At 48.7% G+C, this 48,994-nt stretch carries 39 protein-coding genes and 1 rRNA gene (1 of these 40 running past the window's edge); 30 read left to right on the top strand and 10 right to left on the bottom strand.

All coding sequences use genetic code 11. The features are described from left to right. The first annotated feature begins 123 nt into the window (after nucleotides 1-123). The 8 genes from rrf (at nucleotide 124) to P2W70_RS13110 (ending at nucleotide 11,004) form a co-directional block, all read left to right on the top strand. Nucleotides 124-235, top strand: a 5S ribosomal RNA gene (rrf, locus tag P2W70_RS13145). Nucleotides 236-376: 141 nt separating this feature from the next. After that, nucleotides 377-3,433 carry a sensor histidine kinase gene (locus P2W70_RS13140; RefSeq protein ID WP_276481929.1) on the top strand — a complete coding sequence of 1,019 codons (3,057 nt, stop codon included), beginning with the start codon at nucleotides 377-379 and terminating at the stop codon, nucleotides 3,431-3,433. 2 nt (nucleotides 3,434-3,435) lie between these two features. Next, nucleotides 3,436-4,179, top strand: a complete 744-nt coding sequence (locus P2W70_RS13135; protein WP_276481928.1) for a LytR/AlgR family response regulator transcription factor — start codon at nucleotides 3,436-3,438, stop codon at nucleotides 4,177-4,179. A gap of 213 nt (nucleotides 4,180-4,392) precedes the next feature. Continuing rightward, entirely contained in the window at nucleotides 4,393-6,129 is a 1,737-nt protein-coding gene (locus P2W70_RS13130) for a peptidoglycan DD-metalloendopeptidase family protein (RefSeq protein WP_276481927.1), read from the top strand. 80 nt (nucleotides 6,130-6,209) lie between these two features. Beyond that, nucleotides 6,210-7,217 carry an FAD:protein FMN transferase gene (locus P2W70_RS13125; RefSeq protein ID WP_276481926.1) on the top strand — a complete coding sequence of 336 codons (1,008 nt, stop codon included), beginning with the start codon at nucleotides 6,210-6,212 and terminating at the stop codon, nucleotides 7,215-7,217. 48 nt (nucleotides 7,218-7,265) lie between these two features. Beyond that, complete coding sequence (locus P2W70_RS13120) at nucleotides 7,266-8,471, top strand: Gfo/Idh/MocA family protein (RefSeq protein WP_276481925.1); 1,206 nt, start codon at nucleotides 7,266-7,268, stop codon at nucleotides 8,469-8,471. A 15-nt stretch (nucleotides 8,472-8,486) separates the two neighbouring features. Further along, entirely contained in the window at nucleotides 8,487-9,857 is a 1,371-nt protein-coding gene (locus tag P2W70_RS13115; protein ID WP_276481924.1) for a 3-keto-disaccharide hydrolase, read from the top strand. Nucleotides 9,858-10,131: 274 nt separating this feature from the next. Beyond that, a complete protein-coding gene (locus tag P2W70_RS13110) occupies nucleotides 10,132-11,004 on the top strand; it encodes a class I SAM-dependent methyltransferase (RefSeq protein ID WP_276481923.1) in 873 nt (290 codons plus the stop codon). Nucleotides 11,005-11,236: 232 nt separating this feature from the next. Here P2W70_RS13110 and P2W70_RS13105 read toward each other — a convergent pair whose 3' ends face one another. Beyond that, nucleotides 11,237-12,490 carry a DEAD/DEAH box helicase gene (locus P2W70_RS13105; RefSeq protein WP_338119834.1) on the bottom strand — a complete coding sequence of 418 codons (1,254 nt, stop codon included), beginning with the start codon at nucleotides 12,488-12,490 and terminating at the stop codon, nucleotides 11,237-11,239. Between the two features lie 369 nt (nucleotides 12,491-12,859). Here P2W70_RS13105 and P2W70_RS13100 point away from each other — a divergent pair, with 369 nt between their 5' ends. The 11 genes from P2W70_RS13100 (at nucleotide 12,860) to P2W70_RS13050 (ending at nucleotide 24,815) form a co-directional block, all read left to right on the top strand. Next, the gene (locus P2W70_RS13100) at nucleotides 12,860-13,333 is read left to right on the top strand and encodes a MarR family winged helix-turn-helix transcriptional regulator (RefSeq protein WP_276481922.1); all 474 of its coding nucleotides are present in this window, start codon (nucleotides 12,860-12,862) and stop codon (nucleotides 13,331-13,333) included. A 51-nt stretch (nucleotides 13,334-13,384) separates the two neighbouring features. Further along, nucleotides 13,385-14,305 carry a hypothetical protein gene (locus P2W70_RS13095; RefSeq protein WP_276481921.1) on the top strand — a complete coding sequence of 307 codons (921 nt, stop codon included), beginning with the start codon at nucleotides 13,385-13,387 and terminating at the stop codon, nucleotides 14,303-14,305. 147 nt (nucleotides 14,306-14,452) lie between these two features. Then, complete coding sequence (locus P2W70_RS13090; protein ID WP_276481920.1) at nucleotides 14,453-15,313, top strand: diacylglycerol/lipid kinase family protein; 861 nt, start codon at nucleotides 14,453-14,455, stop codon at nucleotides 15,311-15,313. Between the two features lie 257 nt (nucleotides 15,314-15,570). Continuing rightward, nucleotides 15,571-15,927: a 30S ribosomal protein S6 gene (gene rpsF / locus P2W70_RS13085; RefSeq protein ID WP_276481919.1), complete on the top strand. Its 357-nt coding sequence runs from the start codon at nucleotides 15,571-15,573 to the stop codon at nucleotides 15,925-15,927. A gap of 3 nt (nucleotides 15,928-15,930) precedes the next feature. Then, on the top strand, nucleotides 15,931-16,197 hold the full coding sequence (rpsR, locus tag P2W70_RS13080) for a 30S ribosomal protein S18 (protein WP_276481918.1): 267 nt from the start codon (nucleotides 15,931-15,933) through the stop codon (nucleotides 16,195-16,197). Between the two features lie 88 nt (nucleotides 16,198-16,285). After that, entirely contained in the window at nucleotides 16,286-16,732 is a 447-nt protein-coding gene (gene rplI / locus P2W70_RS13075; RefSeq protein ID WP_276481917.1) for a 50S ribosomal protein L9, read from the top strand. Between the two features lie 157 nt (nucleotides 16,733-16,889). Continuing rightward, nucleotides 16,890-18,512, top strand: coding sequence for a L,D-transpeptidase family protein (locus tag P2W70_RS13070; RefSeq protein ID WP_276481916.1), 1,623 nt, complete (start codon nucleotides 16,890-16,892; stop codon nucleotides 18,510-18,512). A gap of 306 nt (nucleotides 18,513-18,818) precedes the next feature. Continuing rightward, a complete protein-coding gene (locus tag P2W70_RS13065) occupies nucleotides 18,819-19,187 on the top strand; it encodes an RNA recognition motif domain-containing protein (protein ID WP_167289789.1) in 369 nt (122 codons plus the stop codon). 488 nt (nucleotides 19,188-19,675) lie between these two features. Beyond that, the gene (locus P2W70_RS13060; RefSeq protein ID WP_276481915.1) at nucleotides 19,676-21,052 is read left to right on the top strand and encodes an HAD-IB family phosphatase; all 1,377 of its coding nucleotides are present in this window, start codon (nucleotides 19,676-19,678) and stop codon (nucleotides 21,050-21,052) included. A gap of 49 nt (nucleotides 21,053-21,101) precedes the next feature. Further along, entirely contained in the window at nucleotides 21,102-21,968 is an 867-nt protein-coding gene (locus tag P2W70_RS13055; RefSeq protein WP_276481914.1) for a universal stress protein, read from the top strand. Nucleotides 21,969-22,127: 159 nt separating this feature from the next. Continuing rightward, nucleotides 22,128-24,815 carry an alpha-L-rhamnosidase gene (locus P2W70_RS13050; RefSeq protein ID WP_276481913.1) on the top strand — a complete coding sequence of 896 codons (2,688 nt, stop codon included), beginning with the start codon at nucleotides 22,128-22,130 and terminating at the stop codon, nucleotides 24,813-24,815. 75 nt (nucleotides 24,816-24,890) lie between these two features. Here P2W70_RS13050 and P2W70_RS13045 read toward each other — a convergent pair whose 3' ends face one another. Further along, nucleotides 24,891-28,157 (bottom strand): T9SS-dependent choice-of-anchor J family protein, encoded by a 3,267-nt coding sequence (locus P2W70_RS13045; RefSeq protein WP_276481912.1) that lies wholly within the window; start codon nucleotides 28,155-28,157, stop codon nucleotides 24,891-24,893. A gap of 281 nt (nucleotides 28,158-28,438) precedes the next feature. On the opposite strand from P2W70_RS13045, the gene htpG reads away from it, so the two are divergent. Beyond that, on the top strand, nucleotides 28,439-30,328 hold the full coding sequence (gene htpG / locus P2W70_RS13040; RefSeq protein WP_276481911.1) for a molecular chaperone HtpG: 1,890 nt from the start codon (nucleotides 28,439-28,441) through the stop codon (nucleotides 30,326-30,328). A 93-nt stretch (nucleotides 30,329-30,421) separates the two neighbouring features. Here htpG and recJ read toward each other — a convergent pair whose 3' ends face one another. Next, nucleotides 30,422-32,128: a single-stranded-DNA-specific exonuclease RecJ gene (gene recJ, locus P2W70_RS13035; protein WP_276481910.1), complete on the bottom strand. Its 1,707-nt coding sequence runs from the start codon at nucleotides 32,126-32,128 to the stop codon at nucleotides 30,422-30,424. 118 nt (nucleotides 32,129-32,246) lie between these two features. Beyond that, a complete protein-coding gene (locus P2W70_RS13030; protein ID WP_276481909.1) occupies nucleotides 32,247-33,209 on the bottom strand; it encodes a polyprenyl synthetase family protein in 963 nt (320 codons plus the stop codon). A gap of 346 nt (nucleotides 33,210-33,555) precedes the next feature. Here P2W70_RS13030 and P2W70_RS13025 point away from each other — a divergent pair, with 346 nt between their 5' ends. From P2W70_RS13025 to P2W70_RS12990, 8 genes are all read left to right on the top strand, one after another. Then, nucleotides 33,556-35,070: an OmpA family protein gene (locus P2W70_RS13025; RefSeq protein WP_276481908.1), complete on the top strand. Its 1,515-nt coding sequence runs from the start codon at nucleotides 33,556-33,558 to the stop codon at nucleotides 35,068-35,070. A gap of 138 nt (nucleotides 35,071-35,208) precedes the next feature. After that, a complete protein-coding gene (locus P2W70_RS13020) occupies nucleotides 35,209-36,036 on the top strand; it encodes an outer membrane protein assembly factor BamD (protein ID WP_276481907.1) in 828 nt (275 codons plus the stop codon). Further along, nucleotides 36,011-36,352 (top strand): DNA-directed RNA polymerase subunit omega, encoded by a 342-nt coding sequence (locus P2W70_RS13015; protein ID WP_276481906.1) that lies wholly within the window; start codon nucleotides 36,011-36,013, stop codon nucleotides 36,350-36,352. The genes P2W70_RS13020 and P2W70_RS13015 overlap by 26 nt, the downstream gene beginning before the upstream one ends. 221 nt (nucleotides 36,353-36,573) lie before the next feature. Beyond that, nucleotides 36,574-37,770: a bifunctional phosphopantothenoylcysteine decarboxylase/phosphopantothenate--cysteine ligase CoaBC gene (gene coaBC, locus P2W70_RS13010; protein ID WP_276481905.1), complete on the top strand. Its 1,197-nt coding sequence runs from the start codon at nucleotides 36,574-36,576 to the stop codon at nucleotides 37,768-37,770. Then, nucleotides 37,763-38,683, top strand: coding sequence for a type IX secretion system protein PorD (gene porD / locus P2W70_RS13005; RefSeq protein WP_276481904.1), 921 nt, complete (start codon nucleotides 37,763-37,765; stop codon nucleotides 38,681-38,683). The genes coaBC and porD overlap by 8 nt, the downstream gene beginning before the upstream one ends. Beyond that, nucleotides 38,680-39,084 (top strand): DUF4296 domain-containing protein, encoded by a 405-nt coding sequence (locus tag P2W70_RS13000; protein WP_276481903.1) that lies wholly within the window; start codon nucleotides 38,680-38,682, stop codon nucleotides 39,082-39,084. The genes porD and P2W70_RS13000 overlap by 4 nt, the downstream gene beginning before the upstream one ends. Nucleotides 39,085-39,143: 59 nt before the next feature. Further along, complete coding sequence (locus tag P2W70_RS12995) at nucleotides 39,144-39,842, top strand: CoA transferase subunit A (RefSeq protein WP_276481902.1); 699 nt, start codon at nucleotides 39,144-39,146, stop codon at nucleotides 39,840-39,842. Between the two features lie 37 nt (nucleotides 39,843-39,879). Then, the gene (locus P2W70_RS12990) at nucleotides 39,880-40,539 is read left to right on the top strand and encodes a 3-oxoacid CoA-transferase subunit B (RefSeq protein WP_276481901.1); all 660 of its coding nucleotides are present in this window, start codon (nucleotides 39,880-39,882) and stop codon (nucleotides 40,537-40,539) included. Between the two features lie 20 nt (nucleotides 40,540-40,559). Here P2W70_RS12990 and P2W70_RS12985 read toward each other — a convergent pair whose 3' ends face one another. The 5 genes from P2W70_RS12985 to P2W70_RS12965 form a co-directional block, all read right to left on the bottom strand. Continuing rightward, nucleotides 40,560-41,246 carry a hypothetical protein gene (locus P2W70_RS12985; RefSeq protein ID WP_276481900.1) on the bottom strand — a complete coding sequence of 229 codons (687 nt, stop codon included), beginning with the start codon at nucleotides 41,244-41,246 and terminating at the stop codon, nucleotides 40,560-40,562. A 154-nt stretch (nucleotides 41,247-41,400) separates the two neighbouring features. Beyond that, nucleotides 41,401-42,057, bottom strand: a complete 657-nt coding sequence (locus tag P2W70_RS12980) for a response regulator transcription factor (protein WP_275827459.1) — start codon at nucleotides 42,055-42,057, stop codon at nucleotides 41,401-41,403. A gap of 186 nt (nucleotides 42,058-42,243) precedes the next feature. Continuing rightward, nucleotides 42,244-43,083 (bottom strand): sensor histidine kinase, encoded by an 840-nt coding sequence (locus P2W70_RS12975; protein WP_276481899.1) that lies wholly within the window; start codon nucleotides 43,081-43,083, stop codon nucleotides 42,244-42,246. Between the two features lie 36 nt (nucleotides 43,084-43,119). Then, nucleotides 43,120-43,539, bottom strand: coding sequence for a hypothetical protein (locus P2W70_RS12970; protein ID WP_276481898.1), 420 nt, complete (start codon nucleotides 43,537-43,539; stop codon nucleotides 43,120-43,122). 343 nt (nucleotides 43,540-43,882) lie between these two features. Then, nucleotides 43,883-44,257 carry a hypothetical protein gene (locus tag P2W70_RS12965; protein ID WP_276481897.1) on the bottom strand — a complete coding sequence of 125 codons (375 nt, stop codon included), beginning with the start codon at nucleotides 44,255-44,257 and terminating at the stop codon, nucleotides 43,883-43,885. 906 nt (nucleotides 44,258-45,163) lie between these two features. On the opposite strand from P2W70_RS12965, the gene P2W70_RS12960 reads away from it, so the two are divergent. Further along, nucleotides 45,164-45,823, top strand: coding sequence for a response regulator transcription factor (locus tag P2W70_RS12960; RefSeq protein WP_276481896.1), 660 nt, complete (start codon nucleotides 45,164-45,166; stop codon nucleotides 45,821-45,823). A 152-nt stretch (nucleotides 45,824-45,975) separates the two neighbouring features. Here the strand turns inward: P2W70_RS12960 and aspS are convergent, their stop codons facing one another. Then, the gene (gene aspS, locus P2W70_RS12955; protein WP_276481895.1) at nucleotides 45,976-47,805 is read right to left on the bottom strand and encodes an aspartate--tRNA ligase; all 1,830 of its coding nucleotides are present in this window, start codon (nucleotides 47,803-47,805) and stop codon (nucleotides 45,976-45,978) included. 425 nt (nucleotides 47,806-48,230) lie between these two features. On the opposite strand from aspS, the gene P2W70_RS12950 reads away from it, so the two are divergent. Continuing rightward, nucleotides 48,231-48,994 carry the 5' portion of a zinc-dependent peptidase gene (locus tag P2W70_RS12950; RefSeq protein ID WP_276481894.1) on the top strand. It continues 37 nt past the right edge of the window, so the window shows 764 of its 801 coding nt (coding positions 1-764); it begins with the start codon at nucleotides 48,231-48,233; its stop codon lies beyond the right edge, outside the window.

Below are 48,994 nucleotides of genomic sequence, written 5' to 3'. Positions count from 1 at the left end.
AATCAATTTTGTGAATACAACATGGTTAATATCTGTTGCTGTTCATTTACAACTTCCCAATATGTAACTTATTGACTGGATAATCATGATCGCAAGATCAAATCAAATCCGGTATTACCTTCTTATGGTGGTTTTACCGAGGGTGTTCACCTCTTCCCATACCGAACAGAGTAGTTAAGCCCCTCATGGCCGATGGTACTGCACAACAATGCGGGAGAGTAGGTAGCTGCCATATTCTTTGAGCCCTGTAGTTTACTACAGGGCTTTTTTGTTTTATGCCCCTTCCGCTTTCTCAATTAGCCTCCCCTTCCTCGGTAGCCCCTCCACATACCACACCAATTGATTATTTTTAATACCAACCAACAACCGCCAGTCATTGCCCAGCGCCCCCATACGCTACCTATATATACTCCTCCTCCTGGCCTGCTGCCCTAACCCGTCCGCAGCCCAGCACGCCCTTCCCATCCCCCTCACTACCAACTACCAGTTTACCGAACTGTCCGCCCGCCACGGCTTGCCCTCCTCCGAGATCCTCTCCGTTTACATCGACCGGCAACAACAACTCTGGATAGGCCACGTGGCCGGACTAAGCCGCTACGACGGTTACCAGCTCTCTAATTACCTTTTTTCGGGCAATCGGCGTATCGGCAGGGTCTTCTGCTTCGTAGAAGATACCGCCCGTAAAACGCTCTGGATTGGCGCAGCAGGTGGCCTCTTCTTTTACCACAATAAAACCCTCCACCACGTCAATACCCGCGAAACCAACCTGCCCGTTTACAGCCTGCTGCAACAAGGCCGGCAGCTATGGGTGGGCACCGGCACCGGACCGGCTTTACTCGATACCGTTACCCTGCAACAGGCCCTCGCGCAAGACACGATCGCACTCACTAACCGCATCCTACCTGCCTGGCGTACCCTCAACGATGATAAACGGGCACGCAAAATGTGTCTGCTGCCCAACGGGCAACTGCTCGTGGGTAACCCATCACGGGTATATGAAGTCACGCCCCAGGGCCTGCAGCTCATCTGGCAGATGAGCCACCCCTCCGACATCCTCAACGGCATATCCTGTACCAACAAGGGCGAAGTATTCATCTGTGGCAATTTTAGCGGCGTCAATTACCGCGAAGGCAATACCTGGAAACAACTGAAGATCCCCTTCATCACCGGCATGGACTTCCACCAGGAAGGCAACCACTGGTACTACTATAACTCCGAAGCCATCTTCGAAGTCGATGTACACGACAAAACCTTTCGCCCTCTCGTATCCATTCCCTTCGATCACCGCGAATGGGGCTCCGCCTTCGCCTGCGACAAAGACGGAAACTTCTGGATCGCCACCCACGAAGGACTGCTGTACGCCAAACCCGAGATATTTAAAAGTCACCTGCAACCCCAGCCCGAAGGATTCAATGAACTCTACAGCATCCTGCAGCGAAAAGACGGGACGATCCTCACAGGCGGCAACCGTGGAAGGGTGTTCAGACTAACCGGAGAGCAATTCACGCCAGCGTTTCCCAATGGCTTCAAAGTATTTCCCCAGTCAGAAGTAAAAAGTATGCTGGAAACACCCGACGGAGAACTCTGGTGCGGCAGTGGTTACCAGGGTCTCGCCCGGCTGACGAAATCCGGTTGGCGGTATTACTTTCAACAAGGGGGCGACAAAACATTCCTACACCTCTACCAAAGCCCGCGCGACGATCTATATACGACGGGCGATAAGAACCTGACCCGCATCCGTAAACTCCCCAACGACTCGCTGCAATTTTCCCAATACACTTACCCGGAAGATATCAATGATAACCCGCAGATCAAAAGCCTCATCGAGAGTCCAGGTGGTGCTATCTATGTCGGTAGTAGCTGGGGATTGGCCAGACTGCAGAACGATCGCCTGGTGTTACAGTCATTGAAAGACAGTCAGCATTTTGGTATCAACGACATGCAGCCGGATCACCAGGGGAATATCTGGATCGCCACCCAGGGCAATGGATTATTGCGTGGCCGTTTTGAGAAAGATAGCCTGGTCGTCAATAACCAACTGACGATACAGGATGGACTTTCTTCCGATATCATCCTCAAACTACTGGTCGATAAAGACAACGTGCTTTGGGCATTGGCCTACAACGGACTGAACCGCATCGCCACCCTCCCCGAAGGCCATAGCATCGTAGCCGCCCCCATCGACCGGCAATTGCTCAAAGGCGACTACCAGAATGCGGATATGCTGCAAGACAAGGATAACCGGATATGGATGGCTACCTCATCGGGATTGTTGTCATTTGATCCGCAGGTATTTGCCGCCACCATGACAAAACCTTTGCTCTACATCGAAAGCATACAACTGCTGCAGGACGGAAAAGACGATTTATTGGAACCATCCAATGGACAATTCCCGCCCGGCCTTTTCAACTACCGGCAAAATACCCTCGAGATTCTCTATACCGGTATCCATTACAGTAACCCCGGCTCTGTACAATATGAATACAGGATATCAGGAGAAGACACGGGGTGGATCAAACTACGACAGAACCGGCAGGTGACGCTCAGCAACCTGTCTGCCGGTGACTACATCATCGAAGCCAGGGCCGCAGCAGGCTCCAACCAATACAGCAATATCGTCACCTGGCCGTTTACCATACGGGCGCCCTTCTGGCGAACGACCTGGTTCATACTATTGATCGCAGCCTTGGCGGCCGGTATCGCCTGGTGGCTGGTTCGCCAACGCCTGGTCAACCTGCGCAAAAAGGCGGCCACCCAACGCGATTTTGAACGACAGATCGCCCGGGTGAAGATGAACATGCTGCGCGCGCAGATGAACCCCCATTTCATCTTCAACAGCCTCAATTCGATCAACAATTTCATCCTGCGCAACGACCCGCAAAACGCCTCGGGGTACCTGACCAAATTCTCCCGGCTCATGCGCATGATACTCGACAATTCGCGGAGTGAATGGGTGACCCTCGAAAACGAACTCGACGCCCTCGATCTATACATCCAACTGGAGTCCATCCGCTTCGATCATGTATTCGAATACCAGCTTACAGTAGAGGCCGCCATCGATCCATCACGCGTGATCATACCGCCCCTGATCATACAGCCCTATGTAGAGAATGCCATCTGGCACGGCCTGCTATACCGGGAACAACCTGGCGGACTGTTGACGCTGGAGATCAGCCGCAACGATGACCAACTCATCATCCGGGTGGAAGACAATGGCGTAGGCCGTAAAGCCGCCGCCGCCATGCGCAGCCGATCGGCCCTGAAGAACAAAAGCCATGGCATGAAGATCACCGGCGAAAGGCTCGACATTGTCAACATGACCTACGATGCCAACACCAGTGTGGAAGTGATCGACCTGTACAACGACGACCACCAGGGAATCGGCACCCGCGTGCTCATTACCCTGAATTATATACAAAATAAAATGGCCTGACCATGAAAGCCATCATTGTAGATGACGAAAAGCACTGCCGCGAATCGCTCGAAACCCTGCTGCAACAGAATTGCCCGGAGGTAAGCTTAGTGGCTACCTGCCACGATGGGCCCGACGCCCTCGCGGCGATCGCCGCCCACAAGCCCGACCTGGTATTACTCGATATCGAGATGCCGCGCATGAACGGATTCGACCTGCTGCGTCAATTGGACAAGATCGATTTCGAGATCATCTTCACCACGGCGTATGATCAATATGCCATTCGCGCCATCAAATGCAGTGCCCTCGATTACCTGTTGAAACCCATCGATGCAGAAGAACTGAAAACAGCGATCGACAAACTGAAAACACGTCCGCAGGTCAGGATCGGGCAGGAGCAGATACAACAGGTGGTCGACAACCTCAGCAATACGCAGCAGCCCGATTTCCGGTTGATCATTGCTACTGTCGATGGTAGTTTCTTCCTGCTGCCCGAAGAGATCATGTACTGTGCAGGCAAAGACAACTACACCCATTTTCACCTCACCAAAAACAGGAAGCTCGTCAGTGCAAAGACCCTCAAAGAATACGAAGAGGTATTGCAGGGACAGGGTTTTCTGCGCATCCATAAATCATACCTTGTCAACCTGCGGTATGCCGTCAAATATGCCAAAGCCAATTCTACCCTGATCCTCGAAGACTATACGGCGTTGGAAGTGTCACGCCGGAAAAAAGATGCGGTCGTCAACGCCTTGTTCAATAAATAGGCAACTATCCATATTTTCGGTCGTTCCCGTTCACTCATCGAAAGGCCATATCCTCACCCGATAAGGATTAGGTTGTTTACTTAATCTTACTTTGTAACGTCCCATACGATACGACTGTTTAATGGCCATCCGTGCCCAGCTCCGGGTATTTCCATTTCTTCTGATAGTAGCAAGTTCCTTTTACTGGTTTATCATAACCTTAAAATAACAACTATGGATCGTCAACGATTGTATCTGGTACTATTGGTACTACTATCCGCCGTATACACCAATGCCCAGGAATTGTATTCCGGTGTATGGCGCAAAGGAAATGGCAGTACCTATCTCTGGTCGGGCGTCAGCTGGGCCGACTTCAACAAGAAATGGGATGAGCTCGGTAAAAAGAACATGCGGCTCATCGATATCGAAACCTATGAGTCGGGTGGCAAACGGTATTTCTCGGGTGTATGGGAAGGTGGCAAAGATGGATACGCACTGACCCCTGCTGGCCTCGATTGGGCAGCCTTCAACAAGTTCTGGAGCGATTACAGCAAAACACTTCGACTGATCGACATTGAAACCTATACGGAAGGCGGCAAGCGCTATTTCCTGGGTGTATTCCGGGAAGGAAAAGATGGACATGCGCTGACCCCTGCTGGCCTCGATTGGGCAGCCTTCAACAAATTCTGGAGCGACTACAGCAAGAACCTTCGGCTGGTCGATATTGAAACATATACAGAAGGTACCAAAAGATATTTTCTCGGTGTATTCCGCCAGGGTAGTGACGGGTATGTATTGTCGCCCTATGGCATGGACTGGACGCAGTTTGTGAAATACTGGGAAGATCGTGGTAAAGAAAACCTGCGCCTCGTCGACATGGAACATTATATGGAAAATGGAAAAAGGATCTTCCTGGGCGTATGGCGTTCGGGCACGGATGGCTATTACCTCTGGCACAACACCGATTGGCAAAGCTTCACCTCCAAATGGGCAGAGCTCAACGGATCCAACCTGCAATTGATCGACATGGAAACATTCGATGGCAGCTGTCCGACCGGTTGCCTCAACCAGGCATTGATGGCCGACAACCCATCCACCTCCGGTCGCGATGGTTATGACTATGGGATCCATGCCACGGCACAGCATTGCGAGGACGAAGCGGGTACCTGCGGCACACCCGCTTCAGGTGGCCGCGTTTACTATCGCTGGCCCAATCTTAAGATTGGCGATGACTATTTTGTACGCAACTCGGTATTGTTTGATGCAGACGACAAGATATTCACGCTGCCCTTCAAGGAGAGTGCATCCAATATGTCGAAGAATGGCTGGCTGTATTCACCAGGCAATTGGCACCATGCGATGGATTACTCCCGGAAAGACGCTAAAACCTTCCAGATCACCGCAGCCGCAGCCGGTAAAGTGGTGTATGCGGGGTACGACGAATGGTCGGGTAATACGGTCATCATCAGCCACAATGCCGGTGGCAAAAAAGATGCCTACAGAACCATCTACATGCACATGCGCAATGGTGCCGACAACGATTGCTCGGTAGCCTGGAGCAAAAGTCAGCCTACGCTGAACCAGGCAGCCGGCGACGCGACAAGGGTGAAATATGAAAATCATTTGAAAAATACAGGATGTCCGCTCAAAGTTTCAGACAGGAATCCGGATCAGGCGTGGTGGGGAACCAATTCACAGAAAATCAGTTCAGATCTCGTCGGCAAGAATGTGCAGGCTGGTGAGGTGATCGGTTGGGCTGGTAGTACCGGACCAGGCGGTCAGGCCGCCAATCACCTGCACATTTTCTATGCACACCGCGATCCGGGCGATAAACGCTGGTATTTCTTCGATCCCTATGGTATTTATGGAACCCCCGATTGTTACCCCACCGCGGTAGACGGCGCCATCAATACGCCCTGCGCCCGATATCCGGTCGCCTGGAAAAATGGCAAACCGGACTACGCGCAGTAACCGGTTGACTTCGAAATCGTTTGCATAACTTTAAGCAGGATTCTACCTACCACATCCGGGCATTTTTTATATTTGTCCGGATGAGGAACCTGCTTTTTTTCCTACCCCTGTTGCTGATCGGAGCTGTTGTACCGAAGGCCAACCCCCTAAGGGCCTTTCGTATTGCCGGCCAGGCACAGGGCACTACTTACCAGGTTACCTATTACGCCACAGACAGTATGGTCACCAAGGGCCAGATCGATAGCCTGCTGGCCGTCATAGACTCCTCCCTCTCCATCTACAAGAATTACTCCCTTATCAGCCGGTTCAACCAGACGACGTCCGTCAGGATGGACGCACACATGGCCCGGGTGATCGAGAAATCCATAGAAACTTACCGGCAAACGGAGGGCATCTTCGATATTACCGTCCAACCATTGGTACAGGCCTGGGGATTTGGTCCCCGGAAAACGGATCAGTTGCCCGATTCGGCAACGATCGCGGCACTTAAGCAGTGTGTGGACAGCCGCTACCTGCAGGTAAACGGCACGCAACTGACTAAAACCAAGCCTTGCGTGAAGATCGATGTGAACGGAATTGCCCAGGGCTATAGCGTAGATGAAGTGGCCACCTTCCTCGAAGTTCATCAGTTAGCCAATTACCTGGTGGAGATCGGTGGAGAGATCCGGATCAAAGGACACCGCCAACCGGCCAACGAGCCGATGAAGATCGGTATCGAAGCACCGGGAGAAGATGAGTTTCAGTTATCACTGTTGCAGAAGATTATCTCCCTCGACAAAGGAGCTATCACTACCTCGGGCAGTTACCGGAAATTCTATGAGAGTGGCGGTAAAAAGATATCACACATCATCGATCCGAGAACCGGTTATTCATCGCAAAGCGAGCTGATTAGTGTAACCGTGTATGCGCCGGATGCCATCACGGCCGATGCTTACGACAATGCACTGATGGTGATGGGCCTGCAGAAGGCCATCGCTTTTGTAGAAGCAAGAACAGATATGGCCGCTTATTTTATCTACCGTGACCGGCAGGGTAAAATCAGCGATACCGCTACCAGTAAATTCTATACGTTCACCCGTGAGCGTTGACATAAACAATATAAAGGGCTTGTACAGCAGGCCCCGATCAACTACCATATGAGCAGAAGAAAATTCTTACAACAGGCAGGCATCCTTACCGGCGGTATGCTGTTGCACAACCAACTGGTGCAGGCCTTCCGTACCCCCTTTGCCGAAAAGATCAATGTAGGCGTGATCGGTTGTGGCGATCGCGGAACCGGCATCATGTCCGTGATGCGCGAACTGCCGGAGCTTTTCAACATCGTCGCCCTCTGTGATATTCTTGATTTCCGGTTGGATCATGCGCGCAAAGTAGCCGGTGCTCCATCCCCAAAAGAGTACAAGGACTACCGCCAGGTGCTGGACGATAAGAACGTGCAGGCGGTGGTGGCAGCCACGCCGCTCAACATGCATTACCCCATTGCCTCCGCGGCGTTGAGTGCCGGTAAACAGGTGTTCCTCGAAAAAACAATGACCTACAATATTCCCGAGGCGATCAAACTCGTGAAGCAGGTGAAAGAGCATCCCAACCAGGTATTGCAGGTCGGTCACCAGTATCGTTATGTGCCGCTGTACTTCAAGGTGAAAGAGATGATCGAAAAAGGTTACCTCGGCAAAGTGGTGCACATCGATGCCCGCTGGGACCGCAACTGGAACTGGCGCAGGCCAGTACCCACCGGCTACAGCGATCAGCAGGTGAACTGGCGGATGTACAAAGCCTATTCCGGTGGCCTGGTAGCAGAACTGTTGTCGCACCAGATCGACTTTGTAAACTGGGCTTTCAATACCCACCCCGATGAAGTGATGGGTACCGGTGGCATCGACATTTACAAGGATGGCCGTGAGACCTACGATAATGTAGCAGTGACCTTACGGTACAACCAGGAAGGAATGATCGGCAACTTTGGCGCTACCTGTGGCAATGCCCGTGAAGGGTATATCTTCAAAATAAAAGGCACCAAGGGCACCGTAGCCCTGCTGATGAATGAAGGGATCTTCTATCCCGAACCGGCCACCCGTAAAGAGCTGGAAGTAGTTGATGGGGTGAGCAGTGCTACAAAAATAGAGTGGAACAAAGACGGTGGCGTACCGATTACCAAAGAGCCGATGAAAGACGGTACCTGGTATGCGCTCCAGGATTTTCATAAATGTGTGGTGGAGAAACTGCGGCCAGCCTCGAATGTGATCACGGGAGCTACCACCGCCGTTACCGTACACCTGGCCAACCAGGCGGCTTACAGTCATACCACGCAAAAGTGGAAATCAGCCTATAACTTTTCCTAATCATTTAGAAGCGATATGAAAAAATTACCCTTTCTGTTATCCTTGAGCCTGCTGGCAGGTTCTGCTATGGCACAAAAATCGGCCAAAGGCTGGACCAATCTGTTTGATGGTAAAACCCTGAATGGCTGGAAGAAACTGTCCGGTACCGCTGAGTACAAAATAGAGAATGGCGCTATCACTGGCATTACATCACAAGGCACGCCCAATACTTTTCTGGTAACAGAGAAAGAGTATGGTGATTTCATCCTCGAACTCGAGGTGCTGATGGAGGATACCACTTCCAACTCCGGTATTCAGTTCCGTAGTCACCTCAATCCCGAAGGTAACAATGGCAAGGGGCGGGTGTATGGTTACCAGTTTGAGATCGACCCTTCGGCGCGCCAGTGGTCGGGTGGTATTTACGATGAAGCCCGCCGCGACTGGCTTTATCCCCTCGATTTGAATCCTGCAGCAAAACCTGCTTTCAAGAATGGGCAGTTCAACAAGGTGCGTATCGAGTGCATCGGTCATAACCTGCGCACCTTTGTCAACAATGTAGAGGCGGCGTATGTAGTCGATACCTTCGATGCCAGCGGTTTCATCGCATTGCAGGTGCACAGCATCGGCAAACCCGAACAGGCAGGCAAAAAGATCTTCTGGAAGAATATCCGTATTAAAACAACAGGGTTGGTCAGCTCCCCCCACCTGGCGGGCACGTATGTCGTCAACACTATTCCCAACAATTTGTCGGAGGCAGAAAAGAAATCCGGCTATGGTTTGTTGTTTGATGGTGCCACGAGCAAGGGTTGGAAAGGCGCTTATAAGCCTGCCTTCCCCGAAAAAGGTTGGGAAGTAAAAGATGGTGCGATCAGCGTACTGGCTTCCAATGGTAGCGAGTCGACCAATGGCGGTGATATCGTAACGACCAAGCAATACAGTGCTTTCGACCTGTCGTTCCAGTTCAAACTGACTACCGGCGCGAACAGTGGTGTGAAGTACTTTGTGACGCTGTCGGAGAACAATCCGGGTTCTGCCATCGGCCTGGAGTACCAGGTACTCGATGACAAGGTGCATCCCGATGCGAAGATGGGCCGTGATGGCAATCGTACCATGTCGTCGCTGTATGATCTGATCACTGCTAAAAAGAGTGATCGTTTTGTACGTCCTCCCGGTCAGTGGAACTATGCCCGTGTGATCGTGTACCCCAACAACCACGTTGAGCATTACCTCAATGGTATCAAGGTACTGGAGTATGAGCGCGGATCACAGGCTTACAAAGACCTGGTGGCCATCAGCAAGTACAAGAAATGGCCCGATTTCGGACAAGCGAAGCAAGGTTATATCCTGATCCAGGATCATGGCAATGATGTGAGCTTCCGCAGCATCAAGATCAGAGAATTGAATTAGTCTCGACGCGGCCACGAACAGGCGGTCCTTTCACACATAAACGATTTGTACAGCTGGTATGCAAGGCATACCAGCTTTTTTTATGGGGTCAACGACGCCGGAAACTGGCATCGGTACTGGGTTGTGCGGAGTACGCTGATATACGGGACGGTGGCACGGTAATTACTATGACTTAATAGAAATAAGCCAATTGCCAGGTGCTACAACGGTGCAACATTGCATATTAAGGGAATGTTACGTAGATTGACAGCTATTTGGGCAAGCAGTAAACCGAATGAAAACAAACAAAGCCAGCCGAACGGCGCAGTACATGGCCCTATTCAGGGCACTCGAGACATCGCGTCCCGCCGGCATGCGTTTGTTCAATGACCCCTATGCGGCTGCCTTTCTGGGGATGAAATTGCGGGGGGCTGCTCAACTCTCCCGGATCGCTGTGATCAGGAACATCATAGAAGGGATCATCTACCGCAAGATACCGGGGGCCCTTTCGTCTGGTATTGCGCGTACCAAATACATCGACGACCTGTTGTATTATGCCGTCAACAATGGCGCACAACAGGTGCTGATACTGGGCGCAGGATTCGATACCCGTTGTGCACGGTTGCCATTTTTGCGCAGCACCCCGGTGATCGAGATCGACCATCCCAACACCTCGGTGCAAAAAGTGACTGCATTGAAGTCAGCGATGGGAAGGCTACCGGCCAATGTAAGTTTTCACCAGCTCGATTTCAACAAGGAGAGCCTGGATGATATGCTGACCTGGAACCCGATTGACCTCGATAAACCAACAGCCATTATCTGGGAGGGAGTGACCAATTACCTCAATCCCACGGCTGTTGATAATGTGTTTCGCTTTCTGAGCCGGTTTGCCGGGGGCTCTTATATCATCTTCACGTATGTGCACCGGCTGGTGCTCGACAATCCACAGGCTTATTACGGAGCCGAGAAATTACTGATTGACCTCGATAAAATAGAAGAGAGCTGGACCTTTGGGTTCAAACCCGATGAGCTCAAGCCTTACCTGAATGGCTTTGACTGGGCCTTGCTCGAAGACAAGGGCGCTACTGACTACCGCCGTAAATACATTCCCTACAATACAGAACGCGGCTATGAGTTTTACCGCGTTGCCTTTGCGAAGAAACGATAGACAGCTGCTGTCTACTGGTCACTATTGTTCAATGGCTGTAAAACCATACCCTGCCAACCAAGATACCCTTGGGGGCACCTACACGCCTGACTTGATATCGTTCATTTTTGCAAACTACCTGACCTGAACGAAGGCAGCATTTATACCTCTGGTTTACGAAACGTATTGCGACATAAAAAAGCCTCCGGATGACCGGAGGCTTTTACCATTATTTCGACGGGGATAGTGGTTACTATCTGACCGGACGATTCCTGTTCCAGCTTTTACCAAATTTCTTATGGTTGTTGCGGGGCGCATTGTTGCCGGCAGTATTTTTTTGGATAGCAGGTGATGCTACAAAAGGAGCTGCGTCGACAAAAGGATGGTCCTCTACAACAGGAACGATCTGCTTGGTGAGCTTTTGAATATCCTTCAGGTATTCTCTTTCTTCTGCATCGCAGAAGGAGATAGCGATACCACTGGCGCCTGCGCGACCGGTACGACCGATACGGTGTACATAGGTCTCGGGCACATTGGGCAATTCATAGTTAAATACGTGCGTGAGGCTATCGACGTCGATACCCCGGGCAGCGATATCAGTAGCTACGAGGATGCGGATCCTGCCGTCTTTGAAATTATTCAGTGCATTTTGGCGGGCGTTCTGCGATTTGTCGCCATGAATAGCGTCCGCCTTGATACCAGCTTTGCTAAGGGCGCGGGCAATCTTGTCTGAACCATATTTGGTACGGGCAAAAACGAGTGCACGTTCAATAGCCGGGTTCTCGAGAATATGGATGAGCAGGCTACGCTTGCTATCCTTGTTCACGAAGTAAACCTGTTGGGCGATCTTTTCAGCTGTAGACGATACGGGCGTTACTTCGATCTTCACCGGATTCTTCAGAATGGTATTGGCCAAAGACGCGATCTCTGGTGGCATGGTTGCCGAAAAGAAAAGGGTTTGTCTTTTGATGGGCAAACGGGCAATGACTTTCTTCACGTCATGGATAAAGCCCATGTCGAGCATACGGTCGGCCTCATCTAGCACGAACAACTGCAAATGCTGCAGGCTGATATAACCCTGGTTGAGCAGGTCGAGCAAACGGCCTGGGGTGGCGATGAGTACATCGACACCATTGCGCAGGGCATTGACCTGGTTGCTTTGGGATACACCACCGAAGATCACCATCTGGTTAAGACCGGTATACTTACCATAGGTCCGGAAGCTTTCTTCGATCTGGATAGCCAGTTCACGGGTAGGCGTTAATACCAGCGTTCTGATGGCGCGAGGACCTCTATGAGCAGGCTGTTGGCTGTTCAGTAATTGTAAAATAGGGATGGCAAAAGCGGCTGTTTTGCCGGTACCTGTCTGGGCACAGCCCAACAGGTCTTTTTGTTCTAATACTACGGGAATGGCGCGCTCCTGAATTGGTGTAGGATGTGTATACCCTGTTTCCTTCAAAGCCTTTAATAAAGGCTCCTGAAGATTCAATTGATCAAATGTCAACATGATAGTTTTTAATAATTGATTTGTTAACTATCAACTACGTGGAAGAACGGAGAGAGAGCTAACTGTTTGTTCCTCATCAACCTATGACTTGATGAGCTTTTGGAAGAAAAAGATATCTAGTCTGCTAAGAGTGAGAATAAAGGGCAAAGATATGCATAAATATTTTAATCTTCTTTAAGATAACGTTAAGGTGCCTGAAAGCCCGTTTGGCGGCAGTTGGGGTGGGGGATCGGTAGGCGGCTCGGGTAGGCAGGTCCGGTGGGGTTGGCCTGTGTCTGATCGGTCGTCCCCGACATCGGCATCAACCAGTCGACAAAATAGCTGTGGGGTTGGCTTGTACATTTATCCCGTGGCAGTATTTGTTTGGATATGTCTGATCGAAAGTTTATTTTAGTTGTAGATACAACCAATATGAAACCTGCTTCGCTCGATCAGAACATCATTTATCTCTGTGCCGATTTCTCGCATAAGTTCAGTCAGGCCATGGCCGCCGCTTTCCGGCAGCATGACATCGATATTACCGCCGAACAGTTTTCGATCCTGGTAGCGCTCTGGTACCGCGATGGGATGAGTCAGAAGGAGATCAGCGAACAACTCAACCGGGATAAGACCACCATTACCAGGGTGCTGATCAACATGAAAAAGAACAAACTGATCCGGCAGGTGACGGATGCCAACGATAACCGGTCGAACCTTATCTACCTGACCGCAAAAGGGAAAGCCATTCAGCAAGCGGGGGTGTCGGTAGCAGGGCGACTGTACCAGCAGGTGCTGAAAGACCTTTCGAAAACGCAGTTGAAAGCAGGGATCGATATCCTGCAAAAAATGATCGCTGCTTTATAAACGGGAATTAGATGTATATACAACTATCGGTAACTTATTAAACCAACCTATATGCAATTGTGTAAACGCACTACCATTGGCTTACTGTTGTGCACCCTTTCTTTAGGTAGTCTGCCGGTTTGGGCGCAGGACAGCGCCACCGCGGGCACCTTGTTTCCCAGGCAATATAAAGCAGGCGAGCGGTACTGGTACCGCCTCACCACCGAGCAGCGGTACAATGGTGTCTGGAATTCGACCAGCGTCGTGGAGATGGAACTGACAGTGATGCGGGATAGTGCGGGGCGTTTGTATGATGAGGTACGCCATATTTCCAAGCTGGTGTACACGCCAAAAGATACGACGCGGATGGATGCCGAGGCACAGTCGGTAAAGCCTTACCGGATATCGCTGCATCCGCAGGGATCGATGGCCATTCCTCCGATAGAAGTGGCGGGTATGACTGGGCCCATCACGGACTTTATTACCTTTTTTGTCGCGATCAGTCCGCAATCGCGCGTTACCACATTACAGCGGATGGGCGATAGCTTGCAAAGAAAGGAGTTGGCCAGGGGGAATTTTGCCAATGGCAAAACGATCCTGGTGGGCGATGACTGCCTGTCGATCTCCGCGTACATCCGGGAAGTGAATCATGAGGTGGTGAAAGTGCAGACGCGGTTTATGCCCCCGGCAGTGCCCTGTATCCCTTTTCTGCTGGATAATATGCAGGAGCCGGTAACGGTTGGTGTGCGCAACAACTTTCAGATGGTGCAGCCGGTGGGCGGCGGTAAGGTGAACCTGCAATATGGCAATGAATGGTTCATCATCAACAGTACGGTGCGCCGGAAAGATGGCAAGCTGGTAGCGGCCGACATGACCAATGAACTGCAATTGTCCCTGCGCCTGAACTGTGATCCTACCTATCAGCATTGCCCGACGACCGTTCCGTTTCGTATACAGCGCTACCTGCGGCTCGAGTTGGTAGAGGTGCGCTAAGCCAGAGATGCAGGAACAGGAAGGTGCAGGATGGTCGGTATAGGTGAGCGCGATGGGAACAGCGATGTAGCCACTCATCAAGATAGATTGGGATGCCACGACCAAAAAGTTATATCTTTTGCGTTCATCGACCGACTGACTTGCTTTATGATTCATTCTTTCAACATTGCCATCGTATGCAATACCCTGGCTGGTGGCGGCCTTTCTGAACAGTATACCGATCAATTGGAGCAATTGCTCCGGCGACAGCAGATCGCTTGCACGGTATTCAAAGACCACTGGCCCGACGCATTTACAGGCTTCTCCGACGTTTTCATCCTGGGGGGAGATGGTACCCTGAATCACTTCATCAATCGCTATCCGGATATTACACAGCCCTTATCGGTGTTCAAAGCCGGGTCGGGCAATGATTTTGGCTGGCAGCTGTACGGCAACCTGACATTGGAAGCGCAGTTGCGGCGGGTGCTGGCAGCGCAGCCGAAGCCGGTGGATGCCGGTAGGTGCAATGGTAGGCTGTTTCTGAACGGCGTAGGGATCGGTTTTGATGGGGAGGTGGTGAAGTCGATGGGCAAGCGGCGTTGGCTGGCGGGTCACCTGGCTTATCTGGCTACCGTGATTCGAAAGATATTCTTTTACCGGGAGCAGGAGTTAGAGGTTAACTACGATGGGAAGCAGATCCGGGAAAAGCTGTTTATGATCAGTGTAGCCAATGGTTCGCGGTATGGCGGTGGATTCCTGGTGGCACCGCAGGCAGTGATCAATGATGGATTGCTGGAATTGATCGTGATCCGGAAGATCCATCCGTTGAAGCGGTTCTATTATTTACCAAGAGTAGAGAAAGGAAAGCATATTGTGTTGCCGATCGTTTCGAGCGACCGGGTGAAGCAGGTGGTAATAAAAGGCGAGCGGCCTATGGCCGCGCACCTGGATGGTGAGCCCATTGAAGCCGCCGAGTTCACCATCGAGGTGTTGCCAGGCAGGTTGCTGTTTCGGGGTCAGCAGGGGTAGGGGCGATCGGGGGCAATCGTAGCCGGTTTCAAGGTCGTCGTATATCTCCTTGAGCAATATTTTTTAATCAATAGATTGACTATCAATCGATAATCGACTACCCGGGTCCCTCAAAAATACTCTTTACCATCCCTTTGTCAGGAACTTAGAACATTGTATCTTTGCAGCCCCTTAGCCAAAAATGGCGGCCAACCGGCCAAAGTCAGCAGCGACGGGGATGTAATCATTTTTTTCTAAATCATTTTTAAACAGGGATCATGAACAATTATGAATTGATGGTGATTTTTACCCCTGTGCTCTCTGAGGAGGACTTCAAAGCCGCTCAGAAAAAGTTTACCGCTATCGTTACAGATAATGGCGGCCAAATCGTGCACACCAATCCCTGGGGTCTGAAATCACTGGCGTATCCCATCCAGAAAAAAACCACTGGTTTGTACTGGGTGCTGGAATATACTGCGCCATCCAGCTTCAATGAGCAATTGAAGATTCAATTGCTGCGTGACGAGAACGTGCTCCGTCACATGTTCACTGCACTCGATAAATACGCCGTCGAGTACAATGGAAGAAAGAGAAGTGGTGTACCTACAGGAGTTGAAAAAGCAGTGGAGGGATAACACATGGCAAAATCTAATGAAATTAAGTACCTGACCGCCATTAAGACCGAGAAACCCCGGAAGAAATTCTGCCGTTTCAAGAAATATGGTATCAAGTACATCGATTACAAAGACGGTGAGTTCCTGAAGAAATTCCTGAACGAGCAAGGCAAAATGTTGCCCCGTCGTATCACTGGTAACTCGCTGAAGTACCAACGCAAAGTTGCACAGGCTGTTAAGAAAGCCCGTCAAATGGCTTTGCTGCCTTACGTAACTGACCTATTAAAGTAAACCTCACCCTAATCCCGTGATGAACGGGTAGACAGTCATCCCGGCAATAACCTGGATCGATTGGGAAACGGTGAACAAAAAAAGAATCATGGACATCATCCTGATAAAAGACGTAGACAACCTGGGCGGCGCTCACGAAGTAGTGAAAGTTCGCAACGGTTATGCCCGTAACTACCTCATTCCTCAAAAATTTGCTGTTGAAGCAAGTCCTTCTAACCTGAAACAACTGGAAGAAAGGCTGAAGCAGATCCGCAAGAAAGAGGAAGCTATGCTGAAAGAGGTGAATGCTGTAATTGCTAAACTGAAAGATGGTGCGCTGAAACTCGGTGCTAAGACCGGTACCAGCGGCAAGATCTTCGGTAGCGTTACTTCTCTGCAGCTGGCACGCGCTATCCGCGAGCAAAAGGGTTATGAGATCGATCGTAAGAAGATCTCTATCCCTGAGGAAGTAAAAGAACTGGGTACTTACAAAGCTATCGTTGACTTCGGTAATGGTAACAGCACTGAAGTTGAATTTGAAGTTGTAGCCGAGTAATCTCGTCTGATACAAATCATTCGGGCCTTCCCATTCGGGAAGGCCTTTTTGTTTTATGCCACCTTCACGAAACCGGGCAAACTACGCAATACATTCGGCCATTCCAGTCAATCGGCTTTCCCTACTTTCCCCTATATTTATATTACAATCCTTCACGATGCGTACTTGTTATCTACTCTGCCTTACCATGGTGTGGCTTTCCGTATCTTGCCAGGACGGACAAAAGAAACCTTATGTCCGGACGGCCAAAGACACCCTTCCTTCGAAAAGTAATATCGACCCGTCCATTGCGGGTAATTTCAGCCGCCAGCAAAGCCTCCACTTCGACAGCACGCAGATCGATCAGTTTCTGCAGCAATATCCACTACTCAAAGAATTTGGACAGGATATGCACCAGTTCTATGGCAGCCGTCAGTTTGCTTATGCCTGGTTCGATAGCCTGGGCATAATCGAGCAGGCCGGTAACCTGCTCAACCGGGTGGAGAATATCAGCGATGAAGGCCTCCCGAAAAAGGTACTCTATGCCGGCGCTTTCGATACGCTGGTGGCCGATGAACAGAACAAAGCACTCGACCGCAACACACCTCCTTCTGTAGATGTCAATACCGAGTTGATGTTGACTGCTCAATACTTTTACTATGCCCGTCATGTATGGCAGGGAATACCCGATGAGGAAGTAAAAAAGATGGATTGGTTCCTGCCCAGGAAAAAGGTTGCCAAGGATGCACTGCTCGATTCGCTGCTGAAGTCACCGACCGATTCCTTCCTGGCCGATGAGCCACTCTATTACCAATATTACAAGCTGAAAGACCACCTGAAGCAATACCGTGAGATCGTTGCCAAAGGCGGGTGGCCGGCGATCAAAGCCGACAAGAAGAAATACCAGCAAGGTGATACCGGACAAGCTATAAAGCTTATGCGGCAATTGCTATTCGTGACCGGCGACCTGGCAGCAGACGATGGCAGTGCGGCTTTCGATAGTACGCTTAAGCAAGGGGTCAAAAGCTTTCAGCGTCGCTATGGTATGACTGATGATGGGGTAGTAGGGCCTGGTGTACTGAAAGAAATGAATGTGCCGGTGCAACAGCGTATTGAGAAGATCGTGATCAATATGGAGCGTTGCCGGTGGGTACCGGCCCGGCCGGCCGGTGAGTACCTGGCGATCAATATCCCGGATTACAAATTGCACGTGTTCAACAACGATTCGCTTTTGTGGAGCATGAATGTAGTTGTGGGGCAGGCTGTACACAAAACCGTTATATTCTACGGGGAGATGAAGTATGTCGTATTTAGTCCTTACTGGAACATTCCCCCCGGCATATTAAAAAACGAGGTATTGCCGGGCATTCGCCGCGATCCCAATTACCTGTCACGTCACCGGATGGAAAAAGTGGGGAATAACTACCGGCAAAAGCCGGGGCCGGGCAACTCGCTGGGCCAGGTAAAGTTCCTGTTTCCCAACAGTTACAATATCTACTTACACGATACACCTTCCAAAAGCTTGTTTGGACAGGAGAACCGCGCCTTCAGCCATGGCTGTATCCGGTTGGCAGAGCCAAAAAAACTGGCTGAATACCTGCTTCGGAACCAACCTGAGTGGACCAGTGCAAAAATCACCCAGGCGATGAATGCGGGAAAAGAGCAATATGTGACCCTCAAGACGCCGGTGCCGGTTTTTATCGGTTACCTGACTGCTTTTGTAACCGGTGATGGGCAACTCAATTTCCGGCAAGACGTTTATAACCGCGACGGAAGGTTGGCCGAAACTATTTTGCAATAAAATTTCAGGGGTACGGGCAGGAGGTGGCGATGGGGCATTTTACCGCTCAAAAAACAAACCTTGATGGTTAACTTTTTGTGCAGGTTTACAAGGCTTTAAATAGGCCAATTCGCCGAAATCCGCCCCCATAAAGGGAATGCGTAATATTTTTGTTGGTTACATAATTATTTCCCTATCTTCACAGTTGATTAATGTACTTAGTTCTCTTGTTCTGAAGTGTCTTACCTAATATCCTGGTTTCCTCAGTTCATAGTAGTAACTATTGTCATTATCCGTTTTTTCAGCACTTTAAAAATTTTAGTTACAATGAACATTTATGTAGGGAACCTCTCCTGGCAAATGACCGATGAGGATCTGAGAACCTTATTTGAACAATACGGTTCAGTTACTTCTGCAAAGATCGTTAAGGACAAAGTAAGCGGCCGTAGCAAAGGCTTCGGTTTCGTAGAAATGCCCGAAGATGGCGAAGCTCAGAATGCATTGAGCAGCCTGTACGAGTCAGAAGTACTCGGCAGAAAGATCATCGTTAACGAAGCACAGCCTAAGCCTCAAGGTGGCGGCGGTGGAGGCTTCAAGAAAAGAAGCTTCGGCGGCGGTAGCGGCGGCGGTGGAGGCTACAAGAAAGGTGGCTTCAACCGTGGCGGTGGCGGCGGTGGTTACAACAGGGATTATTAATCTTATCATCTCTTTGTATAGACTAAATCCTTCTGTTTACGCAGAAGGATTTTTTATTTTCCGACCGATTTGGAATCCTCCTTTTTGACATACTTCTCCTGCCTGCATTAGAAGCCAATACAGGCCCACTGCTTTCAATCCTGCCCGGAATGCCCGGATATGTAAATATTGGCCAATTTGACCCTTTTAAAGGCCTTATCGCGAATACATTCCCACCTTATTGTGTCATTGACCTATTTAACGGCATTTTAATTTCGTTTTAATCGTATGTAAAGGACAGCGGCGGATATTTTCCATCCTTTGAAATCCGCCCTGTAACCAGCAGATTAAAATGCCCCGGTAACACAGAAAATTAATCTTGTTGTGACTGGTCGGGGCATGGCTTTTGTCAATATAGATAGTCCCCCGCCCAGGGGGCTGTTGTGTAGAGCAAAAGCTGCAGTTTCTTGGTAAATCATAATCGTAGAATTTTACAAAAGGAGGTACTTGTGCTAACTGTTATCATTCCCGTATTGAACGAAGAAAAGACGATTGCTCGTGTGGTGGAATTCTGCCGGCAACAGGCAGATGTCAGCGAAGTGATAGTGGTTGATGATAAGTCGGAGGATAATACAGCAGCTGTGGCCATTGCGGCTGGTGCAAAGGTGATCACCAGCCAGGTTCGTGGGAAAGGCATCTCCATGAAAGATGGCATTCAGCAAGCCACTAATGAGTTGATTATTTTCCTGGACGGCGATATCGATCCATACCCGGAAGGAACCATTTCAGGCTTGTCTGCGCCCCTCATCAACGATGAAGCCGATTTTGTGAAAGGCAGTTTTGCCCGCAATGCAGGCCGGGTAACCGAATTGGTCGCAAAACCTTTATTGAATATTTTCTATCCAGGCCTGTCTTACTTTTCCCAACCACTCAGCGGCATGATTGCCGGTAAAAAATCTTATTTCAAGAAGATCGATCTGCTCAACGACTATGGCGTTGACATCGGTATCCTGATTGATATGTACCTGATGAAAGCACGCATCAAAGAAGTGAACATCGGATACATTGAAAACAAAAGCAAGCCCTGGCAGGCCCTGGGCAAAATGAGCAAGGAAGTATCCCGCGCCATCATCAGCAAGGCCCAGCGCCAGCATCCTGAGGAGATCAGCGAAGAAGAGCTGCATTCGTTGGAAGTGGTGAACAGTGAAATGAATAAAACACTGCGCGAAAAGCTCAGTGGGTTTCATAAAATGGTGATTCTGGATATGGATGATACCATATTGCTGGGACGTACCATCGATGCTTGCGCCAAAGAGTTTGGATTTACGGCCAAGCTGGAAGATCTGCGACACCAGGAGAAAGACTCCATTATCCTGACCAAACGGATCGGTCAGTTGCTGAAAGGCCGCACCATGGATGACCTGTTGCACGTAGCCAGTCAGATACCCATGGTATCTGATATCAAAGAGGTGGTGAAGAAACTAAAGGAGAAAGGGTATCTCGTCGGTATTATCAGTACCAGTTATACGCTGATCACCAATTATGTCGCCCGGCAAATCGATGCTGATTTCTCTTATGCCAACCAGCTGGAATTTTTCGAGGGCAAAGCTACCGGTGAAGTCAACCTGCCGTTTTATTTCTTTGGATCGCCGGAAAGCATTTGTGGCCATTCGTACTGTAAGACGAATGCGGTGCAATATGCCTGCGAGAAATACAGCGTGCAATTAAAAGATGTGATCTGTGTAGGCGACAGCCGCGACGACCGTTGTATGATCGGTCATGCCGGACAGGGCGTATCGTTTTGCACAAAAGATGAATTACTGGAAACAATCGCAACCAAAAATATCCGGGAGGCCAGCTTTGAACCGTTGCTGGCGCTTGCCTGACGCAAAACAACAACAATCACTCTATTGTAAACCTTAAAAAACGCCGCGTATGCCAAAAACTTTTTATAATATCCTGGTACCGGTCGACTTCTCGGGAAAGAACAAATGGGCTATTTCGAAAGCGATAGAACTGGCCAACACGTTCCATTGCAACATACACCTGGTGCATGTTGTATCGAACAACCTGTTGCCGCTGCTGCCGATCGAAACGAGCCTTAACATGCCTGGCCGTGCTTCAGAAATGAACAACGCGCGAAAGAAACTGGAAACACTGAAGAATACCTACCGTCAGCATATTTGTGGTGGCGGCAATATCGAGATCAGCCTGTTGCAGGGAAACCCCAGTCAACAGCTTTCCAAATACATCGAGCAGTACGATATGGACCTGGTAGTTGTTGGCCTCGCCCGCTTCAACCTCATTCACCGTATTCTTTCATCGGTATCCATCAGCCAGCTGGCCCGCAAAGCCAACGTGCCTGTATTGGCGGTAAGATCCAGTGGCCTCGTGAGCCATTTCAAAAAGATCGTATTGCCGCTTACCGACGAGTTACCGATGCACCGCATCAAGCTGGCGACCATGTTGGCACGATCGTTCAAATCGACCGTGTACCTGGTGTCCCTGCGCAACGACAAAGACGGCAATGCAGCAGAGAACATTATGGATAAAGCACTGGAAGTGGTACAGAGCCTGTCGACGATTCCGGTACAATCGTTCCTGCTGGAAGGGAAGAACCTGGCAAAAAGTACCCTGGATTTTTCCAAGCGTATCAATGCAGACCTGATCATGGCGAATCCCTTCAAGGAATTTCATTTACCAGGTTGGTGGAGCCGGGTAACCCGTAAGATCCTGTCTTATGGTTCCAATATTCCAGTTATCACCGTAGATCAGAAAAACGAGAGCGTATCAGCGTCATAATATGTTTTTTTAGGTTTGAAAGGCCCTGCCAGGTGGCGGGGCTTTTTAATGCGCGCCCATGCTGTTGTGCCTGCACCGCAACCGGCACAGAACATTAGGGTTAGATTGTCCGGGAATAACTGAATACCATTATCTTCCCGGTACAAATCAGCACTTTCTATGAGCATCGTTAACCGGCTATCTCTTTTTCTGCTTCTTTACTGTCTGTTGGTTGCTGTTGGCCCTGCCCAGGCAGGCGCTGTTCCGGCTGCCCTGCGTTGCGAATACCTGGAGAATCCTTTGGGTATCGATGCTACGCATCCCCGACTTAGCTGGCGCCTGATCGATGAGCGAACCGGAGCCCGGCAAACGGCCTGGCAACTGATCGTATCTACCGACTCAGTAGACCTGAAAAAGGCCATGGTATGGCAGTCTTCCAAAACTGCCGGCAGAGCTACCCTGGCAGCTTATGCGGGTAAGCCCCTGCAACCTTTTACCCGATACTTCTGGCGTGTAGTAAGCTGGGATATGAATGGCGTACAGACAAGTTCTCCAACAGCCAGTTTTGAAACAGGCATGATGGGCCAGCACCATTGGCGGGGATCCTGGATCAGTGATGTCAATGATGTAGCGCTGAAGCCTGCTGGACAATTTAGAAAGGTATTCACAACGGGCAAAAAGGTCCGTCAGGCCCGCGCGTATATTGCGGTGGCGGGATTGTATGAACTCTACATCAATGGCCAGCGTATCGGCAATCAGCGATTAGATCCGATGTATACCCGGTTTGACCGGCGCACTTTGTATGTGACGCACGATGTTACGGCACAACTGCAGACTGGAAAGAATGCCATCGGTGTATTACTCGGCAATGGCTGGTACAATCACCAGTCTACTGCTGTTTGGTACTTCCACAAAGCGCCCTGGCGGGCACGTCCAGCCTTCTGCCTGGATCTGCGCATTACGTATGAAGATGGTTCGGTAGAAACGATCTCCTCCGATAGGGATTGGAAGACGGCTACCGGCCCCGTTATCTTCAACAGCATTTACACAGCGGAGCATTATGATGCGCGCCTGGAGCAGGCAGGATGGAACACAGCCAACTTCAATGACGAGAAATGGAAGTCGAGCCTTTACCGGGCGGCACCCTCCGGCAACATCGTGGCGCAAGCCTTGCGCCCGATTGAAGCGGTGGAAACAATTTCTGTAAAATCACTCAACAAGATCAATGATACCGTCTATGTGTTTGACCTGGGCCGTAATATTTCCGGTGTCAGTAAGCTGACTGTAAAGGGGGAGGCGGGGACTGCGCTACGCCTCAAACATGTAGAGCAACTATATCCTAACGGCAGGGCTGATATGTCGAACATCGATGTACATTACCGGCCGACAGATGATAAAGATCCTTTTCAAACGGATATATTTATCCTCTCCGGAAAAGGAGCAGAAACCTTTATGCCCCGATTCAATTATAAAGGATTTCAGTATGTAGAAGTAATAAGCGACAAACCGGTGTCCTTAACCAAAGAAAGCCTGACCGGCTATTTCATGCACAGCAACGTGCCACCGGTTGGACAGATCAAATCGGCCAATCCTACGATCGACAAAATCTGGTCGGCGACCAACAACGCCTACCTGTCCAACCTGTTTGGTTATCCGACGGATTGCCCACAACGGGAGAAGAATGGCTGGACGGGCGATGCACAGATTGCAATAGAAACCGGTCTCTATAGTTTCGATGGCATCACCGTGTATGAAAAATGGCTGGCCGATCACCGGGATGAGCAACAGCCCAACGGCGTGTTGCCCTCTATCATTCCAACAGGCGGCTGGGGATATGAATGGGGTAATGGTCCCGATTGGACCAGTACGATTGCGATTATCCCCTGGAACATCTACCTCTTTTACGGCGACAAGAAATTATTGACTGATTGTTACGATAACATCAAGCTGTATGTAGATCATATCGATCAGCAATATCCTTCGGGCTTAACGACCTGGGGTTTGGGAGATTGGGTGCCGGTAAAGTCGAAGAGTCCGGTAGAGTTTACCTCTACTGCGTATTACTATGCCGATGCTACCATCCTGGCGAAAGCGGCGAAGCTATTGGGCAAAGCAGCCGACCACCAGCGGTATAAGGCACTGGCTGAAAAGATCAGGAATGCTTTTAACACTAAATATTTCCAGGCACAGACCAATAGTTACGGCACTGGCCTGCAAACAGAATTGAGTGTAGCGCTCTATTGGGGCCTTGTGCCGGAAGCCGTCAAAACAGCGGTAGCGGCCAATCTCGCCAAGCGGGTAGAGCAGGATAATTTTCACCTCGATGTAGGGTTGCTGGGTACCAAGGCCATTCTCAGCGCACTCAGCGAAAATGGACATGCCGATATCGCCTATCGGCTGGCTGCCCAGGAAACATTCCCTTCCTGGGGATGGTGGATCGTAAACGGTGCTACTACCTTGTATGAGAACTGGGACATCAACGCTACTTCCGATCTATCTCGCAACCATATCATGTTTGGCGAGATCGGCGGCTGGTTGTACAAAGGATTGGGTGGTATAAAACCTGATGAGCGGGCACCGGGTTTTGGCAATGTGGTGCTGGAACCGCATTTTGTAAATGGCCTCGATCATTTCGAAGCGGTTCACGAAGGACCGCAGGGCAATATCATCAGCTCCTGGAAAAAAGAAGCCGGCATGATCCATTGGACGGTCACTGTACCCGCCAACAGTACGGCTTCGCTGGTATTGACCTTGCAGTCAGGCCAAAATCTGTACAACAACAGTAGGCCGCTTCCTTCGACTTTAGGTAATGCTGGCAAACGCATTTTCAACGTACAGGCAGGTAGTTATCATTTTACGATCCGCTAAAAACGTCACTGACTACAATACATGCAAAAGGCTCGCATACGATGCGAGCCTTTTGCTTGTATATCGTGTGTATGTTTAGCGAATGATCACTTGCTCGGTATGCGTACCATACCTATCCATAAACGTTAACAGGTAAGTACCGCTGGGTAGCTTACTGGTTGTAAAGGTGACTGTCTGCGTACCGGAACTTGTCACCATGCGCCGTTCTATCAAGCGGCCGTTGAGGTCGGTGAAGTGAATCGTCAGCAAGCTGTTAACGCCACTTACTTGAATAGTCACGCTGTTGGAGGCTGGGTTGGGCCCAAAGCTGTAGGAGAGGCCAGTACCGACAGCTACCCGTACGATGGAAGAGAGTTCACTGCTGGCATCCATGTCAATGAGTTGAAGGCGGTACAGGTTATTACCCGCTAAAGGTTTTGCGTCGATGAATGAATAGTTTGATGCTGTTGAGGCGTTGCCTTTGGCCGCTACCTTGCCGATAGCTGTATACTGAACCCCATTGGCACTTCTTTCGACGATGAATTCCTTGCTGTTGGATTCCTGCTCCGTTCTCCAGGTCAACTCGACGGTCTTGTTTTTCTCCACTCCTCTGAACTGTGTGAGTCTTACCGGCAAAACAGCGGTGAGTAGGAAGCGGGCAATAACCGGGTAGTGATCGGAAGTGGTGATGGCGTAATCGGCCAGCACATCTTCCAAATCTTTGCGCAATTGAGCAGAACCGGGTACATAGTAGGAATTCATTTCGTTGGAGACGACCATATGATCAATTACATCGGAATTGGCCTTGGTACTGCGCAGGCCTTGTAAGCTAAGCGGTAACGTAAGCGACTTGTAGAAGTCGGCATCGGTGGAGTCACTGATCAGCGTAGTGTAGGAGGATACCGGTCCTGCACCAGCAGGTGCAGAGATGGAGAGGTCAAGGTCATCATTGAAATCGCCCAGGATCACTACGTTGTTGGTACTGAATTGAGCGTCGAGCGTATCTTTTAGTTCATCGGTACCTGCCTTGCGGGCGTTGTAGTCGGCTTGTGTATCGCCCGATTTGCCATGCAATATGAGGAAATTGATCGGTTGTGTTACGCCATTGCTCGTCACATCGGCGCTTACCAGGAAAGGCACGCGACCACTGGCCCAGTTGCTGCTAGCGGTAGGGCTCGATTTCAGCAAACCCCGTGAAATCACATTGCTGACTACATTGGTCTTGTATACGAGTGCCAGCTTTTGTCCGGTAGCATAAAGACCATTGGTGGGGTCTGGTGCTGAGGAGGCATAATACGAAAGAGCATAAGCATAGCCAGGCATATTGTCAATTACGTTTTTCAGTCGCATGGTATCGACGATCTCTTCCAGTGCAATGATGTCGGCATCGAGGTATAGTAATGCTTCGCGTACCCGGGTTTGCTGGAGGTCATTGTCTTCCGGACCATTGCCCGTACTGCCAAACCATTCAACATTCCAGGCTACGATATCGAGTGTATTTGTACCGGTTTGGCTGCTGCCAAACACCGGATAGGTTCTGTTCAGCGTACCTGATGTAAATGTAACAAGGCCCGAATAGTCGGATTCGTTAGTGGTGGGTGTCAACCGGATGAAAAGATTGTTGGCTCCGTTGGCCACTGCGGGTGCCAATGTCAGGGAAGCTGCCGGCGTACCGGAAAGCGTGTCGGTAGATAGTTCAAACCCGGTAGGTGCTACTATGTTGAGATCTGTGCTAAGGTCGGCTGCTTCGTATGGGATGGTTCTCCAGGCAGATGAATTGCCCGAAGTAGCTACGCCCAGGTTTTTGAAGTAATTGAATAACCGGGCATAGGGGGCCGCCGGGATAGCGGAGTTGAAAATAGCTACATCATCAATGCTCCAACGGGCTGCTTCAAAGGCGGTAGCCGTGTATACCCAGGCGATATGAACGCCGGCTTGTTTATAAGCCGACAGGTTGATGCTGTCAGACAGGGTCCAAACATCGCTGTTCTCATTGGGAAATTTACCCGCCAGCGTGGTCCAGGTAGCTGCTGCGGGATCACCGGTACCGGAGTAATTGGTCGATACTTTAATTTGTAAGGAAGGCCCTTCAAACCTGGTACGGCTATAGAAACGCAGCAGGGGGATATTGTAACCCGATAAGTCCAGCGCAGGAGAGATCAGCCAGTCCTGGCTGGGGAGCTTCGTGAGGCCTGCATTCACCTGCAGTGCTTTACCACTGCCCCGGCCAAAATCGGAACAGGCCCATACAGAATCAGCGGCATTGCCGGTCTCCAGACTATATTGGATAAATCCACCATCCAGGGCAGGGCTACTACAATTATCGAATGAATAGAAATAGTTACCGGAAGTTCCCTGCGTTTGGAATCGCCAGATGGTGTTGCCGGTGATACCGGCAAATAGATTGCCGGCGACGTCCTGCAGCGCGTTGTTGTCTGTTTCTATATAGTAATCTGTCAATGGCTGCAGACCGGTTACGTTTACGCTCGCTTCATTATTGGTAATGGTGGCAGTATTGGCAGCGATGGTTTGCACGATGCTGTTGTCGGCTGCCAGCTTAACATAGAGGTTACCGGTGCCTGGAGCAATATTTTCAGTAAATGCCATTGTGTAAGTGCCGCCTATGGGTGTACCTACCGAATTATTGGCAGGAGTAAGTCGGAAAAGTTGCGGCGGGTTCACGTCGGCACTGTAGGTAAAGGTGAGTTGGACGTCGTCAATGGCTAATCCATGGTCGTTGCCCACGTCGTTCAGGTCTTCCCAACGCAGCATGATTTCTTGCCCGGGATCGATGGAGAGGCCGCTGATCGTAGCACTCAGGCTGGTAAAATTAGTATTGCCATCCAGTGCGGCAGCTGTGGTGGTATTGACCAGGCTATTGAAGGTGAGGGCTGGTACAGGGGTGTAACCGGTAAAGGTGAGGCTGGTTACGCTAAAACCTGCCAGGTAGGCAAAGCTGAGTGGCTGCACAGCGTTGTTGCCACCGTTGCGCCATTGTTCGCCTCGGTATTGTACCTGGATGGCAGTAATGCTTTGTGCGGAATTGTTTTTTAGCCGTACTCCGTAGTAGATCGTTCCGGTACTGCCAGAGCCTACGCCACCGAGCGCTCTTTCTGTAGCGGTACCAGTGCCAAAGCTGTACAAGGCCCCGGAATTACTGGCACCGGCCCCTGCGTTGTAAACGGTGCGGGAGGCGTACCAGCCAGGAATGGTGGTATTGTCTGACCAGGCATTGTTGGTGCCTGCAGTGGCCAGACCATCGAAGTTTTGGGTGTAGCTGGCGCCGTTTACCAAAACCTGGGCGGTTAACTGGTTGACGGTCAGACACAAGAAGGCGATCAGGAATAAGTAGTCTTTTTTCATGTATAAGTTTTTATGAACAGTAATGGGGTACTGTATGGAATGGTGTTCCAGCGGATTGGATGTCGGAGACGGTGTAGGTGGGTGTGAGGGGTCAAAGATAAAGGAGCCAGCATTACCTCAATGTTACGGATAGCCGGAAGATTTCTCGGGGAGAGACAGGCGGCCGCCGGGTAGGCCGAAAACAGTACCTGAAAAGCTTTTCAACCGACTGACATTTTTGCCGGTTTATGGCTGCTGGCATTTTCTTTGGTAGCTTCAGGGAACAAAAACGAGCTTTTTATATGCAAAAAGGAACGATACGGGTACAGACGGAAAACATTTTTCCCATCATTAAGAAATTCCTGTACAGCGATCATGATATATTCCTGCGTGAATTGATCAGTAACGCTGTAGATGCTACCCAGAAACTCAAGACGCTCTCCTCCATCGGTGAAGCAAAGGGAGAGCTGGGTGAATTGCGGATCGACGTGAAACTGGATGCAGCCAACAAAACGATCACCATTAGTGACCGAGGTGTTGGTATGACGGCGGAAGAAGTGGAGAAATACATCAACCAGGTAGCTTTCAGTGGTGCGGAAGAGTTTGTCAAGAAATACAAAGGTCAAAACGAAAACAGCATCATCGGAAAGTTTGGCCTTGGCTTCTATTCAGCCTTTATGGTGAGTGACCGGGTGGAGATCTTTACCAAGAGTTTCCGGGATGGCGCCCAAGCGGTTCGTTGGGAATGTGATGGTAGTCCCGAGTATACCCTGGAAGAAACAGAAAAGGCCGATCGCGGTACCGAGATCGTACTGCACATCAATGAAGAAAGCAAAGAGTTTTTGGAAGAGGCGCGTGTGGAAGGTGTCTTGCGCCGTTTCTGCCGCTTCCTGCCAGTGCCTATTTTCTTTGAGCCCAAGGCTGGTGAAGAAAAGAAAGAAGATAGCCCCCAACCTGAGCAGATCAACAATACACAGCCAGCCTGGACGCGTAAGCCATCGGAGCTGACAGCGGATGATTACCAGAATTTCTATAAGGAGTTATATCCTTACCATGAACCACCGTTGTTCTGGATCCATGTAAATGTCGATTATCCATTCAACCTGACGGGTATTCTGTATTTCCCGAAGATCAAGCAGAGCTATGAAATACAGAAGGATAAGATCCAGTTGTACAGCAACCAGGTGTTTGTAACCGATGAGGTGAAGGACATCGTTCCTGAGTTCCTCATGTTGTTGCATGGTGTGATCGATTCGCCCGATATTCCGCTGAACGTGAGCAGAAGCTATCTGCAGGGGGACCCCAATGTGAAAAAGATCAACAACCACATCACCAAGAAGGTGGCCGATAAGCTGGATGAGATTTTTACCAAAGAGCGTAGTTCGTTTGAAGATAAATGGGATAGCCTGGGTCTGTTTGTGAAGTATGGTATGATGACCGACGACAAGTTTCTCGAGAAGGCCAATAAGTTCCACATCTTTGAATCTACCTCCGGTGATCACAAGTTTTATACATTGGAAGAACTGCGCCTGGCGACAGAAACTCTACAGAAGAACAAGGATGGTAAACTGGTGATCCTGTATACGACAGATGCTGTTCAGCAGGACGCTTATATCAAGGGGGCCGAACAGAAAGGATATGTAGTCGTGAAAATGGACACCCTGGTGGATGCGGCCTTCCTGAACCAGATGGAACAGAAATGGAATGATGTTCACTTTAACCGGGTGGATGCGGATATCGCTGACAACCTGATCGATAAACAAGAGAATACAGCGTCCGTTTTGAGCACTGAAGAGCAGGACAAGCTAAAGGAATTATTCAATATTCAACCGGCCAACTTGCATGTAACGGTAGAAGTGAAAGGCTTGAGTGCTGAAACGCCTCCGGTAGTGGCTACACGTCCGGAGTTTATGCGTCGCATGAAAGATATGGCCGCTATGCAGGGGCCGATGGGAGCATTTTATGCCAACATGCCCGATGAGGTAACGTTGACGGTAAATGGAAACCATCCTATATTCCAACACATCCTGGCAGAAGACAGCAAGGATAAGCAAACCAAGACGGTGCTGAACCTGGCTGATCTGGCGCTTTTGTCGCAGGGATTGCTCAAGGGAGCCAATCTTACCAACTTCATCAATCGAAGCGTGGACCTGATGGGGGGCGAAGCAAAGCCAGCAGCCGTCAATGCATAAAATAGTTATTGACGAATAATAAAAAAAGGCCGGAGCGTTCCGGCCTTTTTTTATTATTCGTTGCTGTTTATCGATCCAGAAGTAGCGTAATGGCTAGCTTTCCGACAAACGGAAGTCGATCACTTTCAATTGTAGATGTTTTTCATCATTCCATACATTTTCCTCAAGTGTAAACACGACATCCAGTGGTTTTTGTTCCTGTAGCAGGTAGAACTTTCTCGCCATGTTGAAACCTATACCATTAAACAGGATATTTTCCTGCCGCAGGGAGAACTTGATGTGGTTATCTTTTACAACGCGTGAATAACCGCTGTTCATGACATTCCTGGTTACCCAAACTGGCTTGGTATTGTCGGGCCCGAAGGGCTCCATTTGATGTATGATGTTATAAAAAGGTTGTTTGAGGTCACGGAAGGGGATCTCTCCATCGATGATGATCTCAGGGATCAGTAATTCTGGTGGAATGGTTGCGGAAACCACTTCTTCAAAACGTGCCCTGAATGCTTCCACATTGCCGGGTTCAAGAGTCATACCGGCGGCGTAAAAGTGGCCACCATAACCGAGAAGCAGATCTTTACATTGATGAATGGCTTCGTAAACATTGAAGCCGGCGACACTTCGGGCCGATCCGGCGACATACTCTCCGGATTGGGTCAATACGATAGTGGGGCGGTAGTAGTGATCGATGAGGCGGGATGCTACTATACCCACCACACCTTTGTGCCAGTGGGGCTGGTAGATCACGGTCGACTTCTTTTCTTTAAGTTCGAGGTTGCCTTCGAGCATTGCCAGGGCTTCATCAGTAATGTTCTTGTCCGCTTCTTTGCGGTTGGTATTGTCCGAGTGTAATAGTTCGGCGTATTGCTGTGCCTCGGTTTCGCTGGCTGCGATGAACATTTGAACGGCTTTGCGTGCATCGTCCATGCGTCCGGCAGCGTTGACCCTGGGCGCGATCATGAATACAAGGCTGTTGATAAACAGGGCCGACTCCAGTTTGCTCAGTTTTTTCAAGGCGCTGATCCCGAAATTGGGCGTTTCATTGGCTTTCTTAAGGCCATAAAAGGCTAGTATCCGGTTTTCGCCGGTCATCGGGACGATATCGGCTGCAATAGCGGTGGCCACGAGGTCGAGGTATTCCTCGGCTTCGATCGAGGGCAGCTGCATTTGCTGGGTGAGCGCAGCGATGAGTTTGAATCCTACGCCACAACCACATAATTCTTTATAAGGATAAGGACAATCCGGTTGTTTGGGGTTGAGGATGGCTACAGCTGGTGGCAATATGGCATCGGGAGTGTGGTGATCACACACCACAAAATCGATCCCCAGATCTCGGGCGTACCCAATGAGGTCGACTGATTTAATACCACAATCGAGCGAGATGATGAGGGTAAATCCGTTATCACGTGCATAATCGATACCCTGCTGCGAAATTCCATACCCTTCCCGGTACCGGTGGGGTATATAAAAATCTACTTTAGATGATTCATAATGCTTTCTGAGAAAGCTGAACATGCAGGATACAGAGGTGATACCGTCTACATCATAGTCGCCGAATACCAGGATCTTTTCCTGTTGCTCCATGGCTGCCATCAGCCTGCCCACGGCTTTTTGCATGTCTTTCATCAGCCAGGGATCGTGCAAGTCGGACAGCTGTGGGCGGTAGTACTGTTTTGCGGCTGAGAAATCATCTATTCCTCTTTGTATCAATACTTTGCAGAGGGCAGGATGAATTTTGAGGGACTGATAAAGCTTGTCAACTTTTTGTTCATCAGCCGCCAGTATGTTCCATCTTTTCTGCATGTATTCAATTGCTAATGTGTTGATCCCGCCAGGCGGATGATATGGTTAAAAGTATATGTATCCGGGACGTTTGACTGACTGCATCGGTCACCGGCGGCTAATACTGTTCAGGAAATCCTTAGAATTTTCTATCTGTTGTAAAACGCACCAGTTCTTCCAGGCCCTGTTGAACTTCCGGGTTATTAAATTCCTGTAAGATACTCAATGCCTCGTCACGGTAGGCAAACATCTTTTGTTCGGTGTAGTCGATCCCGCCGGCACGCTTAACGGTATCAATCACTTCCTGGACTTTTTCCGCATCCTTATTGTGATTTTTGATGATGTATATGAGGCGACGGCGGGTCGTGGCATCAGAATTGTTAAGGGTGTATATGAGGGGCAGGGTGAGCTTCTTCTCTTTGATATCATTGCCGGTCGGTTTGCCAATGGCATCGCTGCCATAGTCGAACAGATCATCTTTGATCTGGAATGCGATCCCTACTTTTTCACCGAAAAGACGCATTTTTTCGGTTATCGTTTCATTTTGAGTCACCGACCAGGCGCCGGCAGCACAGGCAGAAGCGAGGAGGGAGGCAGTCTTACCGGTGATGATTTCGAAATAGATATCTTCTTTGAGATTGAGGGTCCGGGATTTTTCCAGTTGTAATAACTCTCCTTCGCTCATACGACGAATGGCGTCGGAGAGGATTTGGAGGATCCTGAAATCGTCATGATTGAGGGAAAGCAGCATACCTTTCGCCAGGAGGTAATCGCCCACCAGTACCGAGATCTTGGTTTTCCAGAGTGCGTAGGTCGAGAAAAAGCCGCGCCGTTCCAGCGACTCATCCACCACATCATCATGAACGAGGGTGGCGGTATGCAGCAATTCTACCAGAGATGCTGCCCTATAAGAGGAAGCTGTGACGGGGCCGCAAAGTTTGGCCGAAAGCAGGACAAACATGGGTCTCAGCTGTTTGCCTTTGCGGTTTACGATGAATCGCATAATGCGGTCCAGCAAAGGCGTTTGGCTTTTAACTGCTTCCCGGAATTGTTTCTCAAATTCAGCTAATTCGTCGCGTAGTATAGCCTGTGATAATTTCATTTAGTCCAAAAGGAACGGCAAATTACTACTTTACTTTGTAAGTAAGGCAGCAAATTGGTCCTACATATAGGAGTCTTATTGAATGATTGACAGCAAGATAATACGCGTAACGTTGCTTAAAAAAATTTGGTATTTAGTTTTCAATTAATATTTTTGTGACTAATTTGGACATTGGTTTTCTTAATCCTTCACATAAACTTTAGTTATGGCAAGCAAAAAGTACACAGGTCTGTTTGGCTTACTATGCCTGTTCGCGTCTGGCTCGTTTGCGCAAATAGGCGGCAGCTATGATGTACAGGATTCCTCTGTAATACCATCAAAAAGATTACCTCAGCACAGTGAATTTATGGCTAACAATTACCCTTTTCCTGCTAAACCCAGGAATCGTTGGGAAATTGGTATCAAAGGTGGCCTTGGCAACGTATTTGGCGATGTTCGCACCCGTTTTGGTTGGGGCGCTGGTTTACATGTTCGTAAAGCACTGGGTTATGTATTCTCTTTGCGTGGTGATTTCAACTATCTGAGCGCAAAAGGTCTGAACTTCCAGCCTTCTTCCAATTACACTAAGAACCCAGCCTGGGGCGCTTATACAGGTACTGGTTCACGCGTATTCTACAACTACAAGTCGAATATTTATGATGCGGCATTGCAAGGTGTATTCACTTTGAACAATATCCGTTTCCACCGCGCAAAGACCGGATTTAACATCTATGGTTTTGTAGGTATTGGCGGTACTGTTTGGGATACCAAAGTAGATGCATTGGATGCCAATGGCAACCCTTACACGACTTTGTTTACCAACGTAGCTAACCAATATGCGGCAAATAATTATGCCTACAAAGATCGTAAGGACATCCGCAAAGCCCTGAAAGACGGCATGGATGGCGATTACGAAACTGAAGGTCAGGAAGATAACTCTTCTGCCAAGTTGTTTGGTGAGCCTTTCCGCCCCAACATCAACGTTGGTTTCGGTATGCAATTCAAGCTCAACAAAACTTTGAGCCTCGCTATCGAAGACAAAGTTACTATGCCCAAATCCGACCTGCTCGATGGGCAGCAATGGCAAGAGAATGGTGTTCCTTACACTGCACAAACAAGGGATCATGACATTTACAACTTCTTCTCTGTTGGTCTGAACTTCACGATCGGCGGTAGCAAGTCTGTAGAGCCACTGTGGTGGATCAATCCTTTGGATTATGCTTACAACGAAATCAACAAGCCCCGTCACATGAAGCTCCCCAAACCCGTTTTGGATGATTCTGACGGCGACGGTATCACTGATCAATTCGATCAGGAGCCCAATACACCAGCTGGTGCACCTGTTGACTCTCGCGGTGTTAGCCGTGATACTGATGGCGACGGTGTTCCTGATTACAAAGACAAGGAACTGGTTACACCTACACAATGTCAGCCTGTTGATGCTGATGGTGTTGGTAAATGTCCTCCTCCTGCCTGCTGCGATGAGCTGAGAAAGCTGATCGAAGAAGGTGGAATCCGTGGCAAGTGCAACCTCGGTAGCCTGCCTAGCGTAACTTTCAAGGGCAAATCTGTAACACTCAGCAACGACGCCAAGGCATTACTGGCCAGCGCTGCCCAGCAAATCAGAAACAACCCTGATTGTAAGATCGCCGTTATTGGATATTGCTCTTCCAGCAAATCTGAACAACAGCTCAGCTGGGATCGTGTAAATGCCGTTATCAACTATCTGGTTGAGAAAGAAGGCATTGGCTCCGATCGCTTCATCTTCAAGTATGGTGAAGTAGGTGGTGATTGCACTACAGTAGATCTCCGCGACGGAACTGGTGAAGAAGGTCCGAACACGGTACCTGCTCCGCACCCGAACCTGCGCCGCAGAGGATAGTACTTTTGCTGTCAACTCTATTATATAGCCCCTCCTTGTTCAAAGGAGGGGTTTTATATTTATCTTAACGGTTGGAAAAAGTCCGTTTTACATTCCTTTCCTATTATTGCAACGAATACCTTAATTTTGCCCACCTTTATGAAGTCAGTTTTCTTAATTGTATTTTTCGCGCTCGGCCTTGCTTCCTGCTCTAAATTCGCTAAAGTGCAGAAAAGCAACGACTATGACTATAAGTTGCGCATGGCCGAGAAGTATTATGTAGCTAAGAAATACAATTACGCCAAGCAACTTTATGAAGAACTGTTCCCCCTCATGAAGGGACAGCCCCAATTTGAAGATCTTTTTTATAAGTTCGCTTACTGTTCTTACTACCTGCGCGACTGGATGAACGCGGAAAACCTGTTCAAACAGTTTGTGGAGGTCTTCCCCACGAGCCCCAAGGCGGAAGAAATGGAGTACATGCGGGCGTATACCTACTACCGCCAGTCTCCCAAAACACCGCTTGATCAAACTAATACGCAGAAAACCATTGGTTTAATGCAGACATTCATCAATACGCATCCTGGTTCGGCAAAAAATAAGGAAGCAGGTGAGATCATCGATCTGTGCCGCATCAAGCTGGAGGACAAGGAACACCTGAGTGCGCAGTTGTATTATAATATGGGTAAGTACCGTGCCGCTGCCATCGCGTACACCAGCCTCATGAACGATTTCCCGGATTCACAAAGAAGTGACGAGTATAAGTTCCAGATCATAAAATCTTACTATCTTTTTGCTTCGAACAGCGTGGACGAGAAAAAGCCCGCCCGTTACGAGCAGGTAGTAACCGAATGCAATGATTTTTCGGATCGTTTCCCGGAGAGCAAACTAATCAAAGAAGTAGAGCGTTATTCTTCTTTGTCGCAGAACAACATTAAAGAAATCAGTAAAGTCAACAATAATGAGCAAGTTAAGAAGACAAATTAGCGCCAACACTGCTAACACGGCAGAAACCAAAGATCTGCATGTGATCAAGGGTAAGACCGGTAATCTGTATGAATCAATTGCCATCATTGCCAAACGTGCAAACCAGATCAACATTTCCCTGAAGGAAGAGCTGCACAACAAACTGGAAGAATTCGCCAGCCATACTGATAGCCTGGAAGAGATTCATGAGAACAAAGAGCAGATCGAGATCTCCAGAGCCTATGAGCGCATGCCCAACCCTTCTCTGCTTGCCACCCAGGAATTCCTGGAAGACAAGATCTACTTCCGTAAAAATGAAGATGATCTGTTCAACTAATCATCTTTTGCCTTAAGATATTAAGCGATGGGAAGTATTTCCCGTCGCTTTTTATTTTGCCCCAACTCCTCCAGCCCGTTTAGGGCAAGCCTTGTTAAATTGCTTTCCCCCAGCGTTCCTGCGCACCAAATTTGCTATATAAGTGGCGATTTATCAATAGATTTGACCCCGACCTCAGCTCCGTATCACAATCGGTAAGCCGTGTAACGAAACCTATCAACATGTTCCAGGACAAAAAGCTATTACTGGCCATTACAGGAAGCATAGCAGCTTATAAATCAATCCTCCTGACACGCCTGCTGGTAAAAGCCGGCGCAGAAGTAAAGATCGTATTGACTCCGGCAGCCTGCGATTTCGTATCTCCATTGACTTTATCGACGTTGTCGAAAAATAATGTGGTCATTGACCTTGCCAACAATGAGTCCTGGTCAAACCACGTACAACTGGGGCGCTGGGCCGACCTGATGGTCGTGGCTCCACTGACCTGCAATACACTGGCGAAGATGGCGCATGGATTGTGCGATAATATGCTGCTGGCCACTTATTTGTCAGCCACCTGTCCGGTTGTCGTAGCACCGGCGATGGATGAAGATATGTGGCACCACCCGACTACCATTGCCAACCTGAAGCAATTGGAAGCCTATGGCAACAAAGTGATACCGGTAAACCGGGGCGAACTGGCCAGCGGCCTCTACGGCGACGGCCGGATGGCCGAACCGGAAGCCATCATGCAATATATCCAGGAGCATTATTTTGCCCGGCAGGACCTGGCAGGAAAGAAAGCGCTGGTTACTGCCGGCCCTACCTATGAACCTATTGACCCCGTGCGTTTTATTGGTAACCATTCGTCGGGTAAAATGGGGCTGGCCATCGCCGAGGAATTAGCCCGTCGCGGAGCACAGGTTCAGCTGGTACTGGGGCCATCTTCCGTCACTACCGCAGTAGCTAATATCAAGGTGCATAAAGTGCAAACTGCCCAGGAAATGTTTGAAGCCTGTATGAAGGTGTTTCCTACTTCGGATATTGCTGTTATGTCGGCTGCGGTGGCTGATTTTACGCCGGCTACCACAAATGCCGAGAAGATCAAAAAGACCGCCGGAAGCCTGACGGTTGAGCTCACCAAAACAAAGGACATTCTGAAAGCGCTTGGGCAGGAGAAGCGGAGTGACCAGCTACTCGTTGGGTTTGCACTGGAAACCAATAACGAAAAGGAATATGCCCGGGAAAAACTGACCGCCAAGAATGCCGATATGATCATCCTGAATTCACTGAATGATGAAGGCGCTGGATTTGGCTACGACACCAATAAGATCACTATTTTTGAACGGGATGGGGGCGAGCTGACCTATGAGCGCAAACCCAAACAACAAGTGGCCCACGATATCGTTGATAGAATTGTAAACCGGTTGTATGCTTAATAAAATCTGTTCACTGATACTGTTTCTGGCCGGCCTGCAGACAGGTGTCATGGCCCAGGAGTTACAGGCGAGAATATCCATCAATGCGAGCCAGATAAGCTCGCAAACTGATCGAAAGATTTTTCAAACCTTGCAAAACTCACTCAATACCTTTCTCAATAACCGTAAATGGACAAATGAAACTTTTCAGACCAATGAAAAGATCGTTTGTCATTTCCTGGTAGTCATACGGGCTGCCGCCAACAATGTGTACCAGGCGTCACTGACAGTGCAGGCTGCGAGACCGGTGTACAACACCAATTACGAAACGCCGCTGATCAATTTCCAGGACGAGTCATTCAACTTCAAGTACCTCGAGTACCAGCCGGTAGAATTCAATGAGAACCGGGTTTCTGGTTCCGATCCGCTGGCCTCTAACCTGACGGCCACCCTGGCTTACTATGTATATGTAATCCTGGGGCTTGACTTCGATTCTTTTTCTTTACGTGGTGGCGATCCTTATTTTCAGAAAGCCATGTCAATCGTCAATAATGCACCTGAAAACAGGGATATCAGTGGCTGGAAAGCGTTCGATGGACTGCGCAACCGGTATTGGTTGATGGAAAACCTGACCAACAACAGGTATACGTTGGTACATGATGCTATTTACAGTTATTACCGGCTGGGTATGGATGCCATGTATGAAAACGAGGCGGAAGGCCGCAATGCTGTGCTCAACACCTTAAATATCATGAATACCCTGAATACCGATATTTCCAATACGATGGTGGTGCCCTTCTTTTTCCAGGGAAAAGCCAATGAACTGGTTCGCCTGTTTAAGAAAGCATCCCCCGAAGAGCGGCAGAAGGCACGCGAAATTTTGATGCGTGTCGATATTACCAATGCCAATACCTACAAACAGGAATTAAAATGATACGAAAGCGACCATTGACTGTGTTGGCAAATTCTTTCTTTTATGGAATGGTGTTTCTGTTGATAGCAGGCGCTGTAGCTTGTACCAACCGAAATAAGATTCCCTCGGATGTCATGAACCAGGAGAAAATGGAAGCGGTGATGTGGGATATGATCCAGGCTGATCGTTTTTCCTCGCAGTTTCTCGAGAGAGATTCTACGGCAAAAAAGAATATCAAGTTGGAGAACCTGCAAATGTATGAGCGGGTTTTCCAGCTGCATAAGATCTCACGCGATGAATTCATTCGAAGCTTTAATTTTTACCTGAGCCGTCCCGACCTGCATAAAGTGGTCTTTGATTCCATGTCGGTTCGTGCCGAAAGACGCAGGTCAGAGCTGTACAAAATGGATACGGCACGATAATCTACGGCTACCTCTACCGTTACCGTATCAACAGTTTGTCATAAAAGCCTTTTCATTGTATGAATAAAGTTGTTGCTAACGCAGTTGTCGCCATTCACGATATTACGGACAATGCTACCCTTATGTTGGGTGGCTTTGGTCTTTGTGGCATTCCGGAAAATACGATTGCTGCCCTCGTCGACAAAGGTGTCAAGGGATTGACCTGTATTTCGAACAATGCAGGTGTAGATGGTTTTGGTCTTGGCTTACTCCTCCAGACCCGGCAGATCCGAAAAATGATAAGTTCATATGTGGGAGAGAATGCTGAATTTGAACGGCAGCTGCTTAGTGGTGAACTGGAGGTGGATCTTATTCCGCAGGGAACATTGGCTACCCGTATACAAATGGCGGGTATGGGTATACCTGCTTTTTTTACGCCTGCCGGTTATGGTACTGAGATCGCAGAAGGCAAGGAAGTGAGAGCGTTTGATGGGAAAATGTACCTGATGGAACATGCCCTGCACGCCGATTTTGCCATTGTGAAAGCCTGGAAAGGCGATCATATGGGCAACCTCGTTTTCAGAAAGACAACCCGCAATTTTTCTACATCGATGGCCAAGGCTGGCCATATCACGATAGCAGAAGTGGAAGAGCTCGTGGCCCCCGGCCAATTGGATCCCGATGAGATTCATGTAGCCGGAATTTACGTGCACCGGATTTTTCAGGGACAGCAGTATGAGAAAAGGATCGAAAGACGTACTGTCCAGATCAATGCCTGAGTGTTAGAGCTTCTAGAATAATATAAAACGAACGTCTATGCCATTGGATAAATTCGGAATTGCCAAACGTATTGCCCAGGAATTGCGTGACGGCATGTATGTAAATCTCGGTATTGGAATTCCCACCCTGGTATCCAATTATATCCCCGCCGGTATTTCCATTATGCTGCAATCGGAAAATGGTATGCTGGGTATGGGGCCTTACCCGTTGGAGGAGGCTATCGACGCCGACCTCATCAATGCGGGGAAAGAAACAGTGACAGTATTGCCTGGTGGTGTTTTCTTCGATAGTGCAGAAAGTTTTGGAATGATCCGTGCCGGCAAGGTCGACCTGACTGTTTTGGGCGCTATGGAGGTATCGGAAGAAGGTGATATTGCGAACTGGAAGATACCTGGTAAAATGGTTAAAGGGATGGGCGGGGCGATGGACCTGGTGGCCAGTGCCAAGAACATCATCGTGGCCATGATGCATACCAATCCAAAAGGAGAATCAAAGGTATTGCCGGCCTGTACTTTACCGCTGACAGGAGTACGATGCGTGAAGCGGATCGTATCCGACCTCGCCGTGCTCGATGTGCTGCCGCAGGGTGGGTTTAAACTGATTGAACGGGCACCCGGTGTATCAACCGAGGAGATCCGTTTCAAAACACTGGGGAAATTACTGATCGAAGGAGATATTCCTGAAATGAATATTTGATGCCACTTCGGCTACCCAACCTATTGCCACGGATGGTTCTTTACGGAGCCATCCGTTTGTTTTGGTGGCCATACGGTAGCGGCGGCTATGATGAAGAAGGCAAACCTGATGACATGCAGTACTGAAAGCAGGATTGTTTTTTCCTGTTGTAACGAAGGAGTGCTTGTACCCCGTACCAGCAACACACCTGTCAACAGGTACATGGAGAAAAAACAGATATTACCGGCAGCAATCCAGAACATGGGGGATTGAAAGATATACAGCTGTTTGTGCCGGATCAATTGTACCAATGCCACCACCGATACCAGAAGCAGTATGAATGCGGCCGTCATTGCAAGCGGCGCGGCATACTTCATCATTCCCCCCAGGGCATACATGGTAATGGCTACAGAAGCAAAGGCGATCAGTACGGTGTGCAGTAGTTCTGTGGCCCATTTTGCCCTAATGATCAACCTATAGAGGTAGAGGAGCAGACCAAGCTCTGCCAAACCGAAGAGGCTGTTGATGATGGCTGTATTGCCCGGCTGCGATTGGGGCATGTAGATCAGCAGGTGTTGCAGACAAGAGAACAGGCAGATGACACCCAGGAAGATCATGGTATCCAGTTGCCAGGTACGGCGCACAAAGATGATGACAATAGGAATGAGCGGCAATAAGATTGCCAGCAAAGATAACATGAGCGGGATGCCTGTACCGGTTTGTACCATAATTGAAGGTTCGGAACCGGTTTTTCATAGAGCAGCGCCGGTCCGGTTTTAAACTGTCACGGACCGGGTATGCTGAACAGGCTATTGAAATTTAGCAGAATTAAATGCCGTTGGGTTGATCTGCCTCTGGCGGGTATACCGGCATGAGATGAAACTAGTCGATCAGGTTGTTCTTAACTGCAAAGAAGACAAGGCCTGCTGTGTTTTTTGCACCAAATCTTTCCATCAACCGGTCTTTGATCGCTTCCACAGTGCGAGGACTCACCTCTAGTTTTTGGGCTATTTCGTGCGCGGTAAATTCCATGCAGATATATTTGATCACATCTCTTTCGCGGTCACTGAGGGTTATTTCATTATTGAGCGTGGGCACCACTTTCTGGCGTGCGTGCGATTTTTTGAGCAAGATCCTGTTTACGAAGTTGTTCAGGTAATACCCTTTGCTCATCACTTCCATGATCGCTTTCTTGATCTCGGCGGGGTCAGCGCTTTTCAGCAGGTACCCATTGGCACCTATCTCCATCATATGACTTACAAAGCGTTCATCCTCATACATCGTAAGAGCAATCACATGAATCTGGGGGTATTGTTTGGCTACTACCTTGGTCGTTTCAATACCATCTTTCTGGGGCATGCGTAAATCCATGAGGATCACATCGGGTTGTTCCGGAGCGGCGGGCAGCGCATCCAGTAATTCCTGGCCGTTCTCGGCTTCAAAGACAAACTTGATATTGGTATAAGGCCGCAATGAAAGAATAACCCCCTTTCGGAATATCTTGTGATCGTCAGCGATAGCAACTTTAATGGGTCCCATTGTGTTAATGATATTGGCAACTAAAATTACTGAAAATTGTCCGTTATCAATACTGTCCTAGTGCTGTAAAATCGAAGAGATTGCATTGATTGTCAGTGATTCAAAGCCTGGTGATAACGAGCCACAAATGTAATTAGTTTTAATGCTTCAGCGCCTGATTATTATGGGTTTCAAAACATTATTTATTTATTCTCCGGCAGGCTCTTCTTCCTGTTTGGGGATTTCGATAGTGACTTTATAGTAGGTCTGCGACATATCTTTTTCGAAAAAGATACGTCCCTGCAATAGTTTCAAACGGCTTTGTATATTCTTCAATCCCAATCCTACATTGCTCTTGTTGAGCTTTTCAAAATCATTCTGGGTAATGCCCCGGCCATCATGATGCAGCCGGATGTATAGTTTATTGCCGCCCAGGTTTTGCGTGAGGTGAATAAAGCTGGCATTGCTGTGTTTCAGGATATTATTGACCAGCTCCTGGATGACGCGGAAAATGATGAGCTCTTCATCGGGGTGGAGGCGTTCGCGGTAGTCGTGAAAGCGGCAGCTGGCATTCATACTGCCCGAACCGCTGATCTTTTGGAACAGGTCATTGACAGCCGATTCAAGACCAAAGTTCTTGAGGGTAGGAGGCATCAGGCTGTGCGAGATATTGCGGATCAGCTGAATAGTGTCGTCGATGATCTGTTTGGCATTGTAGATACTCTGCAGTTGAGTTGTCTTGTCAAGGTTGACGAGGTTCTCGTTGAGATACAGACGGGCAGTAGCCAGGAGGGGACCGGCATCATCGTGCAGGTCGGCGGCGATGCGTTGACGCTCTTCTTCCTGCAGTCGGATAGACGCGTTAAGCAACATCTTTTGTTGCTCTTGTTCCAGGCGCTGCAGGCGCATCTGGTAGCGAATAACCTTTCGTTGGTGAAAAATGATGAACACAATCAACCCGATGGTAAGGGCCAGCATGCCCACTGTACCAAAGAAAAGTACAAGGGACACGGGACTGTCGGGGTCATTGATTCTTAGCAGCAGCATGGGGTGGCGCCCGAAGGCTAACTTGGTTTTTTAGGGTTAGAGAGCTGGTTTTTGAAACAGCTCGTCATCATAGCGACGTTCCGATATCGGCTGTGGCTTATGATTGGGTATTATAAATGCAATCGTCAATAACAGGTTTTTAATGATGTTGGATATCAGGTTAATAAACCAATATGCCTTTCTTTCTTCCTGGGTCAGAAATTCTGCCGATACAAACAGGAAAAAAGTGGCCGAACTATAAACCATGATAGCCACAATGATCCAGAACGTTTTGGAAGAATAAATGAATGATACTTCTACATCAGTGATTTGCTCAAAGAAAAAGCTGACGCAAAAAATGATCATCAAAATGGATTCCAGCGAGGCCGGCACAGCATCAAACAGCTTCGATTGATCTTTATTGAGGATATAGTATCCTGCCAGAATATAGAATAATGGCAAAGCAGCCAGGATCATCCACCGTAGTTTCTTAGACTTAAAATTAAGATAAAGAAAAATAGAGAATAGTGTATACTCTATGATGGTAAAAAAGCTAAAAACGTAAAACTTGGTTTGGGAATGATCTGGTAGAGAACCTGCGGTAACGTCGGTCAGAAAGGATAGTACAACGTACAAAAAAATTACCCATAGCTTCTTTTCATTGTTCCTTTTCAGGAAGAGTAGAAAAAAAACTATGGGTAAAATTCCAGAAAATCCACTTAATGCTTTAAGTATATTTTTGGTAAACAAAGCCTTTTAAAGTTTCTCAAATATAAAAGGCATTTGCTTAATAGTCAAGTAATCAGGAAAAAAGACTTGATTACCAGCCGAAGATCCATTTCCACCAGCTTTCGCCGCCGTCGTCTGTACGGTCGCCTACAGTGGCTTCAGCCTTCGTAATATTACCATCGTTATTTACCGCAGTGTATTCGAAAATGTTCTTGCCGTCCTTGTCGATACCTACGTAAACAAGTGTCTTTTTGCCAAACTCGTTGATGGCATTGTAGATGTGGATGCCTTCGCAACCGGGTTGAGCCAGGATCTGGTCGATGATGTTGCGGCCGATAACGTAAGAAAGAGTCTCGTTAGGGTTGGCATTCCGGAAGTTAGAGATAAACTCGGTGCCCATTTGGTAGCCTACATCCTCACCGATTTCTGCAGTGGAACGCTTAGTTACGAGTTCATTTTGAATCATAGTAGTAAGTTTTTAGAGGTTTAGAATAGTAGTTTGGAGGCGTAAAAAACCTCTAAAAAAAAAAGCTATACAACGGGTGGTAATCCTGATCAAAATGGTTTAAATTGCCTGCAATTCAATAGGGTAGTGGATTTGCGAGGATTTTACTAGTAACCTTACGACTTAAAAACGGGTAAAATCGCGAGTTTAAAATAGTATTTCTACTAACGTAAAAAGCCCATATCGATCGGGGTAAAGTTACTAAGCGGAGAAATCTTTACGGATAGGTGTGAGGAGGGATAAGCGGAAACCCTTAGGTAGCTGGCCGATGGATTTTAAAAACGGGACTGTCCGGTCTGATTAAACCTACAAATACTGTGCTGTTTTTTGCTTCCCGGCTTTTGAACAGCACTTTCCGGAAACAACTTACTGGCAAGCAGTAATGATACCGGAGCTAAAAGGATAAGATCAACAATTGTAAAATAGGCAGGTATCAAGCAACAAAAGAAGGGAGAAGTTGACTGATATTGGATTTGACGATGGTATTCATAAGATCATTGGAAATTATTTCTGGACGGTAACTCAGGACATTGGATATGAGAGGTTGCCTTTCCTTCCATCAATCAACTTCAAAACAAAAATACCCGGATACAAAATAGGGGTCAAGAGCACTTTTGCTCATTTTTATTCGTTCAGTAATTACACGGTCTGACGTAAAAGTTCAATATCCTGGTTCGAAAAAATCCGATTGATCATAATCAAGTATCTATTGCTCAATGCAACAGGTAGTTTATTTATACGAAATTGCCTGGACAGGGTAGTACCCCGTGAGTAGGAAAATGATTACCCCTGGCCATTGAAGTTCAATATCGCAAGCTGGATTTGTTAGCCAATTAACCCGATAATACGCCAAACCCGCCTACAACTATGAGTGCTGAACTGGTAATTAAAGTTTCACTCGCGGATGACCACAAGATCTTCCGTGATGGTATAAAAATGGCTCTGAAAGGCAAGGAGTACCTGAAAATCCTTTGGGAAGCCGAAGATGGCAAGGATCTGATGCACAAAATGCAACTGAAGAAGCCCGACGTGTTGCTGATGGACATCCGTATGCCTGAGGTCGATGGAGTCAATGCCATAGGAATTCTCCGGAAAGAATACTTCGATGTCAAGATCATTGTGCTCACTATGTATGACGACCAGGAGATGATCACCAAAATGATGGAAATGGGCGCCAATGCCTATCTCACCAAAACTTCCGACCCCGACGAGATCTACCAGGCGATCCTGACCTGCATGAACGATGATTTCTACTTTAATGATTTGGTTAATAAAGCCGTACTGTCCAAACTGCAGACTAAAAAGCAGGTACGTCAGTTTTATCCCAACCCGGTGAAGTTCTCCGAAAAAGAAGTGCGTATCCTGAAGTTGCTGGCGGAAGACAAAACGACCGACGAAATATCAAAAGAGATCTTTCTGAGCCCCCGGACAGTGGAGACCATTCGGCAGAATATGAAATCAAAAGTGGGTGCCAAAACCATTGCAGGGCTGATCATGTACGGCATGCGTAACAAATTAATCGACTAGCATATAGATACTATTTACACTGCTTTGCTTATTGCCAAATGAAAAAAAGGTACAAGCTACCTGATGCAACTTGTACCTTCCGCGTTATATCATCGATCTCTTCTATTGCGCTGATCGTGTGCCTCCCGGCCACTTTACTACACGCTCTCCCCCTACGATTTGAGGTTTAACTTGATCTGTAATTCGTCCAGTTGTTTATCGTCGATGGTGGATGGGGCATCCAGCATGACATCACGGCCGCTGTTGTTCTTCGGAAACGCAATGAAGTCGCGGATGCTCTCGCTGCCGCCGAGTATGGAACAAAGCCTGTCGAAGCCGAAAGCTATACCACCATGCGGAGGTGCCCCGTATTCAAAAGCGCCCAACAGGAACCCGAATTTATGTAGTGACTCTTCTTTCGACATACCCAATGCTGCAAACATTTTCTCCTGCAGTTCGCGCTGGAAGATCCGTATTGAGCCACCGCCAATCTCATTACCATTCAGTACCATATCATAAGCATTGGCTTTGATGCTGGAATAAGGGTGTTTGAGGTATTCGGCTGCGTTCTCGATCACCGGGTTATTATTGATCATCGTCGAGATCTGATCGGGCTTGGGAGCTGTAAATGGATGGTGGCGAGCTACCCAGCGATTCTCGTCTTCTGCATATTCAAACAGCGGGAAATCAAGTACCCACAGTAATTTATACTCATCTTTCTTGCGCATGCCCAGGCGTTCGCCCATTTCCAGACGCAGTTCACTGATCGCTTTGCGCGTTCTTTCTTCCAACCCAGCCAGGATCAATACGAGGTCGCCGGCTTTGGCGCCAGCTGCATCGGCAATCGCCTTCAGTTTGTCTTCGGAGAAGAATTTGTCAACACTACTCTTGTAGGTGCCATCTGCATTGCACTTGATGAACACAAGGCCTTGCATGCCGATCTGCGGACGCTTTACCCAATCGGTCAGTTCATCAGTTTGCTTGCGCGTATATTCTGCACAACCAGGAACAGCGATAGCGACTACAGTTTCTGCCTCATTGAACACTTTGAAATCAACGCCTGCCAGCAGTTCCTCACGGGGTATGTTGCACCCGCCCTGGTTAAAGGCCGATTTGATATTCAGCAGCTGCATGCCGAAACGGATATCTGGTTTGTCATTACCATATTGCCACATAGCCTGTTCCCAGGTCATGCGCTGCACCGTTTCTGTATAATCGATGTCCTTTACGGTCTTGAAGATATGCTTCACCATACCCTCAAACATATTGAGGATATCTTCCTGCTCTACGAAACTCATTTCGCAGTCGATCTGCGTGAATTCCGGCTGGCGGTCGGCACGAAGATCCTCATCACGGAAGCACTTTACTACCTGGTAGTAGCGGTCATAGCCACTCACCATCAGCAATTGCTTGAAGGTTTGGGGCGATTGGGGCAAGGCATAGAATTGTCCCGGATTCATGCGCGAAGGCACGACGAAATCGCGTGCACCTTCCGGTGTACTCTTGATGAGGAAGGGCGTTTCGATATCCATGAACTGATTCTCATGAAGATAGTTGCGGGCAGCCCGGTTTACGGCGTAACGCAACTCCAGGTTCCTTTTAACGGCATTGCGACGCAGGTCGAGGTAACGGAACTTCATGCGGAGGTCATCACCACCATCGGTGTCGTCCTGTACGGTGAACGGCGGGGTTACCGACTTATTCAGGATGATAAACGATTGAACCCTGATCTCGATATCACCGGTGGGTAGGTTAGGGTTTTTATTGGTCCTTTCGATCACTGCCCCTTTCACCTGGATCACAAACTCGCGACCGAGTGGCTGTTGATCCAATTGAGGGTTCAGTTCTTCACTGAACAACAACTGCGTAATGCCATACCGGTCACGCAGGTCAGCAAAGGTGATACTGCCAAATTTCCTTACCGTTTGGATCCAACCGGCGAGTGTTACTTCCTGGCCGGCCTGTGCCAACCTAAGTTCGCCACAGGTATGCGTTCTGTACATTGCCTATTTTTTATTTAATGATTGCTGTTTACAATGAATCCCAAAAGCGAACGTTGTTTACTGATCGGTAACTGTAACCTGCAAGGTTCAGTATAGGGTCTATAAACAATTAATATTCAACATTTCAGTTCCTGGTCGGCCAAAATGACCGGTGAGCGGCAAAGGTAACAGAAAACAGGGTTCCTTCCACCGTTGACCACCCAGGCAGGAAATGATTATTTTCACGACAGATGCCGCAGGATTCCACCTATAAGTACCTTGGTCCTCAAACTGATACCGTTTCAGTCCCTCACCGGTCACTTCCGCCGGTGCCGGCAAAAGATACCCTTCCTGTGGCTGCTACCCCGCTTAAGTCATTCAAAACGGTTCAATTGCAGGTGGCAGAAGAGAGGTCTTTTGTACACCGTGTCGGAAATTGGTTTTTCGTGATCATATTCGTCTTGCTTTTGATCATCCTGCTTTTCCCCCGCCTGATAGACCAGGTGCGCCGGGCACTGCAATCACGCAAGGCACAGGCTGTTATCGAAGACCGGCAGCCCGATTACCATGCAGTACTGCTGCAATACCTGCCGTATTACCGTAATCTTCCACCGCGGCTACAGGAAAGGTTCCTGAAAAGAACCGTGGTGTTCATGACCACCAAAGAATTTGAGTTTGTTGAAATAACACCGGAAGAACGAATGTCTCTGCTCATCAGTGCCACGGCGGTTCAATTGACTTTTGGCCTGGAGCAGTACCTGATGGATCATTTTGAAAAGATCTATGTATTACGACATGATTACCACTATGGTCCCAATAGTGTTCCCTTTCAGGGACATGTGTCGCACGACGGTATATATCTTTCGTGGAGTAATTTTATAAAAGGGTACGACAACTATTTCGATGGTGACAATGTTGGGTTGCATGAAATGGCGCATGCGCTGGCCTATGTGAACTTCAACGTTAGTGAAGGCCGCGATGATGGTTTTCACGACAGGTTCATCCGGTTCTCGGCAACAGGCCGCGAGGTGTTTGAAACAATGCAATCGGATATTTCGGGCGGTTTTCTCGGCCGGTATGCCGCTACCCGTTATGAAGAGTTCTGGGCTGTCTGTGTAGAGAATTTCTTTGAACGGCCAACCTCCTTTAAAATACAATTGCCTGAGTTGTATAGCGCTATGTGTAAACTGCTCAATCAGGACACCCTAAC

Source organism: Paraflavitalea pollutisoli (assembly GCF_029360705.1).
Taxonomy (GTDB): Bacteria; Bacteroidota; Bacteroidia; order Chitinophagales; family Chitinophagaceae; genus Paraflavitalea; species Paraflavitalea pollutisoli.
Note: the sequence above shows the minus strand (reverse complement) of the source record. Positions and strands in the feature narration are given on the sequence as shown.

Bases quoted from the DNA above. Each gene is read 5' to 3' on its own strand.
- coaBC (WP_276481905.1), top strand. From the start codon at position 36,574: ATGTTCCAGGACAAAAAGCTATTACTGGCCATTACAGGAAGCATAGCA.
- P2W70_RS13045 (WP_276481912.1), bottom strand. From the start codon at position 28,157: ATGAAAAAAGACTACTTATTCCTGATCGCCTTCTTGTGTCTGACCGTC.
- rplI (WP_276481917.1), top strand. From the start codon at position 16,286: ATGGACATCATCCTGATAAAAGACGTAGACAACCTGGGCGGCGCTCAC.
- P2W70_RS12990 (WP_276481901.1), top strand. From the start codon at position 39,880: ATGCCATTGGATAAATTCGGAATTGCCAAACGTATTGCCCAGGAATTG.
- P2W70_RS13055 (WP_276481914.1), top strand. From the start codon at position 21,102: ATGCCAAAAACTTTTTATAATATCCTGGTACCGGTCGACTTCTCGGGA.
- P2W70_RS13070 (WP_276481916.1), top strand. From the start codon at position 16,890: ATGCGTACTTGTTATCTACTCTGCCTTACCATGGTGTGGCTTTCCGTA.
- P2W70_RS13125 (WP_276481926.1), top strand. From the start codon at position 6,210: ATGAGGAACCTGCTTTTTTTCCTACCCCTGTTGCTGATCGGAGCTGTT.
- P2W70_RS13020 (WP_276481907.1), top strand. From the start codon at position 35,209: ATGAAGTCAGTTTTCTTAATTGTATTTTTCGCGCTCGGCCTTGCTTCC.
- P2W70_RS13105 (WP_338119834.1), bottom strand. From the start codon at position 12,490: ATGTTGACATTTGATCAATTGAATCTTCAGGAGCCTTTATTAAAGGCT.
- P2W70_RS12985 (WP_276481900.1), bottom strand. From the start codon at position 41,246: ATGGTACAAACCGGTACAGGCATCCCGCTCATGTTATCTTTGCTGGCA.
- P2W70_RS13135 (WP_276481928.1), top strand. From the start codon at position 3,436: ATGAAAGCCATCATTGTAGATGACGAAAAGCACTGCCGCGAATCGCTC.
- P2W70_RS13120 (WP_276481925.1), top strand. From the start codon at position 7,266: ATGAGCAGAAGAAAATTCTTACAACAGGCAGGCATCCTTACCGGCGGT.
- P2W70_RS13015 (WP_276481906.1), top strand. From the start codon at position 36,011: ATGAGCAAGTTAAGAAGACAAATTAGCGCCAACACTGCTAACACGGCA.
- P2W70_RS12965 (WP_276481897.1), bottom strand. From the start codon at position 44,257: ATGATTCAAAATGAACTCGTAACTAAGCGTTCCACTGCAGAAATCGGT.
- P2W70_RS12960 (WP_276481896.1), top strand. From the start codon at position 45,164: ATGAGTGCTGAACTGGTAATTAAAGTTTCACTCGCGGATGACCACAAG.
- P2W70_RS13115 (WP_276481924.1), top strand. From the start codon at position 8,487: ATGAAAAAATTACCCTTTCTGTTATCCTTGAGCCTGCTGGCAGGTTCT.
- aspS (WP_276481895.1), bottom strand. From the start codon at position 47,805: ATGTACAGAACGCATACCTGTGGCGAACTTAGGTTGGCACAGGCCGGC.
- P2W70_RS13000 (WP_276481903.1), top strand. From the start codon at position 38,680: ATGATACGAAAGCGACCATTGACTGTGTTGGCAAATTCTTTCTTTTAT.
- P2W70_RS12995 (WP_276481902.1), top strand. From the start codon at position 39,144: ATGAATAAAGTTGTTGCTAACGCAGTTGTCGCCATTCACGATATTACG.
- porD (WP_276481904.1), top strand. From the start codon at position 37,763: ATGCTTAATAAAATCTGTTCACTGATACTGTTTCTGGCCGGCCTGCAG.
- rpsR (WP_276481918.1), top strand. From the start codon at position 15,931: ATGGCAAAATCTAATGAAATTAAGTACCTGACCGCCATTAAGACCGAG.
- P2W70_RS13100 (WP_276481922.1), top strand. From the start codon at position 12,860: ATGTCTGATCGAAAGTTTATTTTAGTTGTAGATACAACCAATATGAAA.
- P2W70_RS12980 (WP_275827459.1), bottom strand. From the start codon at position 42,057: ATGGGACCCATTAAAGTTGCTATCGCTGACGATCACAAGATATTCCGA.
- P2W70_RS13095 (WP_276481921.1), top strand. From the start codon at position 13,385: ATGCAATTGTGTAAACGCACTACCATTGGCTTACTGTTGTGCACCCTT.
- P2W70_RS13025 (WP_276481908.1), top strand. From the start codon at position 33,556: ATGGCTAACAATTACCCTTTTCCTGCTAAACCCAGGAATCGTTGGGAA.
- P2W70_RS12970 (WP_276481898.1), bottom strand. From the start codon at position 43,539: ATGATCCTGGCTGCTTTGCCATTATTCTATATTCTGGCAGGATACTAT.
- P2W70_RS13090 (WP_276481920.1), top strand. From the start codon at position 14,453: ATGATTCATTCTTTCAACATTGCCATCGTATGCAATACCCTGGCTGGT.
- P2W70_RS12975 (WP_276481899.1), bottom strand. From the start codon at position 43,083: ATGCTGCTGCTAAGAATCAATGACCCCGACAGTCCCGTGTCCCTTGTA.
- P2W70_RS13110 (WP_276481923.1), top strand. From the start codon at position 10,132: ATGAAAACAAACAAAGCCAGCCGAACGGCGCAGTACATGGCCCTATTC.
- P2W70_RS13050 (WP_276481913.1), top strand. From the start codon at position 22,128: ATGAGCATCGTTAACCGGCTATCTCTTTTTCTGCTTCTTTACTGTCTG.
- P2W70_RS13130 (WP_276481927.1), top strand. From the start codon at position 4,393: ATGGATCGTCAACGATTGTATCTGGTACTATTGGTACTACTATCCGCC.
- rpsF (WP_276481919.1), top strand. From the start codon at position 15,571: ATGAACAATTATGAATTGATGGTGATTTTTACCCCTGTGCTCTCTGAG.
- P2W70_RS13065 (WP_167289789.1), top strand. From the start codon at position 18,819: ATGAACATTTATGTAGGGAACCTCTCCTGGCAAATGACCGATGAGGAT.
- htpG (WP_276481911.1), top strand. From the start codon at position 28,439: ATGCAAAAAGGAACGATACGGGTACAGACGGAAAACATTTTTCCCATC.
- recJ (WP_276481910.1), bottom strand. From the start codon at position 32,128: ATGCAGAAAAGATGGAACATACTGGCGGCTGATGAACAAAAAGTTGAC.
- P2W70_RS13030 (WP_276481909.1), bottom strand. From the start codon at position 33,209: ATGAAATTATCACAGGCTATACTACGCGACGAATTAGCTGAATTTGAG.